Origin of the sequence: Jatrophihabitans lederbergiae (assembly GCF_031845305.1) — a bacterium.
Taxonomy (GTDB): Bacteria; Actinomycetota; Actinomycetes; order Mycobacteriales; family Jatrophihabitantaceae; genus Jatrophihabitans_A; species Jatrophihabitans_A lederbergiae.
The window spans coordinates 1-57,671 of sequence record NZ_JAVREH010000007.1 but is presented as its reverse complement, the minus strand read 5'-3'; the positions used below and the strand labels follow the sequence as shown (position 1 = coordinate 57,671).

The following is a 57,671-nucleotide window of genomic DNA, read 5'->3' as shown; positions in this document are numbered from 1 at the left end:
CCGACTACCTGCGCAAGGTCGACGCGGTTGCCTGCAACAAGCGCACCATCGAGGCCCTGATCAAGTCGGGGGCCTACGACTCCCTGGGGCACACCCGCAAGGGCCTGATCCAGGTGTACGAGCAGTCCGTGGATGCCGTCGTCGGCACCAAGCGCGCCGAGGCGATCGGCCAGTTCGACCTGTTCAGCTTCGGCACCGAGGAAGCGGTCAGCGACACCGACGTGTTCGCGGTCCGGGTGCCGGAGGGGGAGTGGGACAAGTCCGTCCTGCTCAACTTCGAGCGCGAGATGCTAGGCCTGTACGTCAGCGACCACCCGCTTCTCGGCGTCGAGCACATCCTGCGGTCGGCGTCCGAGGTGAGCATCGCCGACCTGCAGACGGACGCGGTCAACGACGGCCAGCTGATCACGGTCGCGGGCATCCTGTCGACCGTCACGAGGCGAATGACCAAGGACGGCAAGCCCTGGGCACAGGTCACCCTGGAAGACCTCGAGGGCGCCGTCGAGGTGCTGTTCTTCCCCGCCTCGTACACCCAGGTCGGCATGCAGATCGCCGAGGACGCGATCGTGGTGATCAAGGGCAGGGTCGACAGCCGGGAGGACGCCATCCGGATGATCGGATCGGATCTGACGGTGCCGAACCTGAGCGAGGGCCCTCGCGGGCCGATCAAGATCACGGTCGACCAGGCCCGCGCCACGCCCATGGTGATCGAGCGGCTGCGGGAGGTGCTCGCCTCTCATCCTGGAACGACGGAGGTGCACCTGGAACTAGGCTTCGGCCACCGCCACGTGATGCGGCTGCCCGACCAGCTCCGGGTGCACGCCTCCCAGGCGCTGATGGGCGATCTCAAGGCGCTGCTCGGCCCGAACGCGGTCGCCGCCTGAAGCGGCGTTACCCCGGAAGCACCATCAGCCGAGAACTGAACGGAACTCTGGTTCGTTGAGTGGACATGAGCTACGAGATCGTTCCTGGCCGACCGCGACGTGCCGGCGGCCCTGCCTCCGGGCGGCCGGTCACCGGTGAGCGGGCGTACGACGTCGGCGACTTCCGCAAGGGCAGTGACGTCTCTCAGCGGGTGCTCCGCCGGTACCTGCTGACCCGTGCGTTGGGCGCGTCGATCGTCCGGACGGTGTCCGCGACCGGTATCGCCATCCTGTTGGTTGCTCTGCTGTGCTGGCTCGGGGGCTTCAGGATCCTCGCTGTCCTGATCGGGCTGGTCGCGGTCGTGGTGCTCCTGATCCGGGCGGTGCTCGCCGCGATCCAGCGGCGCTTGTCCGGCTCCGAGCTGCTGGGGCCGTTGGAGCCCCGCGTCGCCGCCATGGTCGGCCGGACCCGGCGCGGCCTGCGACAGGAGCTACGCCGGGTCGGCCTGCCCAGTCACCCGTGGGGTCCACTACTGATCGTCCTGCGCCTGATCCGGCCGCTCAAACGTGCCCGAACCCTGCAGGCGCTGACCCGGATCGATCTTGCCAAGGTGGTTCCCGCCAGCAGCGTGGACGAGTTGCACGTCCTGCTGCGCAGCGACCCGTCGGTGTTCAGGCACTGAGGTACCCACCGGTCGGAAAGCGGCCGGCCAAGCTGCTCAGCCCGACGTACACCGCTCGCTTTTCGTCGCAATGCCTTGCGGGGCCGCGGAAATTACCGCACGGCTGACAAGATGGCTGGGTGACCGGCGACGACGCGGAGCCCAGCGAACCAGGTGGTCCTCGGCCGCGTGGAGTCGGCTCGGCGCTGACCGGCCGGGCCGCCGCACTGACTGGGCGGGTAACCCAACTCACCCACCGGGCCCGGACAGGCCTGGACGTGATCCGCTCGCATCGTCCTGGCCGAGCTGGGGCGCCCAGCCGTGGCGTGGCCTTCGTGGGCACGGTGTGGACCGGCGGCGACAGCGAGCCGGCACCTGGCGTCGTGGTGCTCGACGGGTCCGGCCACGTGAGCCACCTCGGTGACGACCGGTCGGTGCTGCCGGCGGACCTGCTCGTGCTCGGCGGCCCGAATCACTGGATCGTCCCGGGCATCGTGGACGCGCACGTGCACCTCTTCAGTAAGAGTGCGGCACCGGACGCCGAGCCGGAACTGGCTGGGCAGCTGCACACCGGTGTCGTGGGCGTACGCGATCTCGGCGCTCCGTCCCGGCTGGCCATCCGCTGGCGAACCGGCCACCGCCCACCCCCACCGGGATCGCCGTTCATCGCTGTCAGCGGCCCGATTTTCACAGCCATCGACGGCTGTCCATCGCGGAGCGGGGGACCGGATGGCTTCGCGGAACCCGTGACTTCTCCGACGCACGCCCGGTGGGCGGTTCAGCGCCTGGCCGCCGAGGGAATCGATGTCGTGAAGATCGCCCTCGACGGCGGCGGTGCCGGCTGGGCGGCACCCGCCCCGGCCGTCGTGCGCGCGATCGTGGACGCCGCCCACGCCGCCGGCCTGCCCACGGTCGCCCATGCGCTCACCGTGACGATGGTGGAGCGGGCACTGGCGGCCCGGGTCGACGAACTCGCCCACACTCCGACGGAGCGGCTGTCCCCGGCGCTCATCGACCGGATCGCGGCAAGCAGCCTGAGCGTCACCTCGACGTTGCAGACGTTCTTCTCCGCCGGCACCGGACGCGCGGCGGCTGCCAACGCCGCGGACCTGATCGCCGCCGGCGTCCAGGTGCGCTACGGCACCGGACTCGGCAATTCCGGCACCCGGCCGGGAGTGGATCCCCGTGAGCTGGACCGCCTCGCCGACGCCGGACTCGGCCGCCTCGGCGCTCTGCGGGCCGCGACCGAGTGGTCCGCGACCGCCGGTGGAATGCGCCGGCGCACCGGCCGGATCATCCTCGGCGAAGCCGCCGCACTGGTGCTGCTGCCGGCCAGCCCGCTGGTCGAACCGGGCATCTGGCGGACGCCGAGTGCGGTCTTCGCCGACCAGCGGCTTACCGTTGCACCCAACGCGCAGCCCCAGCAGGGCGCGTCCACGACCCGTCCGGGCAGCGCCGCCCATGCACCAGCCGACCCGGAGAGCAGATGAGCCACGCCGCCGATCTCGACCCCGACGCCGATCTCGACCCCCACGCCGACGAAGCCGAGTCCGTCGAGTTCGCGGATCGGCTGCGGGCAGTGAACTGGCGCCCCTTGGCATTGATCGTTCTGGGTCAGCTCGTCACGGGTGTGCTGATCGGCGTGATCTGGCTGCACTGGGCACCGAAGACCGTCGCTTATCTCGTCTCCAACGGCAGCGGCGGCTCCGTGCTCATTCCGGACGAGACGGAGTCGCAGATCGCCGGCGACGGCAGGTTCGTCGTGCTGTCGCTGGTGGCCGGCCTGGTGTTCGGCATCGCCGCCTGGGGGCTTCGGAACCTGCGCGGTCCCGCTCCGCTGGTCGCCCTGACGGTCGGCGGTGTGCTCAGCTCGCTGCTCGGGCGGACGGTCGGCCAGCTGTTCGCCGCCGGCTCGAACACCGGCCGGGTCAACTCGGCCATCTCCCCACCGCTGACCCTGCACGCCTCACCGGTGATCTGGTTGCAGGCGCTGATCGCGGTCCTGGCGTACACCGCTCTGGCCGGTCTGACCGCCAACCCCGACCTGCACCGGCAGCCGCGGCCGCCGGTGCAGGTCGCCGGCTGACCGCATGCCAACAACGACCTCGCTCAGCTCGAGCCGAAATCGGTTCGGAACGTCGCCGCGGTCGCCGGCACCGCCTGGAGCGTGCGCAGGAGCTCGGTCTCGCGGCGCAGCACCGAGCGCGCGCAGCTCAGTCGGGTCGCCGTGTCGGGTGTGGCAAGCAGGGTCTGACGATCGGACAGCGGCAGCGACACCAGGTTGGCCACGGCGTAGGACAGCTCCTGGGCGTCCACGGGCGTGCTCAGCTCGGATCGCTGCTCGGTGAACTCGATGTCCAGCTCGTCCAGCGCCTGGAGATGGGCCTCCAGGGCGCGCCGCACCGCGGCCACCGCTCCGGGCTTCAGCGCCCCGTCCGTCTCCGGCAGCCGCCGCACCGTCGCCACCAGGTACGGATGGGAACCGGTGTCCAGGCTCTCGATCACGAACCGTCGGTCCCCGACCGCGGACAGGTCACACTGGCCATCGGTATGCGGAAGCACATCAGTCACCCGAGCGGTCGTTCCGACGCCGTAGACGTCCTTGAGCTCGCCGACCTCCCAGCCCTGGCGCAGCGCCACCACCCCGAACTCGGGCGCGCGGGCACCCTCGCCGCCGAGCAGGTCGGCCACCAGCTGCCGGTAACGGGGCTCGAACACGTGCAGGGACAGCCGCATCCCCGGCACCAGGACGGTGCCCAGCGGGAAGAGCGGCAGCTCTTCTGACCTGCCGGCGGAGGGGTGGGACACAGCCACACCGTACGGCCGATCAAGGCCACCGGCGCGCTGATCGGCGCGATTGCAGCGCTATCTAGACTGGCCACATGCTGCGCCGAGTCGATCTCACCGCCGAACGCACCAGCGCCCGGACTCTGCGGCGAGTGCTGCCCCGAGCCGCCATGGACGTCGACGCCGCCCTGGCCGCCGTCAGCCCCATTGTCGAAGCCGTCCGGGAGCGTGGTTACGCCGCCGCCCGTGCCGCCACCCTCCGGTTCGACGGCGTGGACGTGGCCGATCCGCGGGTTCCCCGGGCCGCCCTGGCGCAGGCGCTGGCGGACCTCGACCCGGCGATCCGGACGGCCCTGGAAGAGTCGATCCGGCGTACCCAGATCGTGCACGAGCACCAGCGCCGTGAGACGGTGGCCGTCGAGGTGGTGCCGGGTGGCACCGTGACCGAGAAGTGGATTCCGGTGGATCGGGTGGGGCTCTACGTCCCCGGCGGCATCGCGGTCTACCCGTCCTCGGTCGTGATGAACGTCGTTCCGGCCCAGGCTGCGGGCGTGCCGTCGCTGGTCGTGGTCTCGCCGGCCCAGAAGGAGTTCGGCGGCCTGCCGCACCCCACCATCCTCGCGGCCTGCGAGCTGCTCGGCGTGGACGAGGTGTACGCGGTCGGCGGCGCCCAGGCCGTGGCGCTGCTGGCCTACGGCGACGACGAGCTGGACATCGAAGCGGTTGACGTCATCACCGGCCCGGGCAACATCTATGTCGCCGCCGCCAAGCGGTTGCTGCGCGGCGTCGTCGGCATCGACGCCGAGGCAGGTCCCACCGAGATCGCCATCCTGGCGGACGAGACCGCCGACCCGGTCCACGTCGCCGCCGACCTGATCAGCCAGGCCGAGCACGACCCCGCCGCCGCCTCGGTACTGGTCACGGACTCCGCCGCGCTCGCCGATGCGGTCAACGACGAGGTGACCCGGCTGGTAGCCGAGACCAAGCACGTCCAGCGGGTGCAGACGGCGCTGTCCGGACCGCAGTCGGCAGTCGTCCTGGTGGCAGACCTGGAGCAGGGGCTGGATGTCGTGAACGCCTACGCCGCCGAGCACCTGGAAGTGATCACCGCCGACGCCCGGGAACGCGCCGAACGAGTCCGCAGTGCCGGGTGCGTGTTCGTCGGTGCCCATTCGCCGGTGTCGCTCGGTGACTACTGCGCCGGGTCCAACCACGTGCTGCCCACCGGGTGCACCGCCCGGCACGCCTCCGGTCTGAGCGTGCAGTCCTTCCTCAAGGGCGTGCACCTGGTCGAGTACAGCCGCGACGCCCTGCTCGACGTCGCGCCGCTGGTGATCGCACTGGCCGAGGCCGAGGACCTGCCCGCCCACGGCGCGGCCGTCGCGGCCCGCATGCCCGGATGAGCGCCGACGTCCGGGGCGGCTCGGCCAGAAGCGAGCTGGCCGACCTGCCGCTGCGTGACGAGTTACGGGGAGAGCTGCCCTACGGCGCCCCGCAGCTCGTCGTGCCGGTCCAGCTCAACGTCAACGAAAACCCCTACCCCCCGTCCGGGAACGTCGTGGCGGCGATCGCCGCGGCGGTGGCCGAAGCCGCCACGACCCTGAATCGCTATCCGGACCGGGAGTTCCTGCCACTGCGCGCGGATCTCGCGGCCTTTCTGAATGCTGACGCCGACGTCGAGCTGCAGCCGTCGCAGCTCTGGGCCGCCAACGGGTCGAACGAGATCATGCAGCAGCTGCTGCAGGCCTTCGGTGGCCCCGGCCGCACCGCGGTGTCGTTCGCGCCGACGTATTCGATGTACCCGGAGTACGCCCGAAACACCCATACGACGTGGGTGGCCGGCCGGCGCAACACCGACTTCAGCCTCGACCTGCGCCACGCCGCCGAGCTCATCGCCGAGCACCAGCCGTCGGTGATCATCCTGACCTCGCCCAACAACCCGACCGGAACGGCGCTGCCGCTGGACGACGTCCGGGTGGTGCTGGATGCCGCGCCCGGCGTGGTGGTGGTCGACGAGGCGTACGCGGAGTTCCGCCGGGCGGGCGTGCCCAGCGCGCTGACCCTGCTGGCCGAGCATCCCGAGCTGGTCGTCACCCGGACGATGAGCAAGGCATTCGCCCTGGCCGGAGGGCGGCTGGGCTACCTGGCCGCCGCGGCCGCGGTCGTGGACGCCGTCCGGATCGTCCGGCTGCCCTATCACCTGTCCGCGGTGGCACAGGCGACCGCGCGGGCGGCGCTCGCACACAGCGCCGAGCTGCTGGCCACGGTCGACACCCTGCGGGTCGAGCGTGACGATACGGTGAGCTGGCTGCGTGCCGTCGGGCTGCGGGCGGCAGAATCCGACTCGAACTTCGTGCTGTTCGGCACGTTCGCCGACCGGCACGCCGTCTGGCAGGGCCTGCTCGACCGCGGCGTGCTGATCCGCGAGACGGGGCCGGACGGCTGGCTGCGGGTCTCCATCGGCACCCGGGACGAGATGCGAGCCTTCCGGACGGCGCTCTCCGAGGTGGCGAAAGACCTGCTCGACCCGAGGATGGGAGACCACACGTGAGCCGGACCGGAAGCGTCGCGCGGCAGACCGCCGAGACCAAGGTGCTGGTCGAGATCGACCTGGACGGCTCGGGCAGCACCGACATCTCGACCGGCGTCGGGTTCTTCGACCACATGCTGAGCTCGTTCGGCAAACACGGCCTGTTCGACCTGACGGTGCAGGTGGCGGGGGACCTGCACATCGACTCGCACCACACTGTCGAGGACGCGGCCATCGCGCTCGGGCAGGCCTTCGCCGAGGCTGCCGGCAGCAAGGCCGGCACCCGCCGCTTCGGCGATGCGGTGATCCCGATGGACGAGGCGCTGGTGTCGGCCGCGGTGGACCTGTCCGGGCGGCCCTACCTGGTGCACAACGAGCCGGAGGGCGCGCCGCCGTACCTGATCGGGCGGGACACCTCCTACGCCACCACGCTGACCCGGCACGTGTTCGAGTCCTTCACCCACCACGCGCGCGTCGCCCTGCACGTGACCGTGCACGCCGGACGGGACTGGCACCACATCACCGAGGCCCAGTACAAGGCGGTGGCTCGTGCCTTGCGCGCTGCTGTCGAGCTGGACCCCCGGCAACAGGGCGTGCCGTCCACGAAGGGGGTGCTGTAGCGGTGAGCGGCGTCGTCGTCCTGGACTACGGATCGGGCAACCTCCGCTCCGCCGTCCGGGCACTGGAGCGGGCCGGGGCACAGGTGGAACTGAGCTCCGATTCTGCCGCCGCGATCGAGGCGGACGGCCTGGTGGTGCCCGGGGTCGGCGCCTTCGCCGCCTGCATGGCCGGGCTGGAGGCGGTCGGCGCTCGCGAGATCCTGAAGAAGCGGGTCGCTGCGGGGCGTCCGGTGCTGGGCATCTGCGTCGGCATGCAGGTGCTGTTCGAGACCGGCGTCGAGCACGGCGTCGAGACTCCCGGTCTCGGCTTGCTGGAGGGTCGGGTCGAGCCGCTGCGGGCACCGATCGTTCCGCACATGGGCTGGAACACGGTGCAGCCGCCGTCGGATTCGGTGCTGTTCGCCGGCATGGACCCGCGGGCGCGGTTCTACTTCGTGCACTCCTACGCGCTTCGCGAGCCCGCCAGCTCCGGCTACCTGCCGACCACCGCGGTGCACGGCGAGAGCTTCGTCGCCGCGGTCGAGTCACCGACGCTTTCTGCCACCCAGTTCCATCCGGAGAAGTCCGGCGACGAGGGCGCGCGGCTGCTGAAGAACTGGCTGGGCACGCTGTGAGCGCGGCTGCCGCCGGTCTTCCGCGGCAGGCTGTGGACGCGTGAGCAAGGACCGCGCCCGGCGGCGGGCCGAGCGCGAGAGCACGGCGGCGCTCAGGCTTTCCGAACAGGGCGCCGACCGCGACAAGCGCGCGAAGCGCAGGCAGCGACGCCGGTTGTTGCCCACCCGTACGCGCCGCCGCCCCCGCAGCACCAGCGCGCTGAGCATCCGCAAGCGGGAGCGCCGGGCCGCCATCGCGTCCACGCTGCTGGTCGTCGTGGTCATCACGTACTCGATGACCCGCTCTCTCACCATGGTGATCGGCGTGCTGTTGATCGCCTCGATCGCCACCCCGGCCCTGGCCGCTGCCTTCCTTGATCGGAGCAAGAAGTGAACCTGGTGCTGCTGCCCGCCGTCGATGTCGCCGATGGCAAGGCCGTGCGCCTGGTCCAGGGCGCGGCCGGCACCGAGACGTCCTACGGCAGCCCGCTGGACGCGGCGCTGGCGTGGCAGTCCGGCGGCGCGAAGTGGGTTCACCTGGTCGACCTGGACGCGGCCTTCGGCCGGGGCAGCAACCGCGAGCTGCTGGCCGAGGTGGTCGGGCGGCTGGACGTTGCGGTGGAGCTGTCCGGCGGCATTCGCGACGACGCCTCGCTCAAGGCGGCCCTGGACACCGGGTGCGCCCGGGTGAACCTGGGCACGGCCGCCCTGGAGTCACCGGACTGGGTCCGGGCCGCCATCGCCGAGCACGGCGACAAGATCGCGGTCGGCCTGGACGTCCGGGGCACGACCCTGGCGGCCCGGGGCTGGACCTCTGAGGGCGGAAACCTGTACGAGACGCTGGCGCGCCTGGACGCCGACGGCTGCGCCCGGTACGTGGTGACCGACGTGCACCGCGACGGCACCCTGACCGGCCCGAACGTGGAGCTGCTCCGTACGGTCTGCGCGGCCACCGACCGGCCCGTGGTCGCCTCCGGCGGTGTCTCGTCCCTGGACGATCTGCGCGTGCTCGCCGCCCTGACCTCGATCGGGGTCGAGGGAGCGATCGTCGGAAAGGCCCTGTACGCCGGCGCCTTCACCCTGCCCGAGGCGCTGCAAGCGGTCGGGGCACCGGGAATCCAGCCGTGACCGTGGCTGTGCGGGTGATCCCGTGCCTGGACGTCGACGCCGGACGGGTGGTGAAGGGCGTCAACTTCAGCGGGCTGCGCGACGCCGGCGATCCGGTGGAGCTGGCCCGCCGCTATGACGCCGAGGGCGCCGACGAGCTGACCTTCCTCGACATCACCGCCTCGTCCGCCGGGCGCGAGACCACCCTCGACATCGTCCGGCGCACCGCCGAGCAGGTATTCATCCCGCTCACCGTCGGTGGCGGTATCCGGTCGGCCGACCACGTGGACGCGCTGCTGCGCGCCGGCGCGGACAAGGTCGGCGTGAACACCGCGGCCATCTCCCGTCCACAGCTGCTCACCGAGATCGCGAACCGGTTCGGCCGGCAGGTACTGGTGCTGTCCGTGGACGCCCGCCGGGTGCCCGCGGACAGCGAGCCGACCCGGTCCGGGTTCGAGGTGACCACGCACGGCGGCCGGCGTGGCACCGGCATCGACGCCGTGGACTGGGCCCGGCGCGCCGCCGACCTGGGGGCGGGCGAGATCCTGCTCAACTCCATGGACGCCGACGGCACCAAGGAAGGTTTCGACCTCGCGCTCATCGAGCTCGTCCGATCGGTCGTCGGGGTGCCGATCATCGCCAGCGGCGGTGCCGGTGCGGTCGAGCACTTCCCCCCGGCCGTCGCCGCCGGCGCGGACGCCGTCCTCGCGGCGAGCGTGTTCCACTTCGGCGACCTCACCGTCGGCGCGGTCAAGGCAGGCTTGGCGGCGGCCGGCGTCACGGTCCGGTGACGTCGGTGACGATCAGGGCGCGTGGACCGGTGGGCTGGTGCTGGCGCACAGGTCATGCACAGTGAAAGCTCATGGTGTGCATACTCCCAAGCGGGACCCTCGGATCATGTCGAGTTCCGTTTCTGCCGCACAACCCGCCCAATCGGCGCACTCTCCGCAGCCTTCAGTGGTGCCGCGCACCAAGCGCCGGGTGCTGGTGGTCGATGACGAAGAGAACGTGGTGCACCTGGTGGCGTCGGCACTGAGGTTCGACGGTTTCGAGGCGGTCACCGCCGACAACGGGCATTCCGCGCTGGCGGCCGTGGCCGAGCACGACCCGGATCTGGTGGTGCTCGACGTGATGATGCCGGGCCTGGACGGTCATGCCGTGCTGCAGCACCTGCGCTCGGCCGGCTCCGCGGTGCCGGTGATCTTCCTGACCGCGCGCGACACCGCGACCGACCGGGTGGCGGGCCTGCGCTCGGGCGCGGACGACTACGTGGTCAAGCCCTTCAGCGTCGAGGAGCTGCTGGCCCGGGTGCACGCCGTGTTGCGGCGCACCCAGGCCGACGTGGACCGTGACGGCGTGCTGCGGGTCGCTGATCTCGAGCTGGACGAGAACAGCCACGAGGTCACCCGCGCCGGTGCAGAGATCCACCTGACGGCCACCGAGTTCGAGCTGCTGCGCTACCTGATGCGCAACGAGCGGGTGGTGCTGTCCAAGGCACAGATCCTGGACCGGGTGTGGAAGTACGACTTCCAGGGCCAGTCGAACATCGTCGAGCTGTACATCGGTTACCTGCGCCGCAAGATCGACAGCGTGGACCCGAAGCTGATCCACACCGTTCGTGGCGCCGGCTATGTGATCAAGGCGCCGCGAGGGTGAGCCAACCCGCCGATCCGCAGCACCCATGGCCGCCTGTCGCGACGCGGGACGTGCCGCCATCGGAGCCTGCGCCTCGGCGGTCCGGTTGGCAGCACTGGCGTGCCCAGGTGCTCGCCCCGCTGGGCCGGGTCGGCGTACTGCGCACCCTGACCGGCCGGCTGGTGTGCGGCGTCGTCGGCCTGGTGACGCTGCTGGTCGTCCTGATCGGCTTCGCCACCTACAGCGCCCTCGCGCCGTTCCTGACCGCACGGCTGGACGACCAGCTGGCCTCGGTGGCCCAGACGTCCAACATCAACCGGTACCTGGACTACGCACTACGGCCGAGCACCGCGCCGCCGGGCGCACAGAACGTGTGGTTCGCCGGCCTTTCCGATGACGGCACGGTGCTGGTGACGGTCCCCAACGACCTGCTCATCCACCCGCTCGCGCTCAGCGCGGGCGACCGCCGCACCCTTGCCGAGCATCCGAACAAGATGCGGACGGTCACCACGACGGACGGCATCGACTTGCGGGTCACCTCGGTAGGCGCCCAGTTCTCGAACACCTCGGCGGACCAGGGGCTGGGCGCGGACGTGGTGCCCGGCGTCCTGGTGGTCGGCCTGTCCATCCACGACGTCCAGGACACGCTGCACCGGCTGCTGCTGCTGGAAGTGGCCATCGGTGCCGCGGCGGTGGCGCTTGCCGCGGCACTGACCATGTGGGGTGTCCGGGCGGGTCTGCGGCCGCTGCACCGGGTGACCCGCACCGCGCAGGAGGTGACCGCGGAGCTCGGTCCGGACGGCTCCGGCCTGGACCGCCGGGTGCCCGACGCGGATCCGTCGACCGAGGTCGGCCAGGTCGCGTCGTCGATGAACACCCTGTTGCAGGCGGTGGAAAGCGAGTTCGCGGCCCGGCTGCGCAGCGAGGAGCGGATGCGGCAGTTCCTGGCCGACGCCTCGCACGAGCTGCGTACCCCGCTGACCTCCATCCGCGGGTACGCCGAGCTCGCCCGGATGCGCGCGCAGCCCACCGACGCCCCGGACGACTCGATGCGCCGGATCGAGGTGGAGGGCACCAGGATGTCGCGGCTGGTCGAGGACCTGCTCGTCCTCGCTCGGGGGGATCAGGGCACGGTGCTCCGCCGGGAGCCGGTCGAGGTCGACCAGTTGCTGTCCGAGGCCGCGCGGGCCGTCCGTGCCGCCCATCCCGAGCGAGAACTCACCGTGCTGGACTCCGGCGGCCTGGTGGTGACCGGGGACCGCGACCAGCTGCTGCGGGTGCTGATCAACCTGACCACCAACGCCGCCGCGCACACCCAGGACGGGCCGATCCGGCTGGAGGCGGTGGGCGGGCGCACCCAGCAGGGGCCGACGGTGGCGCTGAGCGTGACCGACGCCGGCCCGGGCCTGAGCCCGGACGAGGCCTCGCACGTCTTCGAGCGGTTCTGGCGCGCGGACAAGGCGCGCAGCCGGGCCAAGGGCGGCAGCGGCCTCGGGATGGCCATCGTGGCGCAGATCGTGCAGGCCCACGGTGGTCAGGTGCGCTTCGACTCGTCGGTCGAGGGCGGCACCACGGTGACAGTGACGCTGCCGCTGGCAACGCAGCAGGAGCCACCGGCCGGTCCGGTTTCCGTCGCCGGTTAGCCCCGCACCGAGCCCCGCGGCCCGACACGGCAGAATCGCGGTATGGCCTCGACTCCCGCGTCCGCGCTCGACCCCACGATCGCGAAACGGCTCAAGCGCGATGCCGCCGGGCTGGTCGCCGCGGTCGTGCAGCAGCACGACACCGGTGAGGTACTGATGCTCGGCTGGATGGACGACGAGGCGCTGCACCGAACGCTGACAACCGGCCGGGCCACGTACTGGTCCCGGTCCCGGCAGGAGTATTGGGTGAAGGGGGAGACCTCGGGCCACGCCCAGCACGTCCGGTCGGTGTCCCTGGACTGCGACGGCGACGCCCTGCTGGTGAAGGTGGACCAGGTCGGTGCCGCCTGCCACACCGGGGACCGCACCTGCTTCGACGCCGGCGCGCTGATGCCGGTTCCGGTGGTGGCGGGGTGACCGCGATCGGTCGCGGGGACCTGGCCGAACTGGCCCGTACCCACCTGCTGGCACCGATCACCCGGACCCTCTGCGCCGACGCCGAGACACCGGTCGGGGTGTACCGCAAGCTCAGCGGCGGCCGTCCGGGCACCTTCCTGCTGGAATCGGCCGAGCCGGGAGCCTCGTTCTCGCGCTGGTCGTTCGTCGGCGTCCGTGCCGTGGCGACCCTGACCGCCAACGGTGGCGCCGGCAGCTGGCTGGGTGAGGTACCCGCCGGGCTGCCCACCGAGGGGGATCCGCTGGAGCTGCTCGCGGCCGCGTGGCGTGCCGTCCAGGCACCACGGCTGCCCGGCCTGCCGCCGTTGACCGGTGGCTTCGTCGGCTACCTCGGCTACGACGTGGTACGCCGGATCGAGACGCTGCCCGAGATCGCGCCGGACGAGCTGAACCTGCCGGAGCTGTCGATGCTGCTGGTCACCGACCTCGCGGCCGTCGACCACCACAGCTGCACCGTCACCCTGATCGCCAACGCGCTGCTGCATCCCGGCATGACGACAGCCGACCTGGACGAGGCGTACGCCGACGCCGGGCGGCGCCTGGACGCGATGGCCGACGACCTTGCCCGGCCGGCCGAGTCGACCGTCGTCCCGCTGGTCACGGTGCCTCCCAAGGCGGCCCGGTCACGCTCGGGGCCGGGCGAGTTCGAGGCTGTGGTCGAGCGCTGCCTGGAGGCCATCCGGGCCGGCGAGGTGTTCCAGATCCTGCCCGGGCAGCGGTTCATCGCCGAGACCACCGCCGACGCCTTCGACGTCTACCGCGCGCTGCGGACGCTGAACCCGTCGCCGTACCTGTACTTCCTGCACTTCGAGGACTTCGACATCGTGGGCTCCAGCCCCGAGGCGCTGGTCACCGTCACCGGCGACCGGGCGACCATCCATCCCATCGCCGGCACCCGGCCACGGGGCGCGGACGCCGCCCAGGATGCCGCGCTGGTGTCCGAGCTCCTCGCCGACCCCAAGGAGCGGGCCGAGCACGTGATGCTGGTCGACCTCGCCCGCAACGACCTCGGCCGGGTCTGCGCGCCGGGCACGGTGGAGGTGGCGGAGTTCGGCGTGGTGGAGCGCTACAGCCACGTCTGGCACATCGTCTCGACCGTCACCGGCGAGGTGGCAGCGGGCAAGGACGCCTTCGACGTGTTCCTGGCCGCCTTTCCGCACGGCACCGTCTCCGGCGCGCCGAAGGTCCGGGCGATGCAGTTGCTGGAGCAGTTCGAGCCGGTGCGGCGCGGCATCTACGCCGGCGCGGTCGGCTACTTCGACCCCGCGGGTGACATGGACCTGGCGATCGCGATCCGGACGGCAGTGATGACCGGCGGAACGGCCTACGTCCAGGCCGGCGCCGGCGTGGTGGCCGACTCCGTTCCCGCCAACGAGGAGGCCGAGACCCGGAACAAGGCCCGTGCGGTGCTGCAGGCCATCGCCAACGCCGAGACCCTGCGCCCGTGAGGCAGCGGCGGGAGCTGACCACCGTGGTCGCCCTGGTCGCGGTGGGCGCGGGCGGGATCGTGTTCACCTCCAGCCAGCAATGGCTGCGGTTGACCGCTACTCGCCAGCCGCCGTTCGGCCCGGTGGCCGTGGGCGTCAGCGGCCGCACCGAATTCCCGGCGCTGAACGGCTTGGCGGTCGTCGCGCTGGTGACCGCGGTGCTCGTCCTGGTCACCGGGGACTGGGCGCGCCGGGTGCTGGGCGTGCTGCTCGTCGCGGCCGGCGTCGGCTCGCTCTGGTACGGTTTGCGCGGTCTCGGGGCGCCCGGCCGGAACCGGGCTTCCGAACTGCTGGGGAACCGGCTCAGCCAGACCACCGGTGCGATCAGGGTGCACCAGTACCCGGTGTGGCCGGTGCTGACGCTGGTGCTGGCCGTCGTCCTCACCGTTGCAGGGGTCGCCGTCGTCGCGCGCGCCGCGGCCTGGATGGCCGGCCTGTCGTCCAGGTACGCGGCTCCCGCCGAGGTAGCGACATCCGGCGATCCGTGGCGCCGGCTGGACCGCGGTGAAGATCCGACGATCCCTGATCGCTAACATCGAGGAACACATCGGGTGCACAGCGGCCGTTTGCGTTGGTTCGGTTCGGTCGATGCGTCCGGTCTCGACCTAGACGAAGCGAGGAGACCGATGGTCAACGTCCTCGACGACATAGTCTTCGGCGTGCGCGAGGACGTTGCCGCGCGTGAGGCCCTGGTGGACCTCGACCAGGTCAAGGCTGCCGCCTGCGCGGCCCGTCCGGCCCTGGATGCCTATGCCGCACTCCGCGCACCCGGGGTTGCGGTGATCGCCGAGATCAAGCGGCGCAGCCCGTCCAAGGGAGACCTGGCCGAGATCGCGGAGCCCTCGGATCTCGCCGGGCAGTACCAGGCCGGCGGCGCCCGGGTGATCAGCGTGCTCACCGAGCAGCGCCGCTTCGGCGGCTCGCTGGCGGACCTGGACTCGGTGCGGGCCTCGGTGTCGATTCCGGTGCTGCGCAAGGACTTCGTCGTCAGCTCCTACCAGGTGCACGAGGCGCGCGCGCACGGCGCCGACCTGGTCCTGCTGATCGTCGCCGCCCTGAAGCAGAACGCGCTGATCGGGTTGCGCGAGCGCATCGAGTCGCTCGGCATGACGGCGCTGGTCGAGGTGCACGACGAACAAGAGGCCTCCCGGGCGCTGGACGCCGGGGCACGGGTCATCGGTGTCAACGCCCGCAACCTCAAGACACTGCAGGTGGACCGCTCGGTCTTCGAGCGGATCGCTCCCGGACTGCCGAGCGACATCGTCAAGGTCGCCGAGTCGGGCGTGCGGGACGCACACGATCTGATCACGTACGCCGCGGCGGGTGCCGACGCGGTTCTGGTCGGCGAAGGCCTGGTCACCTCGGGCAATCCCCGGCAGGCGGTCGCCGACCTGGTCACCGCCGGTGCGCATCCAGCCACGCCAAGGGCCGCGCGATGACGGGCCGGGCGATGGCGGTTCGCCCGCTGATGGTGTGTGCCGTGGCGGACGGACGATGGCGCAGCTGACGTTCCACCGTCAGTCGTCCCTTTCCCCGGCCAGTACCGGCCTGTTCCCACCGGAGCTTCGTAATGACCATCTCTGACCCGTCCGCCATGGCGGATCCCACGTCCGACACTGCTGCTACCCCTGACACTGCTGCGGTCCCTGACAGCACCGGCCACTTCGGTCCCTACGGCGGGCGGTTCGTCCCCGAGGCGCTCGTCGCCGCGCTCGACGAGATCGAGGTCGAGTTCCGGGCCGCCCAGGCCGATCCGGCGTTCGGCGCCGAGCTGTCGCGGCTGCTGCACGACTACGGCGGCCGTCCGTCGCCGCTGTCCGAGGCGGAGCGGTTCTCCGAGCACGCCGGCGGCGCCCGGATCCTGCTCAAGCGCGAGGACCTCAACCACACCGGCTCGCACAAGATCAATAATGTTCTCGGCCAGGCACTGCTGACCCAGCGGCTCGGCAAGACCCGGGTGATCGCCGAGACCGGCGCCGGCCAGCACGGGGTGGCCACCGCGACCGCGGCCGCGCTGCTCGGGCTGGAGTGCGTCGTCTACATGGGCGAGGAGGACACCCGCCGGCAAGCGCTCAACGTGGCGCGGATGCGGCTGCTCGGGGCCGAGGTGGTGCCGGTGACGACCGGTTCCCGCACGCTCAAGGACGCCATCAACGAGGCGTTCCGGGACTGGGTCGCCCATGTCGACTCCACCCACTACCTCTTCGGCACGGCCGCGGGGCCGCACCCCATTCCGCGGATGGTGCGGGAGTTCCACAGGGTCATCGGGCAGGAGGCCCGCGCCCAGGTGCTCGAGCGCACCGGCCGGCTGCCCGACGTGGTGGCGGCCTGCGTCGGTGGCGGCTCCAACGCCATCGGCATCTTCTACGACTTCATCCCGGACGCCGGGGTGCGGCTGGTGGGGCTGGAGGCAGCGGGCGACGGCGTGCACACCGGCCGGCACGCGGCCACCATCACCGGCGGCTCGCCGGGCGTGCTGCACGGTGCCCGGTCGTACCTGCTTCAGGACGCCAACGGCCAGACCACCGAGTCGCACTCCATCTCCGCCGGCCTGGACTACCCGGGCGTCGGACCCGAGCATGCCTGGCTGCACGACACCGGACGGGCCGAGTACCGCCCGGTGACCGACGACGAGGCGATGCAGGCGTTCAGCCTGATGTGCCGCACCGAGGGCATCATCCCGGCGATCGAGACCTCGCATGCCCTGGCCGGCGCGCTGGTGCTGGGCCGCGAGCTCGGTCCGGACGCGACGATCCTGGTCAACCTCTCCGGCCGCGGTGACAAGGACGTCGAGACCGCGTCGAAGTACTTCGGGGTCGTCAGCGAGGAGGCCATCCACGAAGAGGTGGCACGCGCGTGAGCGGCGCGGACGCCAGCACGCTCGCGACCGTGCTGGCAGCAGCCCGCGCCGAGAACCGGGCAGCGCTGATCGGTTACCTGCCGGTCGGCTACCCGGACACGGCGACCTCCATCGAAGCGATGCGCGCCATGGTGACCGGTGGCGCCGACGTGATCGAGATCGGCGTTCCGTACTCCGACCCGGGCATGGACGGGCCCACCATCCAGGCCGCGGTCGACCCCGCGGTGCGCGCGGGCGTGGGCATGTCCGATGTGCTCCGGGCGGTGGCCGCCGTCAGTAAGGCCGGCGCGGCCGCCGTGGTGATGTCGTACTGGAATCCGATCGAGAAGTACGGGGTCGAGCGCTTCGCCGCGGACCTGGCCGCGGCCGGGGGAGCCGGGGCCATCACGCCGGACCTGATTCCGGACGAGGCCGCCCCGTGGCTGGCCGCCAGCGACAAGTACGACCTCGACCGGGTGTTCCTGGTCGCGCCGTCCTCGACCGACGCCCGGGTCGTCTCCACCGTGGCCGCGTCGCGGGGCTTCGTCTACGCCGCGTCGACGATGGGCGTCACCGGCGTCCGGGCCGAGGTCAGCGCCGCCGCGACCGGCCTCGTCAGCCGGGTTCGCGCGCTCGTCCCGGACATTGCGGTGTGCGTCGGGCTGGGCGTGTCCAACGCCGATCAGGCCGCCGAGGTGGCCGCGTTCGCCGACGGCGTCATCGTCGGATCGGCGTTCGTCCGGCGACTGCTGGACTCGCCGGACGCGGCGGGGGTGGCCGCGGCCGGCGAGCTGGCCGCCGAGCTGGCCGAGGGCTGCCGCCGCCGCTGAGGGCCGCCGCTGAAGGCCGCACGAGTACCGGCTTCCAGCGCGGGCTTACGGAATGAGCAGCAGCTTGCCGGTCGTCCGGCGGCCCTGCAGGTCCTCATACGCCCGCGCCGCGTCCGCCAGCGGGTACCGGCCGCCGATCTCGACCTTCAGGGTGCCCGCCGCCACCGCGCCGAGCACCGCGGTGGCGCGCTCTTCCAGTTCCGCGCGGGTCGCGATGTAGTGCTTCAGCGTTGGCCGGGTAACGAAGAGCGAGCCGGCGGGGTTCAATCGCTGCAGGTCGAACGGGGGCACCGGGCCGCTCGCGGCACCGAAGAGGGCCAGCGTGCCGCGCCGCCGGAGCGAGGCCAGGGACGCGTCGAAGGTGCTCTTGCCGACGCCGTCGTACACGGCAGCGACCCCGATGCCGTCGGTGGCCTCGCGGACCGCGGTGGCCAGGTCGTCGATCTCGGTGTAGTTGAACACCCGGTCCGCTCCGAGCGACCTCGCCTTCGCGGCCTTCTCCTCGGTGGAGGCGGTCGCCAGCACGGTCGCGCCGGCGGCCTTGGCCAGCTGTACGAGCAGTTGGCCGACACCACCGGCCGCGGCGTGCACCAGCACCGTGTCGCCCGCGCGCACCTGGTACGTCGAGTTGACGAGGTAGTGCGCTGTCATGCCCTGCAGCATCACCGCGGCGGCGTCCGTGGCAGCGACGGCATCGGGAACCAGCACCGCGTCGCCGGCCGGCACCAGCGCCAGGGTCGCCGCGCTGCCCAGCGTCTGCGACCAGGCGACCCGGGCGCCCGCCGGAAAGCCGGTGACGTCGGAACCGACCGCCTCGACCGTCCCGGCACCCTCGCTGCCGAGCACGAACGGCGTCGGGACCGGATAGACGCCCTCGCGCTGGTAGGTGTCGACGAAGTTGACCCCGGCCGCCTCGACCCGGACGAGCAACTCGCCGCCTTCGGGTGCGCGCGGCTCGCGCTGCTCGACGCGCAGAACGTCGGGTCCACCGTGCTCGGTCACGATCAGGGCGGGATGGGTCGAGGCAGGCATACGGTCACCGTACAGACCGACCGCCGCCGGGCTGAGCGGCGCTCAGGTCCCTCATCTACCGTGTGGGCGTGCAGCTAATCCACGCCTCGATCCCGAGCCCGACCGTCAGTGTCATCCGGATCGGCCCGCTGCCCCTGCACCTGTATGCCCTGTGCATCGTGGCGGGGATCATCTTCGCGGTGTGGCTGACCGACCGGCGCTGGCGTGAGCGTGGCGGCGCGGCGCAACAGGTCGGCGACGTGGCCGGCTGGGCGGTGCTGTTCGGCATCGTCGGCGGCCGGCTGTACCACGTCATCACCGACCCGGAGCTGTACTTCGCCCGCGGCCGGCACCCCATCGACGCGGTCAAGATCTGGGACGGCGGCCTCGGCATCTGGGGCGCGGTGGCGCTCGGGGCGCTGGGGGCCTACATCGGCTGCCGCCGGCACAAGCTGAACTTCGCGGCCTTCGCCGACGCCTGCGCGCCGGGCATCCTGATAGCCCAGGCGATGGGCCGCTGGGGCAACTGGTTCAACAACGAGCTGTACGGCCGGGCGACCACCCTGCCGTGGAAGCTGCAGATCCACCAGCTGGACGTGGTGAACGGCAAGGCCGCCCGCGACGCCTCGGGACACGCGATCGTGCTGGGCTACTACCAGCCCACCTTTCTGTACGAGATGCTGTGGAACCTCGCCGTCGCGGGCCTGCTGCTGTGGGCCGACCGCAGGTACCGGCTCGGCAAGGGGCAGGTGTTCGCCCTGTACGTGATGGGCTACACCCTCGGCAGGTTCTGGGTCGAGGCGTTGCGGGACGACCCTGCCAACCACATCCTGGGCATGCGGGTCAACAGCTGGGTGTCGATCCTGGTTTTCCTGGCCGCGCTGGCCTGGTTCTTGGTGCACCGGTCCTCGCCCCGCAGCGCCGCCCGGGAGCCCGCCGATCCCGAGCCCGAAGGCACTGCCGGCTTAGGCAATCCTGGGTCCGAGGGCGCCGCCGAGACCGACCTAGACTCGAAGCATGCCGAGCATCCCGATCCGCCAGACCGGCCCGCAGCCGTCCCCGGCTCGGCCACAGCTCAGCCAGAACGAGCCGACGGGGCGTCCACACCACTCGATCGGTGACCCGCAGCTCGCCATCGGGCACGAGCACCGCGACGTCTCCGGCGGGTGGTTGCGTCCCACCGTGTTCGGCATGGTCGACGGGCTGGTCTCGAACTTCGCCCTGATCGCCGGGGTCGCCGCGGCCAGCGACGGCGCACGTCCGGTGGTGCTGGCAGGCGTCGCCGGGCTACTCGGCGGGGCGTTCTCGATGAGCACCGGCGAGTACATCTCGGTCCGCAGCCAGAACGAGTCGATGCAGGCCGAGGTCGAGGTCGAGCGCCACGAGCTGATCCACAATGCCGAGGCGGAGCTTGTAGAGTTGACCCAGATCTACATCAACCGTGGCGTCGATCCGGAGCTCGCGCAGCTGGTCGCCGAGCAGCTGTCGGCTGATCCGAAGCAGGCCCTCGAGATCCACGCGCAAGAAGAGCTCGGCGTCGACATCCACGACCTGCCGGACCCCAAGGTCGCGGCGGTGTCCTCCCTCGCCTCGTTCGCGATCGGCGCGTTCATACCCCTGCTGCCGTTCCTGTTCGCGGCCAGGATGCTTCCGCTGGCCGCGGCGCTGGCCCTGCTCGGGCTGTTCGTCACCGGTGCCCTCACCGCCCGCTTCACCACCCGCGCCTGGTGGTACGCCGGCGGCCGGCAGATGCTGCTCGGCCTGGTGACGGCCGTGGTGACCTACGGCGTCGGCCACCTCGTCGGCGCCAACGTCACCTGATCTTGAGTCAGCCACCCGGGCTTGGCAGCGTCAGGCACCCGATCCAGGCTCGCTCCCGTCAGCTCCGGTCGTTGCCTGCCCGGGACCGCGCGACCGTCAGGCCCACCATCCACGACACGATCATCGCCACGTACGCCAGGCCGGCCAGCTGCTCGATCATCACGAAGCTGCGGGCGTGCGGCTGCACCGGCACCACATCGCTGAGGCCGGTGCTCGACAGCGTGGTGAAGCTCAGGAACAGCAACTCCATCCAGGTTCGGGGCGCCTCGGCGTGCAACGCCGCGGTGAACGAGCCCGGCCAGACGATCTGTGTCACCACGAACAGATGCGCGAAGGCCCAGGCCAGCAGGGTGAAGGTCGCCCCCACCGCGAACAGCTCGTCCTTGGTGATGTCGCGGTCGGCCAGCATGTACACGATCAGGCTGCCCGCGGCGTAGAAGTAGAAGGCTGACTCGAAGCCCGAGCCCCAACCCTGCCAGGTGGGCGAGGACGAGGCCACCTGCAGCACCGCGAACACCGTCGAGGGCACTCCCAGGGCGATCGAGATCCACACCGTCCACGCGGTCGTCTCCACCGACCACACCGCCAGCGCCAGCACCAGCAGGCCGAACAGCGAGATCGCGCTGGTTCCGGCCCGGGAGTTGCCGAAGGCGGGATAGAGCAGCACGCCGAGCAGCTGCACCGCCAGCAGCGCCGCCGACGGTTGCCGGCGGATCCGGCTGAGCAGGGTGCCGGAAGTACGGTCGGTCAAGGTCGCTTCAGCCGAGCTCGCTGCCCTGCAGCAGGCTGCGGACAGCGTCGGTGGGGGACAGGTCCAGGGGGCTCTTGCCGTCGTCGTTGACGCAGTCGGGGTCGGCCCCGGCCGACAGCAACGCCAGGATGGAGTCGACGTCGGCGTTGGCCACCGCCGAGTGCAACGGTGTCCAGCCGCGCCGCTGCCGGGCCTGCACCGGGGCGTCGGAGGCGATCAGGATCCACACCAGCTCCGAGTGCTGGCCCGCCGCCGCGGCGTGCAGCGGCTGCACCGCCAGCTCGTTGCGCGACGGCTCGGCCACCGGCGCGTCGGCGTCCAGCAGGGCGCGGGCCGCCTCTGCGCGCCCGAAGAAGGCGGCCAGGTGCAGCGGTTGCCAGCCATCCGGGCTCCAGGACTCGATGACCGCCCGGTCCGCCAGCATCAGCTCGCCCAGCCGTTCGGTGTCGTCGAAGGCGGCTGCCTCGAACACCGAGAGGTCTCCGAGCTGGGCCGCCAGCTCGTCGGCCAGGTGAGCGTGACCGGCGTACAGGGCGGCCAGCGAGGGTGACGCGCCCTCGGGGCTGGCCGCCTTCAACAGCTCCGGATGGCGGCCGAGCAGAGCCCGCACGCAACTCACGTCGCCGGACTCGATAGCGGCAAAGAATTCGTTGACCTCGGCCATGCGACTACTGTGCCACTGATGGGCAATGCCTGGCAGAGGCGTCGCAGCGCGCACCGGTCACCGCGGACCAGGGCGCACGGACGGTATTCTGCTGAGCGGGCATTGTGCTCAGGGCCGACGCTGTCCCACTCGGAACATCACCCGGATCGATCCTTTCCGATCCGCAGACAGCTGAGGGCCCGTTGAAACGGCCCCCCGATTGAGGGGAGCACGCGTGAAATTCTCCGCACTGCCCGCCGCGCAGGGGCTCTACGACCCGCGCAATGAGTCCGACTCCTGTGGCGTGGCGTTCCTGGCCGACCTGCGGGGCAGGGCGTCCCACGAGCTCGTCCGCAACGCCCTCACCGCGCTGCACAACATGGATCACCGCAGCGCAGCCGGTGCCGAACCGTCCAGTGGTGACGGTGCGGGGCTCACTGTGGGAATTCCGGACGCGTTTCTGCGCGCCGTCGTGACCGAGTGCGGCTTCTCGCTTCCCCCGCTGGGCCAGTACGCCACCGGCATTGCCTTCCTGCCCGTCGACGACGCGGCCCGCGCCCGGGTGAAGGCGCTGATCGCCGACACCGCCGCCGCCGAAGGCCTGCGCGTGCTTGGCTGGCGCAACGTACCGACCTTCGACGACGAGGTCGGCCCCACCGCCCGCAGCGTGATGCCGGCCTTCGAGCAGCTGTTCGTCGCCGCCGACCAGGGCGATCCCGCCGACGGCGCGCCGACTGGTGAACCGGTCTCGGGGTTGGCCCTGGAGCGCCGCGCGTACGGCCTGCGCAAGGTCGCCGAGCGGCTGGCCGACGTCTCCGGTGACGAGCTGTACTTCCCGTCGCTGTCCGGGCGCACGTTGGTCTACAAGGGCATGCTCACCACCGCCCAGCTGGCGAGCTTCTACCTGGATTTCGCGGACGAGCGGTTCGCGACCGCCATCGCGCTGGTGCACAGCCGGTTCTCGACGAACACCTTTCCGTCCTGGCCGCTGGCTCAGCCGTTCCGGATGATCGCCCACAACGGCGAGATCAACACCGTCGGCGGCAACCGCAAGTGGATGCAGGCCCGGCAGGCTCTGCTCGCCTCGGACGAGCTCGCCGGACCCAGTGGCGACCTGTCACGACTGTTTCCGATCTGCACGCCGGGCGGCTCGGACTCGGCGTCCTTCGACGAGGTCCTGGAGCTGCTGCATCTGGGTGGGCGCAGCCTGCCGCACGCGGTTCTGATGATGATTCCCGAAGCCTGGGAGAACGCCGATCGGATGGACCGGGCGCGGCGCGACTTCTACGCCTTCCACGCCGCCCTGATGGAGCCGTGGGACGGTCCGGCCTGCGTCACCTTCACCGACGGCACCGTGATCGGGGCGGTGCTGGACCGCAACGGCCTGCGTCCGGGACGCTGGTGGCAGACCTCCGAGAACCTGGTGATTCTGGCCAGCGAGGCGGGCGTCATCGACATCGATCCGGCCACGGTCGTGGCCAAGGGGCGGCTGCGTCCCGGACGGATGTTCCTGGTGGACACTGCGGCGGGCGAGATCCGCGACGACGACGAGATCAAGTCCGCGCTCGCGGCCGAGCATCCCTACGGCGACTGGCTGCACGCCGGCCTGCTGCACCTGACCACCCTCGCCGACCGCCAGCACGTGGTGCACACCCACGAGTCGGTGGCCCGTCGCCAGCAGCTGTTCGGCTACACCGAGGAGGAGCTGCGGGTCATCCTCACGCCGATGGTTACCACCGGCGGCGAGCCGCTGGGGTCAATGGGCTCCGACACCCCGCTGGCCGTGCTGAGCAAGCGGCCCCGGCTGCTGTTCGACTACTTCTCCGAGCTCTTCGCCCAGGTCACCAACCCGCCGCTGGACGCCATCCGCGAAGAGATGGTGACGTCGATGTCGAGCAGCATCGGCCCGGAGCGGAACCTGCTCGACCCGTCACCGGCGTCCTGCCGTCAGATCGTGCTGCCCAGGCCGGTGATCGACAACGACGACCTGGCCAAGATCTGGCACGTCAACGCCGACGGTGACCTGTCCGGGTTCCAGTGCGCGCTGATCGACGGCCGCTTCCGGGTGCACGGCGGCGGCCCGGCGCTGGCCGCTGCGCTGCTGCGCGTCCAGGACGAGTGCTCGGCGGCCATCGCGGCCGGCGCCCGCATCCTGATCCTGTCCGATCGGGACTGCGACGCCGACCACGCGCCGATCCCGTCGCTGCTGCTGACCTCGGCCGTGCACCGGCACCTGGTGCTCACCGGCCAGCGCACCCAGGTCGGCCTGGTCGTCGAGACCGGCGAGGCGCGCGAGGTGCACCACGTCGCCCTGCTGATCGGCTACGGCGCCGCCGCGGTGAACCCCTACCTCGCCTTCGAGACGATCGACGACCTGATCTCGTCCGGCGTGATCACGGGCATCGACTCCGCGACCGCGATCGAGAAGTACATCAAGTCGCTGTCCAAGGGCGTGCTGAAGGTGATGTCCAAGATGGGCATCTCCACGGTCGCCTCCTACACCGGCGCGCAGGTGTTCCAGGCCTTCGGGCTCTCCCAGGAGCTGCTCGACACCTACTTCTACGGAACCAAGAGCAGCAGCCTCGGCGGCATCGACGTCGACCTGGTCGCGCAGGAGGTCGAGGCCCGGCACAACCGCGCGTTCCCGCAGAACCCGACGGCTCGTGCGCACCGGCGGCTGGAGGTGGGCGGTGAGTACGCGTGGCGCCGCGAGGGCGAGATCCACCTGTTCAATCCCGACACGGTGTTCAAGCTGCAGCACGCCACCCGAGCGCGGCGCTACGACGTCTTCGCCGAGTACACCAGCGAGGTGAACCGGCTCAACGCCGAGGGAGCCACCCTGCGGGGGCTGTTCGAGTTCAAGACCGGCCAGCGCCCGGCCGTTCCGATCTCTGAAGTAGAGGCGGTGGAGTCCATAGTCAGGCGGTTCGCCACCGGCGCGATGTCCTACGGCTCGATCTCGGCCGAGGCGCACCAGACCCTGGCGATCGCCATGAACCGGATCGGTGGCAAGTCCAACTCCGGTGAGGGTGGTGAGGACGCCGAGCGCTACGTTGCCGACGCCAACGGTGACCTGCGCCGGTCGGCCGTCAAGCAGGTGGCCTCCGGCCGGTTCGGGGTGACCTCGCACTACCTGGTCAACGCCGACGACCTGCAGATCAAGGTCGCCCAGGGCGCCAAGCCCGGTGAGGGCGGCCAGCTGCCGGGCTACAAGGTCTACCCCTGGATTGCCCGGACCCGGCACTCCACTCCAGGTGTCGGCCTGATCTCGCCGCCGCCGCACCATGACATCTACTCCATCGAGGACCTGGCGCAGCTCATCCACGACCTCAAGAACGCCAACTCGGCGGCGCGGGTGCACGTCAAGCTGGTGTCGGAGTTCGGTGTCGGCACGGTCGCGGCCGGAGTGTCCAAGGCACATGCCGACGTGGTGCTGATCTCCGGCCACGACGGCGGCACCGGCGCGGCACCGCTGACCTCGCTCAAGCACGCGGGCATGCCGTGGGAGCTGGGGCTGGCCGAGACCCAGCAGACGCTGCTGCTCAACGGCCTGCGTGACCGCATCACGGTGCAGGTCGACGGCGCGATGAAGACCGGCCGGGACGTGCTGATCGCGGCGCTGCTCGGCGCGGAGGAGTTCGGCTTCGCCACCGCGCCGCTGGTGGTGTCGGGCTGCATCATGATGCGGGTCTGCCACCTGGACACCTGCCCGGTCGGGGTGGCCACCCAGAACCCGGAGCTCCGTTCGCGGTTCACCGGAAAGCCCGAGTTCGTGGTGACCTTCTTCGAATACATCGCCGAGCAGGTCCGCGAGCTGCTTGCCGAGCTGGGCTTCCGCACGCTCGAAGAGGCGATCGGGCACACCGAATACCTCAACACGCGCAGGGCAATCGACCATTGGAAGGCCGACGGCATCGACCTGTCGCCGCTGCTGCAGATGCCCGAGCCGTACGCCGGCACCACACTGACCAAGCGGGTCGAGCAGGACCACGGACTGGACCAGGCCCTGGACAACACCCTGATCCAGCTGTGCGAGGGCGCCCTGCTCGACGGCACCCCGGTCAGCCTGGAGCTGCCGGTGCGCAACGTCAACCGGACCGTCGGCACCATGCTCGGGTCCCTGGTGACCCGCCGCTACGGCGCGGACGGCCTGCCCGCCGGCACCATCGACATCACCCTGCGCGGTTCGGCGGGGCAGTCACTCGGCGCGTTCCTGCCCTCCGGCGTGCTGATCCGGCTGTACGGCGACGCCAACGACTACGTCGGCAAGGGCCTGTCCGGCGGCGTCGTCGCCATCCGCCAGGACGAGCGCGCCCCGCTCGTCGCGGAGCGGAACGTCATAGCCGGCAACGTGATCGGCTACGGGGCCACGTCCGGCGAGCTGTTCCTGCGCGGCATCGTCGGTGAGCGCTTCTGCGTCCGCAACTCCGGCGCGACCGCGGTGGCGGAGGGTGTCGGTGACCACGCGTGTGAGTACATGACCGGTGGCACGGTGCTGATCCTCGGCCCGACCGGCCGCAACCTCGGCGCGGGCATGTCGGGTGGAACCGCGTTCGTGCTGGATCTCGACCCGTCGCTGGTGAACACCGAGCTGGTGGACATCGAGGTGCCCTCGGCAGAGCACCTGGACACGATCCGGACGGTGCTGGCGCGCCACGTCGAGCTGACCGGCTCGGCGGTCGGGCGTCGGCTGCTGGCCGATCTCGACGCCGACCCGGAGTCCACCCTGACCCGGTTCTCGCTGATCATGCCGCGTGACTACAAGAGGGTCATCGAGGCGACCAAGCAGGCTCAAGTCGCCGGCCTGGACGTCGATGATGCCGTGATGACCGCTGCCCGTTCATAGCCGGCTTTTATGGCAACCGGCCGGTAACCCCTAGGATTGGCGAATGTGACCCGTCGCGCAAAGATCGTCTGCACTCTCGGCCCGGCAACTGACCCACCGGAGCGCATGCGCGCCCTGGTCGAGGCCGGCATGGATGTCGCCCGGCTGAACTTCAGCCACGGTGACCATGTCGATCAGGCCAAGCGCATGCAGAGCGTCCGTGAGGCAGCTGCTGCCGCCGGTCGTAACGTGGCCGTCCTCGCCGACCTGCAGGGCCCCAAGATCCGGCTCGGCCGGTTCGCCGAGGGCCCTGTTCTGTGGGCGACCGGCGAGCGGGTCCGGATCACGGTCGAGGACATCGAGGGTGACCACGACCGGGTGTCGACCACCTACAAGCAGCTCGCCGCCGACGTCCGTCCCGGCGACAAGCTGCTGGTGGACGACGGCAACGTCGCGCTGGTTGCGGTCACCGTCGAGAACGGCACCGACGTGGTCTGTGACGTCAGCGAGGGCGGCGTCGTCAGCAACAACAAGGGTTTGTCACTGCCCGGTGTCGCGGTCAGCGTGCCGGCCCTGAGCGAGAAGGACATCGAGGACCTCGAGTTCGCGCTGAGCCTGGGCGCCGACTGGATCGCGCTGTCCTTCGTCCGTTCGCCCGATGACATCAAGCTCGTGCACGAGGTGATGGACCGGGTCGGCGTCCGCCGTCCGGTGATCGCCAAGATCGAGAAGCCCGAGGGTGTCGACCGGCTGGTCGAGATCGCGCTGGCGTTCGACGGCGTCATGGTCGCGCGCGGTGACCTGGGCGTCGAGATGCCGCTCGAGCAGGTGCCGATGGTGCAGAAGCGAGCGATCGCGATCTGCCGCGACTACGCCAAGCCGGTCATCGTGGCCACCCAGATGCTGGAATCGATGATCAGTCACTCCCGGCCCACCCGGGCCGAGGCCTCCGACGTCGCCAACGCCGTGCTCGACGGCGCGGACGCGGTGATGCTCTCCGGCGAGACCAGCGTGGGGACGTACCCGATCCAGGTGGTCGCGACGATGTCGCGGATCATCACCGAGGTCGAGCAGTCCACCGTCGATGTCGCGGCGCTGCTGCACGAGCCGCGCACCCCCGGCGGCGTGATCGCCAAGGCCGCGAAAGAGATCGGCGACTCCCTCGGCGCCAGCGCGCTGGTGGCCTTCACCCAGAGCGGTGACACCGCCCGCCGGCTGGCCCGGCTGCACGCGCACTGCTCCGTGCTGGCGTTCACTCCGGAAGAGACCGTGCGGCGCCAACTCGCGCTGTCCTGGGGCGTGCAGGCGCACCAGGTCTGGACGGTGCAGACCACGGACGAGATGGTCCGGCAGGTCGATTCGGCGCTGCTCGCCCAGCGGGTGTGCCGCCCGGATGACCTGGTGGTTATCGTGGCGGGCACACCGCCATCGACACCCGGCACCACCAACACCATCCGGGTGCATCACATCGGGGGCATCCTGCAACGTGACCGCTGAGGCAGAGCTCAACGCCGCCGCCGGGCAGGCTGTCGTCGACGGGCTGGTCGCGCTGCTGGATCTGGAACCCATCGAAGAGGACATCTTCCGGGGCGTGAGCCCCAAGGTCGAGCTGCAGCGCGTCTTCGGCGGGCAGGTGGCGGGCCAGGCCCTGGTGGCCGCGGGCCGTACGGTCGAGAGCGACCGGTTGGTCCACTCGCTGCACTCCTACTTCATCCGCCCCGGTGACCCGGCGATCCCGATCATCTACAACGTCGAGCGAATCCGGGACGGCGGGTCGTTCTCGGTGCGCCGGGTGCTCGCCATCCAGCACGGCAAGCCGATCTTCACGCTGTCGGCCTCGTTCCAGCTTCCCCAGGGCGGCATCGACCACCAGGTCGAGATGCCCCCGGCGCCGCCGCCGGAGTCACTGCCCACGCTCGCCGAGCGCTACGAGGGCTACGACGAGCTGTGGGAGGTCATGAGCAAGATCCCGCAGGCCTTCGACGTCCGCTATGTCGATGACCCACCGTGGATCCAGCGGACGCTCGGGCCGCGCCAGAACCAACCGCACCGGATCTGGCTGCGCGCGAACGGCACGCTGCCGGACGACCCGCTGCTGCACGTCTGCGTGGTGACCTTCGCCTCCGACATGAACCTGCTCGACTCGGTGCTGGTCCACCATGGGCTCTCCGCGCGGCTGGACCCGATCAGCATGGCGTCACTGGATCACGCGATGTGGTTCCACCGCCGGTTCCGGGCCGACGAGTGGTTCCTCTACGACTCGTCCTCCCCGTCGGCGTCCGGTGGCCGGGGGCTGGCGACGGGACGGTTCTTCACCCGGGACGGCCGGCTGGTGGTCAGCGTCGCCCAGGAGGGCCTGATCCGCCTGCCATCCGCCTGAGTTCATTGTTCAGGCGCGATCAGCACCGCCTGAGCCTGGTTGTTCACAGGCGTTCTCACGCCTGGGCTTGGATTGCGTGCCAGGCGGCTTCGACGTGCCTGCGCTCCGTCAGCACCGAGCCGATCGCCATCCGGATCGCCAGCCGGCCGTTGACCAGGGTGTGCGTCAGGTAGGCATCGCCCGAGGCGTTCACGGCGTGCAGGGCCGAGCGGGTGGCGGCGTCGCCCGCCCGCAGCGCGAAGGTCACCAGGGCGAGCGGATGCGGTGCGAGCAACTCGAAGCGCCCGTCGGCCGCCACCCACCCGGCGAACTCCTGCGCCAGCGCGACGTGGCCGCGGATGTGGTCGCGCAAACCCCTCGCGCCGTACCACCGCAGCACCGTCCACAGCTTGAGAGCGCGGAACCGCCGCCCCAGCGGAACCTGCCAGTCGCGGTAGTCGAAGACCTCGCCCGACTCGGTGGCCTCGTTGCGCAGGTACTCGGGCAGGATGGACAGCGCCCCGATCAGCGCGGCGCGGTCGGCCACCCAGAAGGCGTTGCAGTCGAAGTTGGTGAGCAGCCACTTGTGCGGGTTGGTGCAGTACGAGTCGGCCTTCTCGACGCCGGCGTTGATCCAGCGCAGTTCGTCGCAGACGGCGGCCACGCCGGCCCAGGCGGCGTCCACGTGCAGCCACGCGCCGTGCTCGTGGGCCAGGTCGGCCAGCGTCCCGACCGGGTCGAGCGCTCCGGTACCGGTCGCCCCGACGGAGGCGACGACCAGCGCGGGGGTGTAACCGGCCGCGACATCGGCGGCCAGCAGGTCGGCCAGGTGCCCGGCGTCCGCGGCCTGGGTGGCCGGGTCGATCCGGAGCTTGCGCAGCGCGGCGGAACCGACACCGGCCACCCGGCACGCCTTCTCCACCGAGGAGTGCGTCTGCTCGGAGGTGTAGACGGTGAACCTGCCGGCGGCGGTGCCCGCCGTCTCGGTCGCCCCGCCGCTGACGCGGTGCAGGGCGGCGACGAGGGCCACCAGGGCGGCGTCGCTGGCGGAGTGCTGGATGACCCCGCCACCGGCCGAGTCGGAGCGGAACCTCGGGTCCAGGCCGAGAAGTGTCGCGAGCCAGTCCAGCATGTGGGTTTCGAGCTCGGTTGCCGCCGGTGAGGTGGCCCAGAGCATTCCCTGCACGCCCAGGCCCGAGGCCAGCAGGTCACCCAGGATGGCGGGACCGCTGGCGTTGGCCGGGAAGAACGCGAAGAAGGACGGGTGCTGCCAGTGCGTGATGCCGGGCATGATGACCCGGTCGAGGTCGGCCAGCACCGACTCGAAGCCCTCGCCCCGTTCCGGCGGGTCGGCGGGCAGGCTGGCCCGGACGTTCCCGGGGGAGGCCTGGGACAGCACCGGAAAGGATTCCAGCCGCTCATGGTAGTCGGCGATCCAGTCGATCACCTGGTGGCCGTGCCGCCGGAACTCGTCGGGGCTCATGTGCGCGTTCACACCTGGAATCTAGCGAGCCGCCGATGCCGTCAGGCTGTGCCCCCGGTGGGATTCGAACCCACACGCCTTTCAGCAATGGTGTTTGAGACCATCATGTATGCCAGTTCCATCACAGGGGCTTTGAGCAGTCGAAAGTCTAGCCCGATAAGCTCTGGCCTCGCCCACCGCCTCCGGCCGGCTGCGTGTGGTCAAGTTGCGGGAAGAAGGTTGGAAGTCACGTGATTGAGCAGGCACCACCCGATGAGGCGGCAACCCCTGCCCGGCGCGTCCTCATCGCTGAAGACGAGGCGCTGATCCGGCTCGACCTGCGTGAGATGCTCCAAGAAGAGGGCTTCGAGGTGGTCGGTGAGGCCGCGGACGGCGAGAAGGCCGTCGAGCTGGCCACCGAACTGCGTCCGGACGTGGTGATCTGCGACGTCAAGATGCCCAGGATGGACGGCATCACCGCTGCCGGCCAGATCGCGGGGGCGCGGATCGCCCCGGTGGTCATCCTCACCGCATTCAGTCAGCGCGACCTGATCGAGCGGGCCCGTGACGCCGGTGCGATGGCCTATCTCATCAAGCCATTCTCCAAACGCGATCTGCTTCCCGCCATCGAGATGGCCACCAGCCGTTTCGCCGAGATCAAGGCGCTGGAAGAAGAAGTCAGCGACCTGCAGGACCGGCTCGAGGCCCGCAAGCTGATCGAGCGCGCCAAGGGTGTGCTGATGGCCGAGCACCGGCTCTCCGAACCGGACGCGTTTCGCTGGATTCAGCGTGCCGCCATGGACAAGCGCACCACCATGCGTGCGGTCGCGGAGCTGGTACTGAGCGAAACCGGTAATCGCTGACCGTGCGCGCTCCGGTGACCGGTCGAGTACGGCTTACCACATTCCGTCACGAGGCGGTGTTCACCCTGGCGGTCGCGGACTCCCTTTCACAATCAGGGCGCCGGCGCCCGGGGACGACTCGTGCAGGCAACATGCCTGATATCCAGCGGTGCGGAATGACCGGCACCCTGAGATCCGATCTTCGGACTTTCGTGCGATCCGGCGACCACGGGGATGCGATTTGGTTACGACCCGCCGATGAGGCCGTTGAACGCCGTCATTGTTTTAGGTTGCACGCTAGCGTGCACCGTCACGAGGGCAGAGCCGGCGCAATCGACCGCCGGTACTGAATTGAGCTCTCGTAGGACGGCCAAAGCCTTATCCAAGGCGTGAAGAATGAGGAGGAGACGTCAGTGCGGACTAGTTCCCTGGCAAAAGTCGCCGCAATCGGTGCGGTAGGCGTCATGGCGCTGAGCGCCTGCTCGAACTCGAAGAAGGACACCAGCACTGGCCTGAACGCCGGCAATTCCGGCAGTGCCAGTTCCAACAACAGCAACCAGACCTACAAGATCGGCTTCCAGGGTGCCCTGTCGGGCGACAACCAGCAGCTCGGCATCAACGAGATCAATGCCGTGAACCTCGCCGTGGACGAGGCGAACGCCAAGAGCGATCTCGGCTTCAAGCTCTCTGTGGTCAAGTCCGACGACGGCGGCACCGCCGACAAGGCGCCGGCCGCGGCGGCCGCGCTGATCCAGGACAACGCCATCATCGGCGTCGTCGGCCCGATCTTCTCCGGTCCGACCTCGGCGACCGGCAAGACCTACGCTGCCGCCAACATGGGCCTGATCAGCCCGTCCGCGACCAACGCGACGCTGACCAGCTCCGGCTTCACCACCTTCCACCGCATCGTCCCGACGGACGGTGTCGAGGGCAAGCAGGCCGCCGACTACCTGGCGAAGAAGTACAAGAAGGTCTTCGTCGTCGATGACACCTCCGTGTACGGCAAGGGCGTCGCCGATGTCGTCCAGGGCGAGCTCAAGGCCAAGGGCGTGACCACCAGCCGTCAGGGTGTCGCCGCGAACACCCAGGACTACGGCGCGATCGCCCAGGCGGTCACCGGCTCGGGTGCCGAGGCGATGTTCTACGGCGGCTACGACGCCCAGGCGGCACTGTTCGCCAAGGCGCTGACGGCGTCCGGCTACAAGGGAATCCGGATGACCGGTAACGGTGGCAAGTCCACCGTCTTCACCTCCGGCTCGGGAGCGGCCGGCAACGGCTGGTACTTCTCCTGCGGCTGCCAGGACGCCACGACGGCGCCCGAGGCGCAGGCGTTCAACAAGGCGTACGCGGCCAAGTTCAACACCCCGCCGTCGACCTACTCGCCCGAGGGCTATGACTCGGCAAACGCCCTGATCGAGGCCATCAAGACGGCCGCGAAGAGTGGCACCCCCACTCGCAAGTCCGTCGCGGACGCGATCAACAACCTCGACTACAAGGGCATCACCACCGACGTGAAGTTCCAGCCCAACGGCGAGGTCGCGCAGGCGACGGTGAACCTGTACCAGCAGAAGGCCGGCAAGATCGTCGAACTCGGCAACATCGCCGAGCAGAGCTGATCGCCGAACAGGTCGACTGATCGGGTGAGGGACGCTGCCAGCCGTACCGACGGCTGGCAGCGCCCCTTCTCCATGAGTGCCGGATCCCGTCTCGCGGCCGGACGCTCAAGCCTTCTCGTGCAGCCAGAAAGGTAAATCGCGTCAATGACCGACTTCATGAACTACCTTGTACTCGGCCTCACCCGCGGGGCCATGTACGCGCTGATCGCGCTGGGGTACACCCTCGTGTACGGGGTTCTGCAACTCATCAACTTCGCGCACAGCGAGGTGTTCATGTCCGGTGCTTTCGGCAGCTACCTGGTCGTGCACCTGATCGTCGGCGACGGCAAGGGCACCCCCTCGTGGGCGGTTCCCTTCATCATCATCATCGGCATTCTGGCCGGCGGCATCACGGCCGGCATCATCGCCTGGACCCTGGAACGGGTCGCGTACCGGCCGTTGCGGAAACGAGGGGCGCCCAAGCTGGCGTTCCTCATCAGCGCGATCGGGGCATCCTTCTTCCTCTCCCAGTTCGCCGGCAAGATGTTCAACCGGCTCACCTCGAACAGCTTTCCGGCGTTCTTCGCCCAGGACAAGACGCTGTTCACCGTCTTCGGCGCGCAGGTGAAGGTGCTGCAACTGGTCATCATCGTCGCGGCCGTCGTCATGATGATCTTCCTGGACCGGCTGGTGTCGGTGACCAAGCTCGGGCGCAGCATCCGGGCGGTGTCGGAGGACGCTCAGACCGCCGCGCTGATGGGCATCAACATCGACAAGACGATCTCACGCACCTTCATCATCGGCGGCCTGCTCGGCGGTGCCGCCGGATTCCTCTTCGGGCTCAACTTCAGCTTCGGCAACACGATGGGCTTCATCCCCGGTGTCAAGGCTTTCGCGGCCGCGGTGCTGGGCGGTATCGGCAACATCCGCGGTGCCATGATCGGCGGCCTGCTGCTCGGCGTCGTCGAGAACCTGGTGCCGACGGCGCCGTGGCACGGCACCCCCTGGATCGGCACCGAGTGGACCGACGTGGTGGCCTTCGTGGTGCTGGTTCTGGTGCTGATGTTCCGCCCGACGGGCATTCTCGGTGAGCGACTGGGGCGTGCGGCATGAAACGACTCGGACTGGGCTCGGACGCCGCGCGCCGGCTGCTGGGCTGCCTCGCGGCCTCGGTGGTGCTGGCCATGATGTGGGGTCCCCAGGAAGGCAGCCAGACCGACTACGGCTACGCCTTCCGACAGGCCGTCCTCAAGCCCCGGATCTTCGTCTTCCTGCTCCTCGGCGTGCTGCTCTTCCTCGCGATCACCTTTCGCCCCAAGGTTGTTCCCTACCTGACCAGGCCCGGCGTGTGGCCGCTGGTCGGCGGCGCGGTCACGGTGATCGCGGCGCACACCCTGATGCACTGGTACGACCCTGCCGGTGACGCCAAGTTCGGCACGGTCGCCAAGGCCGTGGCCAACACCAACGGCCTGTCCCCGCTGACCACGGCCTTCTTCGGCTGGCTGTGGTGGGCGCAGTTGCTCGTCGTGATCGTCCTCGGGGCGACCGCGATCGCCCGTCGGAACAGCGTGCTGGCCTGGGCGACCGCCGTGGTGGCGGCCCTGGCCGCGGTCGTGTGCTACTTCGCGCACAGTGACGTCGCCTCGGTCGGCACCGGCATCGACCACTCCCTGGGCGTCTACGTCGCGGTACTCGGCTACCTGGTGGTGGTCGTGGCTGCGGTATTCGTGGCGCTGTCACACGCCCAGGTCGCCCAGGGCCGGGTCGCGGTCAACCGGGTGCTCGGCTGGCGTCCCGGGTTTCCGCTGGCCGTGCTCGGCTTCGTGCTCGGCATCTTCTCCCTGGCCACCGCGACCTGGTTCTCGCCGCAGCACTTCAACGCCACCCTCAGCGACACCCACAACCTGTTCCTCAACACCGCGCTCGCCCCGCTGGCCGTGCAGTACCTGATCTGGTTGGCCTGGCTGCTGCTGGCGGTGACCGCGGTGCTGGCCGGTGGTGCGAGCTACTTCCGGATGCGCGCACTGGGGTGGGTCGCGGCCGTGGTCGGCGTTGCGTCGGTCCTGATCACCCTGATCACGATCTATGACTTCAGCGACCTGGCCGCGTCCGAGAACATCGACAACGCGACCGGCCCCTGGCAGAACCTCGGCGCGGGTGGCTGGATGGCCTGCGCGGCGTTCTTCCTGATGGGTGCGGCCGGCTATGTCGCCGCCACCGCCCCGAACCGCGAGGCAACGCGGCACGAGGCAATGCCCGCTGTCGACTCCGACGCCGTCAGCTCCGGCCGCTCGGCCCGCACATCGTTCCTCAGCGCGCCCGGCGCGGTGCGCAGCGGCATCCTGCTGGTCATCGCCATCGCGCTGTTCTACCCGCCGACGGCCAACGGGTTCTGGCAGTCCGTGCTGGTCAGCGAGATCGGCATCTACGTCCTGCTGGCGGTCGGCCTCAACGTCGTCGTCGGCTGGGCCGGCCTGCTGGATCTGGGTTTCATCGCCTTCTACGCCATCGGCTCTTACACCACCGCGTACCTGGTCGGCTCGCTGCCGATCAAGCCGCCGTCGTGGCTGAACATGAGCCCGCTGTTGGCGATCCCGTTCGCCATCGTGATCTGCCTACTGGCCGGGTTGGCGCTGGGCGCGCCCACACTGCGGCTGCGCGGTGACTATCTGGCCATCGTGACGCTCGGCTTCGGTGAGATCATCCGGATCGTGGCGGTCAACGCCGACCCGGTGACCAACGGCAGCCGTGGCCCGTCCGAGCAGGTGCCGCACCCGGTGATCCACCTCGGGCCGGTGCACATCACCTGGGGCCTGAACCAGCTGCAGTACTGGTACCTGTTGCTGGTGCTCGTCGTTGTCGTGGTGATCCTCTTCCGGCGGCTGGAGAACTCCCGGATCGGCCGGTCCTGGGCCGCCATCCGTGAGGACGAGGTCGCCGCTCAGGCAACGGGCATCAACACCTTCCAGATCAAGCTGCTCGCCTTCGCCATCGGCGCGTCCACGTCGGGCCTGGCCGGTGTTTTCTTCGCCAGCCAGGTCGGGTTCTTCAATCCGGAGAACTTCGTGCTGAACAACTCCATCCTGGTGGTGGCCTACGTCGTCTTCGGCGGCATGGGCTCGCTGCCCGGCGCGATGGCCGGTGCGGCGCTGCTCACCTGGCTGCCCGAGTTCCTCAAGGACCAGGTGCCGGCGGCTGACCGGCAGATGTGGATCGGCGCCGTCGTCCTCGCCATGATGATCTTCCGTCCGGGTGGCGTGTTGCCCGCTCGGCGCCGGGCCGTCGAGCTGTCCGGTTATGAACAGGAAGAGATCGAGGCCAGAGACGTGCCCATCGCGGAAGGGATCGGCGCGCGATGACCTCCACCGTCGAACACAGTGCCAGCGTTCCCGCGCAGGCGGACGACCTCATCTTCGACATCCGCAACATCACCCTGCGCTTCGGTGGTGTCACCAGCCTCAACGACGTGTCGCTGCGGATGCGGCGCGGCCAGGTGCTGGCGATCATCGGGCCGAACGGCGCGGGCAAGACGTCGCTGTTCAACTCACTGACCGGGGTGTACAGCCCGCAGGAGGGCACCATCGAGGTGCGCGCCCGGCTGGGTGACTCGGCGACCAGCGTCATCGGCCAGAAGACGCACGTGGTGAACCGGCTCGGCGTCGCCCGCACGTTCCAGAACATCCGGCTGTTCCCGGCGCTGACCGCGCTGGAGAACGTCAAGGTCGGAGTCGAGACCCGGCAGAAGTCCGGTCCCATCTCGGCCATGCTGGGCCTGCCCCGGCAGCGCCGGGAAGACCGCGAGAGCACCGAGCGTGCCTTCGAGCTGCTGCGCCGCGTGGGCCTGCAGGCCAAGGCCAACGACATCGCGGGCTCGCTGGCCTACGGCGAGCAACGCCGGCTCGAGATCGCGCGGGCGCTGGGTACGGACCCGGGCGTGATCCTGCTCGACGAGCCCGCCGCCGGCACGAACCCCGCCGAGAAGCGTGAGCTGGCCACCCTGATCAAGGGGATCAACACCACGGACGGCGTCAGCGTGCTGCTGATCGAGCACGACATGAAGCTGGTGATGTCGATCGCGGACCGGATCATCGTGCTGAACTTCGGCCAGAAGATCGCCGAGGGGACGCCGGAGCAGATCCAGCGCAATCCGGAGGTCATCGCCGCCTACCTGGGCAGCTCGGCCGACGAGGTCGGCGATGCGGTCCAGGCGCAACCGGAGCTGCACCGGATCGACACGGCGGTCTCGCTGGACGAGCTGACCGGCCAGCAGGGGCCGGCCGCCGGCAGCGCCACCAGCACCGGCGCCACCAGCACCGGCGCCACCAGCACAGAGGAGTGGAAGGCATGAGCGACGTCCTGCTGCACGTCGACGAGATCGAGGTCCGGTACGGGGCCATCAAGGCGCTCAAGGGCATCAGCTTCGAGGTCCGCGAAGGTGAGGTGGTCGCCCTGCTCGGTGCCAACGGCGCGGGCAAGACCACCACGCAGCAGACGGTGTCCGGCATGCTCCGCCCGTCGCTGGGCCAGATCGTGTACGAGGGTCGGCGCATCGACGGCATCCCGGCACACGAACTGATCAACCTCGGTATCTGCCACGTGCCCGAGGGGCGCCGGGTCTTTCCGCGGATGACCGTGCACGAGAACCTGGAGATGGGCGCGTTCCGGTTCAAGCGCCCGGATCCGAAGCTGTTCGCGCACGTCCTGGAGCTGTTCCCGCGGCTGGAGGAGCGGATCAAGCAGCAGGCGGGCACGCTGTCCGGCGGCGAACAGCAAATGCTGGCGATCGGCCGGGCGCTGATGGGCAAGCCGCGGCTGCTGCTGCTGGACGAGCCCTCGATGGGGCTGGCGCCGCTGATCGTCAAGCAGATCTTCGACATCGTCCGCGAGGTCAACGCCGAGGGCGTGACGGTGCTGATCGTGGAGCAGAACGCGGCGCAGGCGCTGGGGTTGGCAGATCGCGGCTACGTCCTCGAGACCGGCGAGATCGTGCTGACCGGTACCGGCCGCGAACTGCTCGCCGACGACCGGGTACGGGCCGCCTATCTGGGTGAGGAGATCGCCTCGTAGAGTGGGAAGAGGCCAGTCGATTACTCGGTGCGATCGGTCTGTGACCGCTTGGCGGATAGTCTCGACGGAGTTTGATCAAGCACTGTCGCTACCCGCCGCAAGCACGCTACTGTCGATCGCGAGGTTTGCTTGATCGACAAACAAATCTCGTCCGGACAGTACGTGGTAACTCGAGACGGGGAGTCGAAAGTGTCCAGAGGCAACGTACGGGTAAGACCGGCCGCGACCTCAGATATTTCGGAGCTGACCGCACTGTCGGTGGACCATGGCCTGGCCGACCATCTGGGTCGCCGTGGCCGCAAGACCGACACCACCTCTATGGCGGACCGGTACGTGTCCCTGCTCGGTGACCCCGACCGGCTGGTCCTGGTCGCGGTCGATGAGGCCACCGACAACCTGGTCGGATTCGCGGTGCTGGTCGAGGAGCGGGTCGGCGTGCTGACGCCCACCGCCACGCTCTACATCTCGCACCTGCTGGTGGCGCCGTCGTACCGCAAGCGCGGGGCCGGCCGGGCGCTGCTCACCGCCGCTGTCCGGCACGCCGAGGATCGCGAGGTCGGCCACGTCGTGGTGGGTGTGCAGGCCGCCGCCCGCGACGCCAACCGCTACCTCGCCCGACTCGGTTTCGCTCCGCTGGTCGTGCGGCGCATCGCCTCCGTCCAGACGCTGCGCCGCAGCCTCAGCATCGTCGACTCCCTCGATCGCGTCGCACTTCGCCGCCGCCGCACCACCGTCCGGGGCGTGCTGCCCGGCCGTGTGGTAGGCAGAGGGGCATGATCACCCCCGCACAGCAGACGATCTTCGACGAGGCACACCGCCGCTGGAAGGGCACCGACGAGCTGCTCGGCGACCGGATGGGCATCGAGGTCGTCGACAATGATCCCAACCGCCTGGTGGCCACCATGCCGGTCGCCGGTAACCGGCAGCCCTACGGCCTGCTGCACGGCGGCGCGTCCGCGGTGCTGGCCGAGACGGTCGGCTCCTGGGCGGCCGCGTTGCTTGCCGGCCCCGACAACATCGCCGTGGGTGTGGAACTAAGCTGCACGCACCATCGCTCCGCGACCCAGGGCGAGGTCACCGCGGTGTGCACCCCGCTGCACGTCGGGCGCACCATCTCGACGTTCGAGATCGCCATCACCGACGAGAACGACCGCCGGATCTGCACGGCGCGCTTGACCTGCGCGATCCGTCCCGCCCACCAGGCCGGCCTCACCTCCCCTGCCTGAGCGGCCGCCCCGCGCGATCCGAGTAACGTCACTGGCCACGCCTAGACTCTGCAACCGTGACCCCTCCCGCTGACACCTCTGACGCCGACATCCTGACCGTCGCCCTGCTCCCGGCCGACAGTTCGGACGAGAGCGGGGACGCCAAGCCCCGGCTGCTGCTCATCGACGGCCACTCCATCGCCTACCGGGCGTTCTTCGCGCTGCCGGTCGAGAACTTCTCGACCACGACGGGGCAGGTGACCAACGCGGTGTACGGGTTCACCTCGATGCTGATCAACCTGCTGCGCGACGAGCAGCCGACCCACCTCGCGGTGGCCTTCGACGTCAGCCGCACGACCTTTCGCAGCGAGTCCTATCCCGAGTACAAGGCAAACCGGTCCAGCACTCCGGAGCCGTTCCGGCCACAGGTCTCGCTCATCAAAGAGGTGCTCGCGGCGCTGCGCATCCCGGTACTGGAGGTCGACGGCTTCGAGGCGGACGACGTCATCGCCACCCTCACCACCGAGGCGAGCGCGCACGGCATGCAGGTGCTCATCTGCACGGGCGACCGCGACGCCCTGCAACTGGTGACCAACGACGTCACGGTGCTCTATCCCCGCAAGGGGGTCTCTGACCTGACCAGGTTCACCCCCGAAGAGGTCGAGGCCAAGTACGGCCTGACACCCGCGCAGTACCCGGACTTCGCCGCACTGCGCGGCGATCCCAGCGACAACCTGCCCGGCATTCCGAGCGTCGGCGAGAAGACCGCCTCGAAGTGGATCCGCGAGTACGGCTCGCTGGACGAGCTCGTCGCCCGCGTCGACACGGTGAAGGGCAAGGTGGGCGACGCGCTTCGCGAGCACGTCGGCTCGGTGATGCGCAACGCACAGCTCACGAAGCTGGTCCGCAACGTGTCGCTGGACCTCGGCGTCAGCGAGCTGAGCCGGCAGCAGTGGGACCGCGACGAGGTCCACCAGCTGTTCGACAACCTGCAGTTCCGGGTGCTGCGCGAGCGGCTGTTCGCGACTCTGCCCACCGTCGAGCCCGAGGCGTCCGAGGGCTTCGAGGTCGAGGTCAGCCGGATCGGCCCCGATGTGGTGCCGGACTTCCTGACAACACGGGTGTCGGACGGCCGACGGGTCGGCGTCTCGTTCGGGGGTACCTGGGGCCGCGGTTCGGGAAGGCTGAACTCCGTCACCCTCGCCAATGCCGACGGCGTGGCGGGCTGGATCGACGTGACAGAGCTGACCGAGGCCGACGACCGGGCCCTGACGGCGTGGTTCGCCGACGAGGCGATTCCGAAGGCGATCCACGACGTCAAGGGCCCGCTGCTGGCGATGGCCCAGCACGGTTGGATGTTGGCGGGCGTGACATCAGACACCCAGCTCGCCGCCTACATCGTGCAGCCGGGGCAGCGGGCCTTCGACCTCGCCGACCTCGCGCTGCGCTACCTCAAGCGAGAGCTGCGGGACGAATCCGCCGGCCCGACCTCCGGTCAGCTGACGCTGGACGGTGGCCTCGAGGAGTCCGAGGACGCCCGTGCCGACGCCGAGGCGGTGCGCGCGGCCGCGGTGCTCGACCTTGCCGATGCCCTCGACGCCGAGCTCGACGGCCGGGGCGGCGTCACGCTGCTGACCGAGCTAGAACTGCCCCTGACCTTTCTGCTGGCCGAGATCGAAGCCACCGGCATCGCCGCCGATGCCGAGCACCTGATCGACCTGCAGTCGGAGTTGGGCGCCGCCGTCCGGGATGCCGAATCCGAGGCCCACGCGCTGGTCGGACGCCCCTTCAATCTCGGTTCGCCCAAGCAATTGCAGCAGATTCTCTTCGACGAGCTGGGCCTGCCGAAGACCAAGCGGACGAAGACCGGCTACACCACCGACGCCGACGCGCTGGCCTGGCTTGCCGAGGCCAGCGACAATCCGCTGCTCGGATTCCTGCTGCGTCACCGCGAGGTCACCCGGCTCAAGTCGGTGGTGGACTCGCTGCTGCCCATGATCGACGACGTCGGCCGGGTACACACCACGTTCAACCAGACGATCGCCGCGACCGGCCGGCTGTCCAGTGTGGACCCCAACCTGCAGAACATCCCGGTGCGCAGCGCGGAGGGCCGCCGGATCCGGCAGGCCTTCGTGGTCGGCACCCAGCCGGCGGGGGCGTACGAATCCCTGATGACCGCCGACTACAGCCAGATCGAGATGCGGATCATGGCGCACCTGTCCAAGGACGCCGGCCTGATCGAGGCCTTCGCCTCGGGTGAGGACCTGCACACCTTCGTGGCTGCCCGCGCCTTCGACGTCGCCCCCGAGGCGGTGGACGTCGACCTGCGGCGGCGGGTCAAGGCCATGAGCTACGGCCTGGCGTACGGCCTGTCGGCGTACGGCCTGTCCCAGCAGCTCAAGATCACCCCGGACGAGGCGAAGAGCCAGATGGAGGCCTACTTCGCACGCTTCGGGGGCGTGCGGGAGTACCTGTACTCGGTGGTGGGCGAGGCGCGCCGGACCGGTTACACCGAGACCATCATGGGGCGGCGTCGCTACCTTCCCGACCTGAACTCCGACAACCGGCAGCGTCGTGAGATGGCCGAGCGGATGGCGCTGAACGCCCCGATCCAGGGCAGCGCCGCCGACATCATCAAGGTCGCGATGCTCAATGTGCAGCGCTCGATCAGCGCGGCGGGGCTGGCATCCCGGCTGCTGCTGCAGGTGCACGACGAGCTGGTGCTCGAAGTGGCGACGGGGGAGCGGGAGCAGGTCGAAGAGCTCGTCCGCCGCGACATGAAGGCGGCGGTCGAGCTGACAGTGCCGATGGAGGTCAGCGTCGGCGTCGGCCCGAACTGGGACGCCGCGGCCCACTGAGTTCTGTCCGACCTCAGTACGGGTCGGCAGTGTCGGTATGCCCCATGAGGCGCGCTATCGGGTACAGCTTCAGCCGCAGCAGCACCTTGATGCCGACGTTGTGCAGCCACCACGGCAGCTCGGCCAGGACCCGAAGGCGGTCCGCTCTGGTGGGCCGGCCCACCTCGAAGCGAGCCAGTGAACCGGTGCGGTCGAGGTAGCGCAGCCGAGAACCTGGCAGCACGTGCCGGAGCAGGCCGAGCGTCACCCCGATGGAGGAGTAGGCGTCGTGGATGGACAGCCGCGCCCCGGGAGCCAGGAACTCCGCCCACCGGAGGTCATCCGAGAGCGTCCAGTAGTCGTGCTTGCCGTCGATGTAGAGAAACCCGATCGGCTCGGTCCAGCCCGGGCGCAGGTCCGTGCTCTTGGCCTGCCGGAGCTCGACCCGGTCGGTGACCCCGCAGCGCCGCAGGTTGGCGAGGAACGTGTCCTTGGTGGCCAGGCCGCCGAACATCGGCCCGCTGACGAACGGGTCGATGGCGACGACCGTCGCCTCGGGGGCCGCCGAGGCGAGCACCACGGTGGAGCGGCCCTGGTGGCTGCCGATCTCGATTATGCGGGACCCCGCCGGCAGTCGCCGCGCCTCGTCCCACAGCGCGCGGGCCTGGTCGCGGGTCAGCCAGCCGCCGATGACGTCGGCCGCCGCGAACGCCGTATCGAAGTCGGCTGCCGAATGAGATCCCCGCTGCCGCGGTGCGGGCGTCTGTGCTGGGGACGTCTGTTGGGCGGGCGTCGGTTCTGTGGGGGTTCGGTGAGCGGGCATCGCTGGACAGTACGCCACGGCCGGCGGATCTGATCACGATGTGGGCACGGGCGCGCAAATGCGCACGCAGTCGCCGTGGCGGGTGTTTGATACTCGTCATGCCCACCCCTTGCTTCCGCGCGCGCTTCCTCAGCGCCACCGTTGCCGGTGGCGCCGTCGCCGCACTCGTCCTGACCGGTTGCAGCAGCAACACCTCCACCCCCGTCCCGAGCCGTCAGAAGGATGTCCGGTCCTCCGACTCCAACGTCAAGATGACCGACTGCGCCTCGCAGTGCACCGGCGAGATCAACCGCGCCAAGTACACGATCAAGCTGCCGCAGAACTGGAACGGGAGCCTGCTGCTGTACTCACACGGATACCGCTTCGCAGCCCCGGCCCCGCCGAGTTTCGCCCCGGTCGACACCACCGCGCAGGTGTCCTCCACCGACAGCGACGGAACCGGTTCGGACCCGCTGAGCCAGAAGCTGCTCGCCGAGGGGTACGCCCTCGCCGGCTCGTCGTACAAGTCCAACGGCTGGGCTGTCCGCGACGGCGTCCAGGCCGATGAGGACCTGCACAACCAGTTCGTGAAGCTCGTCGGCAAGCCACGCCGGACGTACGCGTGGGGCGACTCGCTCGGCGGCCTGATCACCGAGGTACTCGCCGAGACCAACCCGGACTGGGTGGATGGCGCGGCCCCGATGTGCGGCGCGGTCGCCGGCCCCAACTACAACTTCGACGTCGCGCTCGACGTGGCGTTCGCGGTCAAGGCGCTGATCGACCCGTCGCTGAAGCTGACCGGCTACGCGAGTGCGGACGAGGCGGCCCGGAACTGGACCGCGGCCTCGGCGGCTGTGCTGAAGGCCGCGGCCGACGTCAAGGGCGGCGGCACCGCGAAGGTGCTGTTCATCGCCTCCCTCGTCAACGCGCCGACCGCGACCGCGACCTATGACGGCCACGACCTCACCTCGCAGGTCAAGGCCCGGGTCGAGGCGCTGCTCACCGCGCTGGCGTTCGGCACCAGCGGCCGGTACGAGCTGGAGCAGCGGGTGGGTGGCAACCCCTCCGACAACAGCCACGCCGACTATGCCAAGCGGACCGAGGGCAACGAGGCAACGCTCATCACCACGGCCGGCGGCAACGTGGCGAGCCTGGAGCAGCGATTGGCCGCCGCGCCGCGGGTGACCGCGGACGCCAACGCCCGGACGGCGATCGAGAAGCTGGGCGACACGACCGGCGCCATCACCGCCCCGACGGTCACCATGCACACCGAGCAGGACCCGCTGGTGCTGGTGCAGAACGAGTCGGTGTTCAGTGACCGCGCTCGCGCCAAGCAGGCGGCCGGCAAGCTGGTGCAGCTCTACGTCGCGCCGCCGAAGACCTACTCCGAGACCGCCAAGGCGCCGTACGGAGCGGGGCACTGCAACTTCTCGGACGGCCAGCGGACCGGGTTGATCGACGTCCTGGACAACTGGGTGCGGCACTCGGTGTACCCGGTGTCGACCGGAGTCGCCAGCAAGCTGGGCGCCGGCGTCGACGCGCTCTACACCCCGGGACCGTGGCCGGGCGACGAGCAACAGCAGCAGTAAGCGAAGTGGCGGCCGGTCTGATCAGGCCGCTGACCGCAGGCGCAGCCGGCCGAGCGTGGCGACAGCCGCCGCGACCACGTTGATGGCGCACACCAGTTCAGCGACCAGCCGTACGGAGGGATGCCCCGCCACGCCGAGCACGGCCACCACCTCGGCCAGCACGCTGAGCCACACCACCGCGGTCACCGCCACACTGCGGACCGCCAGGCCGGCCACCAGCGTGAACTGGATGACGGCCAGGCTCGAACCCAGCAGCGCGAAGATCCACATCTCCGAATGCAGGCTGGCGTACCCGCTGCCGCCGACGATCCGGGTCACCAGCGGCCCGAGCAACCAGCAGCCGGCCGTCAGCAGGGCGCCCAACCCTGCGATGCTCGCCACCGCGCGGGCGAAGAGCCGGTGATGACGGTCGGAGTCGGTGAGCGAGGCGAAGAGGACGTTCGCCACGGACTGCGGCAGCCACAGGCAGCCCTTGGTCACCACCGATCCGGCGGCATAACCGGCGGCGGCCGCGGCCGGCAGGACGTGCCGGGCCAGCAGCACGTCCGCGACGCTGAGCAGCAGGAACACCCCGTAGGCGTGCGCGGCCGAACCGCATTCCAGCAGCAGTGGCTTGAGCACCCGCCAACCCGCTGTGGTGCGGGTGCGCAGCTGGGGCAGCGTCAGGGCGCTTCCGGCTGCAGCCAGGGTCGTACCGACCGTGAGCGCCACCATCGCCCAGATCGCGGTGCCGCCGACGAGCAACCCGAGCAGGCCCGCGGCGGAGCGTCCGGCTGTTCCGGCGAACGTGGTCGCCGCCAGACCCGAGAAACGCTGACGGCCCTGCCAGATTCCCTGGCACAGCCCCTGCAACGCCGTGCCGAGGGTGGTCGCCGCGACCAGCAGCGGCCCGGCGGGACCCGGCAGGTGCAGGAAGGCCACCAGCAGCGGGGACAGCGCGGCGAGCACCAGCGCCGCCCCCAGTCCCACCATCGCGCCGACCTCGGCGAGCCCGTCCGGCTGGCCGGTGGCCACCCTCCGCGCGCCGACCGCCTGCAGCGCGAACGAGGGCACCGAGCCGATCAGCAGCAGGTTCAGCAGGGTGACCAGCTGGCCGTAGTCGTCGGCGTGCAGGCTGCGGGCGGCGGCCAGCAGCAGCAGGTAGCTGAGGATGTTGCCGAGCCAGCCGGCGACGGTGACGCCGATCAGGCCGCGGGCGGTGTCGGGATCGGCCGGCTCGGCCGCGCGGCCGGCACCGTCCGGCAACCCGGGATCTCGGCGAGCGGCGTGAACCAGCGCGCTCTCAGCCAACGGTGCTCCGGCGACGGTGACCGGCGCCAGCCCGTCCAGCTGCGGCTCGTCCCGCTTGCCCACGAATCTGAACCTTTCTGCGGGTCAACAGCTACAGTCTGGCTTCCGGAACGGGCAGCCGCTGTTCGTGTGGCCCGCCGTGCCGGTCGAGCGTATAGAACCGCGGCTGCCGAGCCCGGCGACGCGCGAGCGAGGGGGACGGGTGAGCACTGCGACCGTGCCCCGTCGCGGTGCCCGGCCGGCTGCCGCCGACGTCTGGGTCGTGGTGCTCAGCGTTGCCCTGCTGTGGCCGCAGCACCGGTCGGGTTACGGCCTCGGCCACGACATGGTCTTCACCCCGCACCAGCCGTTCACCCTGGACTCGCTGGGGCTGGGATCCGCCTCGCCGCGGGCGGTGCCGCTGGACGCGCTGGTCGCCATCGCCAGCAAGCTCGTCAACGGCGCGGTCCTCGGCCGGGTGGCGCTGGCCGTCCCGCTGCTGCTCGCGGGGTGGGGCAGTAGTCGGTTGCTCGGTGCCCGGTCCCTGCCCGGGCAACTCGCGGTCGCCGGGTTCGCGGTGTGGAACCCGTTCGTCGTCGAACGACTGGCGCTCGGGCAGTGGGCGCTGCTGTGGGCGTACGGCGCGCTGCCCTGGCTGATCCGTGCCGCGGATCGGATCAGGCGCGGGGATGGCTCCGCCGCTGCCATTGCCGCGCTGGTGTGCTGGCTGGCCGCCTGTTCCATCACGCCGACGGGCGGGCTTCTCGGAGCTGCGGTCGCCGTCGTCCTGGCCTGGTCCCGATCGCTGCGGCGCACCGCGCTGGTGATAGCGGCAGCGGTGCTGCTGCAGTTGCCGTGGCTGCTGCCGGCGCTCACCTCGACGGCGGCCGCCACCAGCGATCCCCGGGCCGTTGCGGCGTTCGCGGCGCGGTCGGAGCGCCCCGGCGGCGCGGTGCTGAGCCTGCTGGGGCTGGGCGGGATCTGGAGCTCGGACGTGACTCCGGCCAGCCGGGGCGGCCTGCTCGGCTACCTCACGGCAGTGGTGGTGGTGGCCGCGCTGGTGCTGGGCATCCCGGTGCTGGCGGGGCGCTGGGGTGGCGGTCTCAGCGTCCGGCTGATGGCGCTGGCCGGTGCCGGCTTCGTGCTCGCCGCCGCGGCCACCGTGCCGGGGCCGGCGGCGATCGTGCGCTGGACGGTCAGTGAGGTTCCCGGCGCCGGCTTGCTGCGGGACGGGCAGAAGTGGCTGCTGCCCTTCGCGGTGCTGGCGGTGCTGGCCGCGGGCGCGGCGGTGGACCGGATACCCCGGGTGGTTCCCGCCGCGCCGATGGTGCTGGCGGCGCTGTCCCTGCCACTGGTGCTGCTACCCGACGCGATGGCCACCCTGCGGGCTCCGCTCACGCCGGTTCGCTACCCGGCCGAGTGGAGCAGAGCCGCCCGCCTGATGGGGAGCGGCTCATCGGCCGGGTCCGGAGGTGACGTGCTGGTGCTGCCGTTCGCCTCGTACCGCAGCTTCGACTGGGCTCCGGGACGCAGCGTGCTCGATCCCGCGCCGCGCTGGCTGGCGGCCAGCACGGTGGTCGACGACCGGCTTGCCGTGTCCGGCGTGCTGCTCGCGGGCGAGGACCGCCGGGCCGCCGCGGTGGCGACACTGCTGGACGGCGCCGCGACGGCAGGCTCGCCCGCACCAGGTTCCGGCACCGCGCGCTCAGGGCGGCAGCCGGCTTCGCGGCTGGCCGGTCTGGGCGTCGGCTGGGTGCTGGTCGAGGCGGACACGCCCGGTCCGCGGCTGCCGGACCTGAGCGCACTGCGGCCGGTGCTCACCGGGGGAGCGGTCGAGCTGTACCGGGTGCCCGGCCAGGTGCGGGTTCAGCCGGGGAGTGGCGCGCGCAGGTGGACGGTGATTCTCGCCGACCTGCTGGCGGCGGCCGCGCTGCTCGCGGCGGTTGGCGTTAAAGCCGGTTTGCGGCCCGGAGCTTGCTACACTCGCCGGTAACATCGATCCCGGAGGACTCCCAGTGGGCAAACTGATTTCTGTAGTGGGTGCCGGGATCGTCGGCGTCCTGCTGGCCGGCACCGCGGTATGGGGTGTGGTGTCCTCCACCACCGCGGCTCCCAAGCACAACCCCGCCAGCGCGCCGATCGTCAACTACGGCAACCGCTGACCCGGTTCAGCCGCACCAACGCCCACCAAGCCGTCTCGAGCTAATCCGAATCCAACTAATCCGTCTCGAGCTAATCCGTCTCGAGCAGTAGCCGTTCAAAGGCCTGCGTCGAACGCTGCCAGTCGAAGGCCTGTGCCCGGTCGCGCGCCTTCTTACCCATCGTCAGCCGGGCCTCCGTGTCGGCGAGCAGCGCCCGGGTCTGGGCGATGAGGTCGTCCAGATCGGCGACCAGCACACCGGTCTCACCGTCCTGGATCGACTCGGTCACCCCACCCGCGAACTCGTAGGCGAGCGCCGGCACCGAGCGAGCCGCGGCTTCCATGATCGCGATGCCCCACCCCTCCTTCACCGACGGCGCCAGCATCAGCCAGCTCGCGTCCAGCAGGGCATCCCGCTCGTGCTCGGAGACGTGACCGTGAAAGGTGACCGCGTCGCTCACCCCGAGCGAGTCGGCGGCCGCGGTCAGCTCGTCGGCCCACCAGCCGCCCCCGATGACGTCCAGGCGCAGCTCGGGCACGGACGCGCGCAGCGCCGCCACCACCTGCAGCGCGTGCTCCACCTGCTTGTGCGGCACCAGCCGTCCTAGGACGCAGAGCCGCGGCGTGGCCGAGCGCGGCAGCAGCCGGGACGGGTGCGGAACGTCGATGCCGTTGCACACCACATCGACGCGGTCCGGGGCCACGCCGAGCGTCGCCAGGTCAGCCTTGCTGGACTCCGACACGGTCACGTACCGGTTGTGGCGGTACAGCCGCGGGGCCAGCCGGGACTCCACCCACCAGCCGAGCTTTCCCATCATCCCCGGATAGATGATGTGCCACTGCTCGCGGTGCACGTGATGGACCAGGACGCGCACGCCGCGCCTGCGGACCAGCGGGGCGGCGAACGGGATTCCGTTGTGCACGTCGACGACGATGTCGGCGCGACGGCCGGCACGGCTGAGCAGGTAACCGAGGCCGCGCGGGTACACGCTCAACCACCCGCCCCGTCGGCGGAACGTCACGCCGTCGCGGCTCTCGTCGCGCGGGGCATGGGGATACGCCGCGCAGAAGTAGGTGACCTGGTGGCCCTGTGCCGCGAGCCAGCGCGCCATGTGCTCGACGTAGACCTCGGAGCCGCCGCCGTCAGGATGGGCGGTGTCGCGCCATACCAGGAACACGATGCGGCGCCGTGTTGGCAACGAACTCATGTGCTCCCCGTACCCGCTTCCGACGTGGTTACCGGAGAGTAGCCGAGGATGCCGGGGACGGTGGACGTATCGCCACAACTGGCCGGTCACGAAAATGGCGGCAGCTGTCGAGCGCTGCCTCGACAGCGGCGGACGAGCCGGTACCGTCCATGCGTGCCCACGCCAGCTGACTCGTCCCGCGCGGACCGGCTCGGCGTTCTGGACCGGATGCGCCTGGTCATCATCAGCACCGCGATCGCCCTGCTGATCTTCTCGCAGAGTTCCGGCACGGTCGCCGCGGACACCAAGCTGGACCTGATCGTCGATCCGGCGCGCTTCCTACATCGCGCGATGACGCTGTGGGACAGCGACGGCGCGTCAGGGCAGTTGCAGGATCAGGCCTACGGCTATCTCTTCCCGATGGGGCCGTTCTTCCTGCTGGGCAAGCTGCTCGCGCTGCCGCCATGGGTGATCCAGCGCGGCTGGGAATCCGCCGTCCTGGTGGTCGCCTTCCTCGGCGCCCGGCGGCTGGCGAAGCTCCTGGGCGTACCGGGCTTCTGGCCGTGTGTCGGTTCCGGGCTGGTGTACGCGCTGGCGCCGCGGATGCTCACCGAGCTGTTCTCCATCTCCGCCGAGCTGCTTCCGGTCGCGGTGCTGCCACTGGTCCTGATCCCGCTGGTCAGGGCGAGCACGGCCGGCCCGACCCGGTCCGCCGCGATGCGCTCCGGGGCCGCGCTGCTGCTGGCGGGCGGCATCAACGCCTCGGCGACGCTGGCCATCCTGCCGGTGCCGGCGCTGTGGCTGCTGACGCGCAGCCGCGGTCCCCGGCGGGCGTCACTGATCCGCTGGTGGGCGCTGGCCGTGGTGCTGGGCTGCCTGTGGTGGCTGATCCCGCTGGTCGTACTGGGCCGCTACAGCCCGCCGTTCCTGAACTGGATCGAGTCGTCGGCGGTGACGACCTCGCAGAACTCGTTCATCGCGGTGGCCAGGGGCGCCGACCACTGGCAGGCCTACCTCGGGCCGAACATCTGGCCGGCGGGGTGGATCTTCGCGGTCGGCGCCGGCGCCATCGTGGCCACCACCCTGGTCGCCGCGGCGGGCTTCGGTGGCCTGGCGCTGCCCAGGCTGCCACACCGGCTGTTCCTTCTCACAACCCTGATCATCGGGTTCGCGGTGCTCAGCATGGGGCACGTCTCAGCGATCGACGGGCCCGCCGCCGGGACGATGCGGACGCTGCTCGACGGTCCACTCAGCGCGTTCCGCAACATCCACAAGTTCGATCCGCTGGTCCGGCTGCCCGTTGCCCTCGGGGTAGGGCACCTGATCGGCCGTGCGATCCCGATGACCCGTTCGCTGTCGAGCAGGCTGCCGGTGGCGCAACGCTGGGTGGGCCCGTTCGTGGCCACCGCCGCGGTTCTCTGCGTGGCGGCCATCGCCGTCGCGCCCGCGCTGACCAGCCAGCTGGTGCAGCAGCCCCGGTCCACCGCGATGGCCGCGTACTGGCCGCAGGCCGCGACGTGGCTGTCCGAGCACTCCGCGCAGGGCCGCGCGCTGGTCGTTCCCGGTGCCGGCAGGCCCGAGATGTACTGGGGCTCCACGGTTGACGAGCCGATGCAGGCCGTCGCCGAATCGCCGTGGGCCAGCCGCGAGACGGTTCCGCTGGGGCAGGCGGGCTACGTCCGGCTGCTGGATCAGGTCGAGTCGCTGATCGCGGTAGGCACCCCGCAGCCGACGCTGGCGCCGCTGCTGACCCGTGCCGGCATCGGGTACCTCGTGATCCGTGCCGACCTCCGGCCGACGGCTGACGCGACGGACCTCGGCATCCTCACCAGCACCGTGCTGAACTCGCCCGGGTTCTCCGCCGTGCACTCGTTCGGGCCGGCGCTGCGTGCGACCGGCGCGTCGAACCGGCTTGTCGACGCGGGTCTTGCCAACAACATTCCGGCCATCCAGATCCTGGCGGTCGGCGGCGGGGCCGACCGGGTGGACGTGTTGGACGCCGACCACGCGGTGGTGGCCAATGGCTCGTCCGATGAGCTGGGTCCGTTGGTGCAGGCGGGGCTGGGGCGGCACACGCCCGTGCTGTTCGGCGGCGACGCGCTCGCGGAAAAGCCGCGGAACCCGCTTGGTGTGACCACGGACGGGTTGCGCAAGCGCGAGATCCAGTTCGGGCGTCCCGGACAGGTCGCGGCGACCATGACCGCCGGCCAGCCGTACCAGGCGACCCGAGTCGCGCATGACTACCTGCCTGAGGACGCCGGTGCGCTGTCCACGTACGAGTACCAGGGCATCGCCGATGTCCGGGCATCCTCGTCCGGGTCCGACTTCGCGGCGTTGCTGAACCGGGGCCCGGACCATGCCCCCTGGTACGCCCTCGACGGCGACCCCGGCACGGCGTGGCTGTCCGGATCGGCCGACGGCGCGGTCGGCCAGTGGTTCGAAGTCCGGTTCCAGGAGCCGGTCACCGAGCCCTCGGTCACCATTCGGTTTCCGGCGGCCCTCAGCGAGTATCCGACCTCGCTGACGGTGCGCACCGACTCCGGTTCCGCCACCGTGGACGTCACGCCGGATGCCCGGCCCCAGCGGCTCACCGTTCCCGGTGGCAGCACGCAGGTCCTCCGGCTGACCGTGGCCGCGGTGACCTCTGGCGGCAGCGGAGTGGCCACCGGCCTCGCCAGTGTCTCGATCGCCGGAGTTCACCCGCAGCGCAGCCTGGACGTGCCGGGCGGCGGGTCGGACGTGCTGTCCTTCCGGGCAGCCAGTGGTGCCCGGACCGGCTGCGCGGCGTCGTCCCATGCCTCGGCCTGCATCCCGGCGCTGGCCCGGACGGGGGAGGAAGAAGGCGGCCTGCGTCGCTCGATCACCCTTCAGCGCTCTGGGAAGTACCGCATCTCGGCGTCCGTGGTGCCGGCACCCGGTGACTCGCTCGATCGGAAGCTGGATTCCGCGTCCGGTATCGCGGTGACGGCCTCGTCCACGGCGACCACCGATCCGCGGCAGCGGCCCGGCGCCGTGGTCGACGGGCTGGCCGGCACCACCTGGTCGGCCGGGCCGTCGGACGCCAAGCCGCGTCTCACGCTGTCGCTGAAGACACCGTCGCTGGTGTCGTCGCTGACCTTGCACACCGCTGCCGACGCCCCGGTGTCGACGCCGAGCACGGTGCTGGTCACCGTCCAGGGGCACAAGTGGACGCTGCGGACCACCGATACCGGCGTGCTGCGGCTTCCGGAGCCGGTGCTGGCCAGCTCCGTCCGGATCGACATCCTGAAGTCGGCGATCCGGATCTCCACCGACGCCGTCACCGGAACGACCGACATCCTGCCGACCGGCGTCAGCGAGATCGAGCTGAACGGCGTCTCCCGACCGGCAAGCCCGGCGGACATCGACATTCCCTGTGGCGAAGGACCGGTGCTGGACGTCGACGGCACGCCGGTCCAGTTGCGCGTGCGCGCGTCCCGCTCTGCCGTGCTCTCGGGCGCGGAGCTCGCGGCCACCCCGTGTGGCTCGCCATCGGTCAGCCTGGCAGCGGGCGGTCACGAGCTGAGCTTGGCGTCATCGTCAGCAACCAGGGCGCTCGGCCTCACCCTGACCCGGGGCGCCGGACTTGCCGGCGGCAGCTCCTTCGCCTCGACGGTTCAGGTGGAGCACTGGAGCGACACGCACCGGTCCCTCGCCGTGGCGGCGCCCACCCGCTCACTGCTCGTGGTGCACGAGAATTTCAATCCGGGCTGGCACGCCAGTCTGGCCGGCCGGCGGCTGGACGCGGTGCGCGTCGACGGCTGGGAGCAGGCGTTCGTGCTGCCCGCGGGAAGCAACGGCGTGGTGCGGCTGGACTTCGGCCCCGACCACCTGTTCAGGACCGGTCTGCTCGGCGGACTGCTCGCCGCGCTGATCCTGGTGCTGCTCGCATTCACCCGGTCACCGGACCGGAACTGCGCTGCCCTGACGGACGGCCGGGTGAACCGCAGGGTTCTGGCCGCCTGCGTGGTCCTGGCTGCGGGGGTTCTCGGCGGGATGATCGGTGTGCTGGTCGGCGTCGGGGTGCTGGCCGGGTGGCTCGTCCTGCGACCCCGGGTGCGGAGCGCCGCGTGGTTACCGGCGTTGCCCGCCGGCGCTCTCACGCTCGCCGGAGCGCTGAACGCGGTGGGACCGTCGGTGTCGGCGCACCCGCTGACCGATTCACTGCTGACTCAGGGGCTGGTGCTTGCGGCGCTGATCGCGGTGGGGCTTTCGGCGGTGGACGGGACGGCAGCTACCGGCTCGCCCGCCGACTCGGCCGCCGCACTGCCCGCTCCGAGGACGGGTAGCGGCGGCCGGCTCGCCGCATCAGCGGCCGCTCCAGGAATCGCCAGGACAGCGTGGCAGCAGCGGTGGCGCCGCACGCCGTGAGCGCCAGAAGCGTCCAGAAGTGCCCGTAGAACGTGCGAAGCCGAGCCAGTGCTGAAACGCCAGCAGCAGTGGCAGGTGCCACAGGTAAACCCCGTATGAGATCTCGCCGAGATAGCGGACCGGGCGCGCCCGGAGCAACTCCGCCGCGCGGCCGGGTTCAGCCAGCGTCAGCGGCGCCAGCAGCAGCACCGCGCAGCCCCCGTAGAGGTAGTGCTTGATCGACCATTCCCAGCCGGACGGCACCACCAGCAGCCGGGAGCCGGCAACCGGCAGGGTGGTGAACCAGAACACCAATCCGGCCAGAGCCCAGCACAGGCCGGTGGCGCCCGCGACGGTCCTGCCGGTGCCGAACAGGCGCGGCAGCCGGTCCGCGGGGATACGGCCGGCGCAGGCGGAGATCAGCGCGAGCAACATGCCGAGGGCGAACCAGTCGAGGTTGGCGGGCAACCAGATCAGCGACCGGGAGCCGACCGCGGGCACCAGGTGCGCGGCGATGTTCGCGGCGACGGCAATGCCGCACATGCCTGCGATCAGCAGCAGGGTCCGCCGCACGACCGCTGATCGGTCGGCTGTGGGGTCGCGCCGGATCCAGGCCGCCGCGAACGGCAGCAGCAGGTAGAAGCTGAGCTCGACCGGCAGCGTCCACAGCTGGGTGAGGCTGGGATCGACGTTGCCGTGGGTGTAGGTCTGCAGCAGCAGTGGATACGTCAGCCAGCTCCGCGGGGTCGGCGGGTGCTGGGTCAGCACGGCCAGCGTGACGACGACGGCCAGCCAGTACGCGGGCAGGATCCGTACCAGCCGCCTGACCAGGAACCGGCCCGTCGCCGGCGCCACCGTGTTCCCGAGCGCTGCCGTGACGAACGGCCGGAAGATGACGAAGCCCGAGAGCAGGAAGAACAGCGTCACCCCGAAGTCCAGCCGAGCCAGGAAGGGCGCGAGCGGCCCGTCGTCCAGCGAGCGGCCGGAGTTGAAGCCGACGTGGGTCGCCAGGACACCGAAAGCGGCGAGCGCTCGAACGCCGTCCAGCGCCGGGAACCGGCCGGCCGAGCGCGCCGGAAACCGGCCGGTGGAGCCCGTCGGGGCGGTCACTTGGCACTCCCCGCCGGGAACGGCGCGCCCACGGTGAGGCGCCCGATACAAAGGTGCGTCTCCGGCGCGCCGGTGCGCACGATGACAGCCGCGACGGAGGTGAGCGGCAAACGCAAGGTCACGTGGCTCAGCTGGTAGCCGAACGTGACATGGCCGGACGGGATCGGACCGCGAACCACGCCACGGGTGTCCACGATCGACACGTCAGCGGTCGAGGGGCGCTGCTGCAGGTAGTCCAGCCGAAGGAATCCGTCGCCCTCCGGTGCGGCCTTGGGCAGCCGGATCCAGAACGTACCCACCCCCTGGACGAGGTAGGCGCACAGGCCTCCGGCGGGCGGCTCCTTGGTGACCGCCGGAATCAGCACGGCGGGCACCAGCGCTCCCTCGTCGTTGGCGAGTACCGGTTCGGTCACGGGCGCGTCCAGGGTGGGCACCCGGCCGGTCAGCGGCAGGAAGTCCGACATGTGCCATCGCGGGCCGAAGAAGAACGGCAGGACGGACGGCGGCACGGTCGAGTCGTACAGGTTCAGCGACGGCCCGGCATCGGCGATGTTGGAGGTCAACGCGCTCACGTATGCCTTGGAGGGGTTCGCGCCCCAGTGCCGGTCGAACCTGGCCACCGAGTTCAGTGAGCCGACGAGCCACAGCACCGCCGCGGCCGCGGTCGCCAGCACGGCGGCCCGACGCACGCCTCGCGGCAGCCGAGCACGGCTTCGCCGAATAGCAGCGTCGCTGTCCGGTACAGCCGTGTCCAGTACAGGCTCGCCGAGCACCCGGCGCTCGATGGCCGCGGCGGTGGTCGGGGTCACGGCCAACGTCAGGCCGATGAACAGCGGCACCGCAAGGTCGGCCCCATAGCGCAGGGTGGTGGCGATGAGCTGTCCGAAGAAGGCGTACCGACCGACCGCCACCAGCGTGGTGCCCAGGATCAACGGCGCCGCGGGGATCGTCCAGGCGACCAGCGACTTCCACCCGACGAGCCGCACCCCGGCCACGGCCATGGCCACGAACCCCAGCTGCGTCAGGATCAGTCCGAACCTCGTGGTGTCGGCGTAGCCGAGGAAGACATGCGGATCGTTGAACCAGCTCCACGGCCCGCCGAGCAGGGATGGGCTGACCACGCGCGACCACTGCATCCACAGCACCCCGGCAAGGTCGGATACGCCCACGGGTTTCGTCGCGCCGCCGTAGCCGGCGGCGATGAAATAGCCGGTGAAGGCCGCGATCGGCGCCGCGGTGAGGAGCCAGCCGACCCAGCGGCGCAGGGTTGCGGCGATGCGCCGGCGGACGGTGCCGTCGTGCAGGTACGCCAGCGACAAGATCGGCAGCAACACCGCGGAGACGGCCACCTTCTCCCAGAACAGCGCGCCGGCGAGCAGGCACAGCCCGCTGACGGCGGCCCACCGCGGGTTGCGGGTGACCGTGTACCGGACGTGCGCGTTGAGCGCCCCGAGCACGAAGGCCTGGGCCGGCAGCAGGCTGAATGCCACCGTGACCCACAGCGTGTTCGTGAGTACCAGGGGGCACAGGGCGTACAGCGCGCAGGCCAGCAGGACCCGGCGCCGGCGTCCGACCAGCGTGCTGAGCAGGCGCAGCAGCAGCACGGTGCCGGCGGCCTGACAGAGCACCCGCACACCGATGGTGAGGGGAAAGTTCAGCGGCGCTGTGTGGCGGAGCAGCCAGAACTCCAGCCGTAGCCCGGGCAGCAGGTGGTCGTTGATCGGCGTCTTGAGGTACGTCCAGTCCAGGCCGGTGTGGCTGGCGTTCATCAGCAGCGCGAAGTCGTCGTTGTAGAACCAGCCACGGTCGATCGCGACGGCGACGACGATTGCCTGCGCCAGCACCAGTGCCGCGGCGAGTTGACGGAAGCGGGACGTGGACAGCTCGGGAACCCGTCCGGCCACCGCTTGTGCCTCGGGTATCCCGGTCGACGCGAGGGTGCTTTCACTGGTGCTGATGCTCGATCGGTCCCTTCGCGTCACGCGTCGTCATAGTTGCGAGATCGTTTCGCGCAGAATGCTACGGGCGGCGGCTACTCGCTGGTAGCGTCCGGCGAACCGTTCAGAAATCGTTAGGGGACCTGGCCCGTGCGTAAACTCCTCACCGCTCTTCTGGTGCTTGTCGGAGTGTTCGGCATCGCTCTTGCGGGCCTGCTGCGCTTCTATGCGCCGTCCCGCGCGGAGAAGACGCCGCTCAACCTCGACATAATCCAGGTCGCCACCGGCCCGGCGAAGCTACTCAACTCCACGACCGGCGAGGTCGAGGACACCACGCTCAACGCCACCCGCCGGGTCCGCACCGATTCCGCCGCGTCGAACTCGGATGTGACGGTCGTCCAAGAGACGCTGTGCCTCGTCAAGGCGGTCGACAACCCACCGGAGTGCGTCGATGCCCAGGACCCGCGGAAGCGACTGGTCGCGTTCACCACCGACAGGGTCGCCGCCGATCGCAAGACGGCGGAGTCGGTGAACGACCCGAAGTACGGCGCGAACATCAACGGTGACACCAGCGTCAAGCACACCGGCCTGACCTACAAGTGGCCGTTCAACGCCAAGAAGACGACCTACAAGTTCTTCGACCCGGCGTCCTCGCAGAGCCCGGACGCCAAGGGGACCTGACCCCGAGTAGTGGACACGCTCAATCCCTGCTTCGGTGGGGTGGAAGCGAGATGATCCACTCATGGCGAGGAAGAACTACTCCGAGGAGTTTCGCCGCGACGCTGTCGAGTTGTATCGG

The 57,671-nt window shown here is 70.4% G+C and carries 48 protein-coding genes and 1 tRNA gene (1 of these 49 running past the window's edge); 38 read left to right on the top strand and 11 right to left on the bottom strand.

Annotated elements, in window-relative coordinates; translation table 11 throughout:
- From dnaE to RM423_RS07785, 4 genes are all read left to right on the top strand, one after another.
- A protein-coding gene (gene dnaE, locus RM423_RS07800; RefSeq protein WP_396327637.1) for a DNA polymerase III subunit alpha crosses the window boundary here: on the top strand, positions 1-884 show its 3' portion. The gene continues 2,689 nt to the left of window position 1, outside the view; only the last 884 of its 3,573 coding nucleotides appear in the window; the start codon falls outside the window, past its left edge; the stop codon is at positions 882-884.
- Between the two features lie 65 nt (positions 885-949).
- A complete protein-coding gene (locus RM423_RS07795) occupies positions 950-1,546 on the top strand; it encodes a hypothetical protein (RefSeq protein ID WP_311422451.1) in 597 nt (198 codons plus the stop codon).
- A gap of 119 nt (positions 1,547-1,665) precedes the next feature.
- Positions 1,666-3,015: an amidohydrolase family protein gene (locus RM423_RS07790; protein ID WP_311422450.1), complete on the top strand. Its 1,350-nt coding sequence runs from the start codon at positions 1,666-1,668 to the stop codon at positions 3,013-3,015.
- The gene (locus RM423_RS07785; protein WP_311422449.1) at positions 3,012-3,611 is read left to right on the top strand and encodes a hypothetical protein; all 600 of its coding nucleotides are present in this window, start codon (positions 3,012-3,014) and stop codon (positions 3,609-3,611) included. Before RM423_RS07790 ends, RM423_RS07785 begins: the two co-directional genes overlap by 4 nt.
- A 23-nt stretch (positions 3,612-3,634) precedes the next feature.
- Here the strand turns inward: RM423_RS07785 and RM423_RS07780 are convergent, their stop codons facing one another.
- Positions 3,635-4,333 carry an LON peptidase substrate-binding domain-containing protein gene (locus tag RM423_RS07780; protein ID WP_311422448.1) on the bottom strand — a complete coding sequence of 233 codons (699 nt, stop codon included), beginning with the start codon at positions 4,331-4,333 and terminating at the stop codon, positions 3,635-3,637.
- Between the two features lie 74 nt (positions 4,334-4,407).
- Between RM423_RS07780 and hisD the strand changes: the two genes are divergently transcribed.
- The 15 genes from hisD to trpA all read left to right on the top strand — a co-directional run bounded on the left by hisD (position 4,408) and on the right by trpA (position 18,052).
- Positions 4,408-5,715 (top strand): histidinol dehydrogenase, encoded by a 1,308-nt coding sequence (hisD, locus tag RM423_RS07775; protein WP_311422447.1) that lies wholly within the window; start codon positions 4,408-4,410, stop codon positions 5,713-5,715.
- A complete protein-coding gene (locus RM423_RS07770; protein ID WP_311422446.1) occupies positions 5,712-6,863 on the top strand; it encodes a histidinol-phosphate transaminase in 1,152 nt (383 codons plus the stop codon). The genes hisD and RM423_RS07770 overlap by 4 nt, the downstream gene beginning before the upstream one ends.
- Positions 6,860-7,462, top strand: coding sequence for an imidazoleglycerol-phosphate dehydratase HisB (hisB, locus tag RM423_RS07765; RefSeq protein ID WP_311422445.1), 603 nt, complete (start codon positions 6,860-6,862; stop codon positions 7,460-7,462). Before RM423_RS07770 ends, hisB begins: the two co-directional genes overlap by 4 nt.
- A gap of 2 nt (positions 7,463-7,464) precedes the next feature.
- Positions 7,465-8,076, top strand: a complete 612-nt coding sequence (gene hisH / locus RM423_RS07760) for an imidazole glycerol phosphate synthase subunit HisH (protein WP_311422444.1) — start codon at positions 7,465-7,467, stop codon at positions 8,074-8,076.
- Between the two features lie 40 nt (positions 8,077-8,116).
- Positions 8,117-8,449, top strand: coding sequence for a hypothetical protein (locus RM423_RS07755; protein WP_311422443.1), 333 nt, complete (start codon positions 8,117-8,119; stop codon positions 8,447-8,449).
- Entirely contained in the window at positions 8,446-9,183 is a 738-nt protein-coding gene (priA, locus tag RM423_RS07750) for a bifunctional 1-(5-phosphoribosyl)-5-((5-phosphoribosylamino)methylideneamino)imidazole-4-carboxamide isomerase/phosphoribosylanthranilate isomerase PriA (RefSeq protein WP_311422442.1), read from the top strand. The genes RM423_RS07755 and priA overlap by 4 nt, the downstream gene beginning before the upstream one ends.
- Positions 9,180-9,953 (top strand): imidazole glycerol phosphate synthase subunit HisF, encoded by a 774-nt coding sequence (hisF, locus tag RM423_RS07745; protein ID WP_311422441.1) that lies wholly within the window; start codon positions 9,180-9,182, stop codon positions 9,951-9,953. The genes priA and hisF overlap by 4 nt, the downstream gene beginning before the upstream one ends.
- A 106-nt stretch (positions 9,954-10,059) precedes the next feature.
- The gene (locus RM423_RS07740) at positions 10,060-10,818 is read left to right on the top strand and encodes a response regulator transcription factor (RefSeq protein ID WP_396327636.1); all 759 of its coding nucleotides are present in this window, start codon (positions 10,060-10,062) and stop codon (positions 10,816-10,818) included.
- Positions 10,815-12,440, top strand: coding sequence for a sensor histidine kinase (locus tag RM423_RS07735; RefSeq protein ID WP_311422439.1), 1,626 nt, complete (start codon positions 10,815-10,817; stop codon positions 12,438-12,440). Before RM423_RS07740 ends, RM423_RS07735 begins: the two co-directional genes overlap by 4 nt.
- A gap of 42 nt (positions 12,441-12,482) precedes the next feature.
- The gene (gene hisI, locus RM423_RS07730; RefSeq protein ID WP_311422438.1) at positions 12,483-12,857 is read left to right on the top strand and encodes a phosphoribosyl-AMP cyclohydrolase; all 375 of its coding nucleotides are present in this window, start codon (positions 12,483-12,485) and stop codon (positions 12,855-12,857) included.
- Positions 12,854-14,344 carry an anthranilate synthase component I gene (locus RM423_RS07725; RefSeq protein ID WP_311422437.1) on the top strand — a complete coding sequence of 497 codons (1,491 nt, stop codon included), beginning with the start codon at positions 12,854-12,856 and terminating at the stop codon, positions 14,342-14,344. The genes hisI and RM423_RS07725 overlap by 4 nt, the downstream gene beginning before the upstream one ends.
- Entirely contained in the window at positions 14,341-14,916 is a 576-nt protein-coding gene (locus RM423_RS07720; RefSeq protein WP_311422436.1) for a Trp biosynthesis-associated membrane protein, read from the top strand. Before RM423_RS07725 ends, RM423_RS07720 begins: the two co-directional genes overlap by 4 nt.
- Positions 14,917-15,009: 93 nt before the next feature.
- Positions 15,010-15,822, top strand: a complete 813-nt coding sequence (gene trpC, locus RM423_RS07715) for an indole-3-glycerol phosphate synthase TrpC (protein WP_311422435.1) — start codon at positions 15,010-15,012, stop codon at positions 15,820-15,822.
- 155 nt (positions 15,823-15,977) lie between these two features.
- Positions 15,978-17,243: a tryptophan synthase subunit beta gene (gene trpB / locus RM423_RS07710; protein ID WP_311422591.1), complete on the top strand. Its 1,266-nt coding sequence runs from the start codon at positions 15,978-15,980 to the stop codon at positions 17,241-17,243.
- Positions 17,240-18,052, top strand: a complete 813-nt coding sequence (gene trpA / locus RM423_RS07705; RefSeq protein ID WP_311422434.1) for a tryptophan synthase subunit alpha — start codon at positions 17,240-17,242, stop codon at positions 18,050-18,052. Before trpB ends, trpA begins: the two co-directional genes overlap by 4 nt.
- A 45-nt stretch (positions 18,053-18,097) precedes the next feature.
- Here trpA and RM423_RS07700 read toward each other — a convergent pair whose 3' ends face one another.
- A complete protein-coding gene (locus tag RM423_RS07700) occupies positions 18,098-19,084 on the bottom strand; it encodes a quinone oxidoreductase family protein (RefSeq protein WP_311422433.1) in 987 nt (328 codons plus the stop codon).
- A gap of 68 nt (positions 19,085-19,152) precedes the next feature.
- On the opposite strand from RM423_RS07700, the gene lgt reads away from it, so the two are divergent.
- On the top strand, positions 19,153-20,184 hold the full coding sequence (gene lgt / locus RM423_RS07695; protein WP_311422432.1) for a prolipoprotein diacylglyceryl transferase: 1,032 nt from the start codon (positions 19,153-19,155) through the stop codon (positions 20,182-20,184).
- Positions 20,081-20,884 carry a VIT1/CCC1 transporter family protein gene (locus tag RM423_RS07690; protein WP_311422431.1) on the top strand — a complete coding sequence of 268 codons (804 nt, stop codon included), beginning with the start codon at positions 20,081-20,083 and terminating at the stop codon, positions 20,882-20,884. The genes lgt and RM423_RS07690 overlap by 104 nt, the downstream gene beginning before the upstream one ends.
- Before the next feature lie 58 nt (positions 20,885-20,942).
- Here the strand turns inward: RM423_RS07690 and RM423_RS07685 are convergent, their stop codons facing one another.
- Both RM423_RS07685 and RM423_RS07680 read right to left on the bottom strand, forming a co-directional pair.
- On the bottom strand, positions 20,943-21,635 hold the full coding sequence (locus tag RM423_RS07685; protein WP_311422430.1) for a potassium channel family protein: 693 nt from the start codon (positions 21,633-21,635) through the stop codon (positions 20,943-20,945).
- A 7-nt stretch (positions 21,636-21,642) separates the two neighbouring features.
- Positions 21,643-22,299: an ankyrin repeat domain-containing protein gene (locus RM423_RS07680; RefSeq protein ID WP_311422429.1), complete on the bottom strand. Its 657-nt coding sequence runs from the start codon at positions 22,297-22,299 to the stop codon at positions 21,643-21,645.
- A gap of 214 nt (positions 22,300-22,513) precedes the next feature.
- Between RM423_RS07680 and gltB the strand changes: the two genes are divergently transcribed.
- The 3 genes from gltB to tesB are packed head-to-tail and all read left to right on the top strand — an operon-like array spanning position 22,514 to position 29,483.
- Positions 22,514-27,124, top strand: a complete 4,611-nt coding sequence (gltB, locus tag RM423_RS07675) for a glutamate synthase large subunit (protein ID WP_311422428.1) — start codon at positions 22,514-22,516, stop codon at positions 27,122-27,124.
- Positions 27,125-27,169: 45 nt separating this feature from the next.
- A complete protein-coding gene (gene pyk / locus RM423_RS07670; protein WP_311422427.1) occupies positions 27,170-28,600 on the top strand; it encodes a pyruvate kinase in 1,431 nt (476 codons plus the stop codon).
- On the top strand, positions 28,590-29,483 hold the full coding sequence (tesB, locus tag RM423_RS07665; protein WP_311422426.1) for an acyl-CoA thioesterase II: 894 nt from the start codon (positions 28,590-28,592) through the stop codon (positions 29,481-29,483). The genes pyk and tesB overlap by 11 nt, the downstream gene beginning before the upstream one ends.
- A 55-nt stretch (positions 29,484-29,538) precedes the next feature.
- On the opposite strand, the gene RM423_RS07660 is transcribed toward tesB, so the two are convergent.
- Together RM423_RS07660 and RM423_RS07655 are read right to left on the bottom strand one after the other, a co-directional pair.
- Positions 29,539-30,945: a pyridoxal-dependent decarboxylase gene (locus RM423_RS07660; RefSeq protein WP_396327645.1), complete on the bottom strand. Its 1,407-nt coding sequence runs from the start codon at positions 30,943-30,945 to the stop codon at positions 29,539-29,541.
- Positions 30,946-30,994: 49 nt separating this feature from the next.
- Positions 30,995-31,076, bottom strand: a tRNA-Leu gene (locus tag RM423_RS07655).
- Positions 31,077-31,175: 99 nt separating this feature from the next.
- On the opposite strand from RM423_RS07655, the gene RM423_RS07650 reads away from it, so the two are divergent.
- The 9 genes from RM423_RS07650 (at position 31,176) to polA (ending at position 42,491) form a co-directional block, all read left to right on the top strand.
- Complete coding sequence (locus RM423_RS07650; protein ID WP_311422424.1) at positions 31,176-31,787, top strand: ANTAR domain-containing response regulator; 612 nt, start codon at positions 31,176-31,178, stop codon at positions 31,785-31,787.
- Between the two features lie 392 nt (positions 31,788-32,179).
- A complete protein-coding gene (locus tag RM423_RS07645) occupies positions 32,180-33,382 on the top strand; it encodes a branched-chain amino acid ABC transporter substrate-binding protein (RefSeq protein WP_311422423.1) in 1,203 nt (400 codons plus the stop codon).
- Positions 33,383-33,526: 144 nt separating this feature from the next.
- Positions 33,527-34,474, top strand: coding sequence for a branched-chain amino acid ABC transporter permease (locus RM423_RS07640; protein ID WP_311422422.1), 948 nt, complete (start codon positions 33,527-33,529; stop codon positions 34,472-34,474).
- Complete coding sequence (locus tag RM423_RS07635) at positions 34,471-36,720, top strand: branched-chain amino acid ABC transporter permease (RefSeq protein ID WP_311422421.1); 2,250 nt, start codon at positions 34,471-34,473, stop codon at positions 36,718-36,720. Before RM423_RS07640 ends, RM423_RS07635 begins: the two co-directional genes overlap by 4 nt.
- Positions 36,717-37,709, top strand: coding sequence for an ABC transporter ATP-binding protein (locus RM423_RS07630; protein WP_311422420.1), 993 nt, complete (start codon positions 36,717-36,719; stop codon positions 37,707-37,709). Before RM423_RS07635 ends, RM423_RS07630 begins: the two co-directional genes overlap by 4 nt.
- Positions 37,706-38,428 (top strand): ABC transporter ATP-binding protein, encoded by a 723-nt coding sequence (locus RM423_RS07625; protein WP_311422419.1) that lies wholly within the window; start codon positions 37,706-37,708, stop codon positions 38,426-38,428. Before RM423_RS07630 ends, RM423_RS07625 begins: the two co-directional genes overlap by 4 nt.
- A 189-nt stretch (positions 38,429-38,617) precedes the next feature.
- Entirely contained in the window at positions 38,618-39,205 is a 588-nt protein-coding gene (locus RM423_RS07620; protein ID WP_311422418.1) for a GNAT family N-acetyltransferase, read from the top strand.
- Positions 39,202-39,654 carry a PaaI family thioesterase gene (locus RM423_RS07615; protein ID WP_311422417.1) on the top strand — a complete coding sequence of 151 codons (453 nt, stop codon included), beginning with the start codon at positions 39,202-39,204 and terminating at the stop codon, positions 39,652-39,654. Before RM423_RS07620 ends, RM423_RS07615 begins: the two co-directional genes overlap by 4 nt.
- A 56-nt stretch (positions 39,655-39,710) precedes the next feature.
- Positions 39,711-42,491 carry a DNA polymerase I gene (gene polA / locus RM423_RS07610; protein WP_311422416.1) on the top strand — a complete coding sequence of 927 codons (2,781 nt, stop codon included), beginning with the start codon at positions 39,711-39,713 and terminating at the stop codon, positions 42,489-42,491.
- 13 nt (positions 42,492-42,504) lie between these two features.
- On the opposite strand, the gene RM423_RS07605 is transcribed toward polA, so the two are convergent.
- The gene (locus RM423_RS07605; protein WP_311422415.1) at positions 42,505-43,293 is read right to left on the bottom strand and encodes a class I SAM-dependent methyltransferase; all 789 of its coding nucleotides are present in this window, start codon (positions 43,291-43,293) and stop codon (positions 42,505-42,507) included.
- A 98-nt stretch (positions 43,294-43,391) separates the two neighbouring features.
- Between RM423_RS07605 and RM423_RS07600 the strand changes: the two genes are divergently transcribed.
- Positions 43,392-44,861 carry a hypothetical protein gene (locus tag RM423_RS07600; protein WP_311422414.1) on the top strand — a complete coding sequence of 490 codons (1,470 nt, stop codon included), beginning with the start codon at positions 43,392-43,394 and terminating at the stop codon, positions 44,859-44,861.
- Between the two features lie 21 nt (positions 44,862-44,882).
- Here RM423_RS07600 and RM423_RS07595 read toward each other — a convergent pair whose 3' ends face one another.
- Positions 44,883-46,214: a hypothetical protein gene (locus RM423_RS07595; RefSeq protein WP_311422413.1), complete on the bottom strand. Its 1,332-nt coding sequence runs from the start codon at positions 46,212-46,214 to the stop codon at positions 44,883-44,885.
- A gap of 139 nt (positions 46,215-46,353) precedes the next feature.
- Between RM423_RS07595 and RM423_RS07590 the strand changes: the two genes are divergently transcribed.
- Positions 46,354-48,123 carry a hypothetical protein gene (locus RM423_RS07590; RefSeq protein ID WP_311422412.1) on the top strand — a complete coding sequence of 590 codons (1,770 nt, stop codon included), beginning with the start codon at positions 46,354-46,356 and terminating at the stop codon, positions 48,121-48,123.
- 22 nt (positions 48,124-48,145) lie between these two features.
- Positions 48,146-48,292, top strand: coding sequence for a DUF2613 family protein (locus RM423_RS07585; protein WP_311422411.1), 147 nt, complete (start codon positions 48,146-48,148; stop codon positions 48,290-48,292).
- A gap of 70 nt (positions 48,293-48,362) precedes the next feature.
- Here the strand turns inward: RM423_RS07585 and RM423_RS07580 are convergent, their stop codons facing one another.
- On the bottom strand, positions 48,363-49,478 hold the full coding sequence (locus RM423_RS07580) for a glycosyltransferase family 4 protein (protein ID WP_311422410.1): 1,116 nt from the start codon (positions 49,476-49,478) through the stop codon (positions 48,363-48,365).
- Between the two features lie 153 nt (positions 49,479-49,631).
- Between RM423_RS07580 and RM423_RS07575 the strand changes: the two genes are divergently transcribed.
- Positions 49,632-53,846: an alpha-(1->3)-arabinofuranosyltransferase domain-containing protein gene (locus RM423_RS07575; RefSeq protein ID WP_311422409.1), complete on the top strand. Its 4,215-nt coding sequence runs from the start codon at positions 49,632-49,634 to the stop codon at positions 53,844-53,846.
- Here RM423_RS07575 and RM423_RS07570 read toward each other — a convergent pair.
- On the bottom strand, positions 53,784-54,935 hold the full coding sequence (locus RM423_RS07570) for an acyltransferase family protein (protein ID WP_311422408.1): 1,152 nt from the start codon (positions 54,933-54,935) through the stop codon (positions 53,784-53,786). The genes RM423_RS07575 and RM423_RS07570 overlap by 63 nt on opposite strands.
- Complete coding sequence (locus RM423_RS07565; RefSeq protein WP_311422407.1) at positions 54,932-56,917, bottom strand: hypothetical protein; 1,986 nt, start codon at positions 56,915-56,917, stop codon at positions 54,932-54,934. The genes RM423_RS07570 and RM423_RS07565 overlap by 4 nt, the downstream gene beginning before the upstream one ends.
- 105 nt (positions 56,918-57,022) lie before the next feature.
- Between RM423_RS07565 and RM423_RS07560 the strand changes: the two genes are divergently transcribed.
- Entirely contained in the window at positions 57,023-57,553 is a 531-nt protein-coding gene (locus RM423_RS07560) for a porin PorA family protein (RefSeq protein WP_311422406.1), read from the top strand.
- The last annotated feature ends 118 nt before the right edge of the window (positions 57,554-57,671 follow it).

What these genes read in the sequence shown, in the direction of transcription:
- RM423_RS07795 (WP_311422451.1), top strand. Translation starts at nt 950, where the DNA reads ATGAGCTACGAGATCGTTCCTGGCCGACCGCGACGTGCCGGCGGCCCT.
- RM423_RS07785 (WP_311422449.1), top strand. Translation starts at nt 3,012, where the DNA reads ATGAGCCACGCCGCCGATCTCGACCCCGACGCCGATCTCGACCCCCAC.
- hisD (WP_311422447.1), top strand. Translation starts at nt 4,408, where the DNA reads ATGCTGCGCCGAGTCGATCTCACCGCCGAACGCACCAGCGCCCGGACT.
- RM423_RS07770 (WP_311422446.1), top strand. Translation starts at nt 5,712, where the DNA reads ATGAGCGCCGACGTCCGGGGCGGCTCGGCCAGAAGCGAGCTGGCCGAC.
- RM423_RS07740 (WP_396327636.1), top strand. Translation starts at nt 10,060, where the DNA reads ATGTCGAGTTCCGTTTCTGCCGCACAACCCGCCCAATCGGCGCACTCT.
- hisI (WP_311422438.1), top strand. Translation starts at nt 12,483, where the DNA reads ATGGCCTCGACTCCCGCGTCCGCGCTCGACCCCACGATCGCGAAACGG.
- trpC (WP_311422435.1), top strand. Translation starts at nt 15,010, where the DNA reads ATGGTCAACGTCCTCGACGACATAGTCTTCGGCGTGCGCGAGGACGTT.
- trpB (WP_311422591.1), top strand. Translation starts at nt 15,978, where the DNA reads ATGGCGGATCCCACGTCCGACACTGCTGCTACCCCTGACACTGCTGCG.
- RM423_RS07700 (WP_311422433.1), bottom strand. Translation starts at nt 19,084, where the DNA reads ATGCCTGCCTCGACCCATCCCGCCCTGATCGTGACCGAGCACGGTGGA.
- RM423_RS07690 (WP_311422431.1), top strand. Translation starts at nt 20,081, where the DNA reads ATGCCGAGCATCCCGATCCGCCAGACCGGCCCGCAGCCGTCCCCGGCT.
- RM423_RS07680 (WP_311422429.1), bottom strand. Translation starts at nt 22,299, where the DNA reads ATGGCCGAGGTCAACGAATTCTTTGCCGCTATCGAGTCCGGCGACGTG.
- RM423_RS07660 (WP_396327645.1), bottom strand. Translation starts at nt 30,945, where the DNA reads ATGAGCCCCGACGAGTTCCGGCGGCACGGCCACCAGGTGATCGACTGG.
- RM423_RS07640 (WP_311422422.1), top strand. Translation starts at nt 33,527, where the DNA reads ATGACCGACTTCATGAACTACCTTGTACTCGGCCTCACCCGCGGGGCC.
- RM423_RS07635 (WP_311422421.1), top strand. Translation starts at nt 34,471, where the DNA reads ATGAAACGACTCGGACTGGGCTCGGACGCCGCGCGCCGGCTGCTGGGC.
- RM423_RS07630 (WP_311422420.1), top strand. Translation starts at nt 36,717, where the DNA reads ATGACCTCCACCGTCGAACACAGTGCCAGCGTTCCCGCGCAGGCGGAC.
- RM423_RS07625 (WP_311422419.1), top strand. Translation starts at nt 37,706, where the DNA reads ATGAGCGACGTCCTGCTGCACGTCGACGAGATCGAGGTCCGGTACGGG.
- RM423_RS07615 (WP_311422417.1), top strand. Translation starts at nt 39,202, where the DNA reads ATGATCACCCCCGCACAGCAGACGATCTTCGACGAGGCACACCGCCGC.
- RM423_RS07605 (WP_311422415.1), bottom strand. Translation starts at nt 43,293, where the DNA reads ATGCCCGCTCACCGAACCCCCACAGAACCGACGCCCGCCCAACAGACG.
- RM423_RS07600 (WP_311422414.1), top strand. Translation starts at nt 43,392, where the DNA reads ATGCCCACCCCTTGCTTCCGCGCGCGCTTCCTCAGCGCCACCGTTGCC.
- RM423_RS07580 (WP_311422410.1), bottom strand. Translation starts at nt 49,478, where the DNA reads ATGAGTTCGTTGCCAACACGGCGCCGCATCGTGTTCCTGGTATGGCGC.